The organism is Variovorax pasteuri, assembly GCF_051216435.1.
GTDB lineage: Bacteria > Pseudomonadota > Gammaproteobacteria > Burkholderiales > Burkholderiaceae_C > Variovorax.
This window is the reverse complement of the sequence record NZ_JBPJZS010000008.1, coordinates 338,038-380,993: the sequence shown is the minus strand read 5'-3', so window position 1 is coordinate 380,993 and position 42,956 is coordinate 338,038. Positions and strand designations below refer to the sequence as shown.

37 protein-coding genes and 1 pseudogene (1 of these 38 running past the window's edge) are annotated in these 42,956 nt (G+C 67.3%); 18 read left to right on the top strand and 20 right to left on the bottom strand.

Annotation, left to right across the window (positions count from 1 at the left end; translation table 11 throughout):
• On the top strand, positions 1-117 hold a 117-nt coding region (locus ACSFBM_RS26655; protein WP_435487099.1), incomplete at its 5' end, for a Fe-Mn family superoxide dismutase.
• A 69-nt stretch (positions 118-186) separates the two neighbouring features.
• Here ACSFBM_RS26655 and ACSFBM_RS26650 read toward each other — a convergent pair.
• The 3 genes from ACSFBM_RS26650 to ACSFBM_RS26640 all read right to left on the bottom strand — a co-directional run bounded on the left by ACSFBM_RS26650 (position 187) and on the right by ACSFBM_RS26640 (position 1,417).
• A complete protein-coding gene (locus ACSFBM_RS26650) occupies positions 187-645 on the bottom strand; it encodes a DUF192 domain-containing protein (RefSeq protein WP_435487093.1) in 459 nt (152 codons plus the stop codon).
• A 98-nt stretch (positions 646-743) separates the two neighbouring features.
• Positions 744-941, bottom strand: a complete 198-nt coding sequence (locus tag ACSFBM_RS26645; protein ID WP_435487092.1) for a hypothetical protein — start codon at positions 939-941, stop codon at positions 744-746.
• Between the two features lie 152 nt (positions 942-1,093).
• Positions 1,094-1,417: a cell envelope biogenesis protein TolA gene (locus ACSFBM_RS26640; protein WP_435487091.1), complete on the bottom strand. Its 324-nt coding sequence runs from the start codon at positions 1,415-1,417 to the stop codon at positions 1,094-1,096.
• A 219-nt stretch (positions 1,418-1,636) separates the two neighbouring features.
• Here ACSFBM_RS26640 and icd point away from each other — a divergent pair, with 219 nt between their 5' ends.
• The 14 genes and pseudogenes from icd (at position 1,637) to sbcB (ending at position 22,211) form a co-directional block, all read left to right on the top strand.
• Positions 1,637-2,896 carry an NADP-dependent isocitrate dehydrogenase gene (icd, locus tag ACSFBM_RS26635; protein WP_435487090.1) on the top strand — a complete coding sequence of 420 codons (1,260 nt, stop codon included), beginning with the start codon at positions 1,637-1,639 and terminating at the stop codon, positions 2,894-2,896.
• A gap of 369 nt (positions 2,897-3,265) precedes the next feature.
• A pseudogene (locus tag ACSFBM_RS26630) lies at positions 3,266-4,618 on the top strand (AAA family ATPase); the annotation flags it as partial.
• Between the two features lie 190 nt (positions 4,619-4,808).
• Positions 4,809-6,164, top strand: a complete 1,356-nt coding sequence (gene tssK, locus ACSFBM_RS26625; RefSeq protein WP_435487098.1) for a type VI secretion system baseplate subunit TssK — start codon at positions 4,809-4,811, stop codon at positions 6,162-6,164.
• A gap of 153 nt (positions 6,165-6,317) precedes the next feature.
• Complete coding sequence (tssL, locus tag ACSFBM_RS26620; RefSeq protein ID WP_435487089.1) at positions 6,318-7,691, top strand: type VI secretion system protein TssL, long form; 1,374 nt, start codon at positions 6,318-6,320, stop codon at positions 7,689-7,691.
• A 20-nt stretch (positions 7,692-7,711) separates the two neighbouring features.
• Positions 7,712-11,740: a type VI secretion system membrane subunit TssM gene (gene tssM, locus ACSFBM_RS26615; protein WP_435487088.1), complete on the top strand. Its 4,029-nt coding sequence runs from the start codon at positions 7,712-7,714 to the stop codon at positions 11,738-11,740.
• Entirely contained in the window at positions 11,719-12,489 is a 771-nt protein-coding gene (gene tagF, locus ACSFBM_RS26610) for a type VI secretion system-associated protein TagF (protein WP_435487087.1), read from the top strand. Before tssM ends, tagF begins: the two co-directional genes overlap by 22 nt.
• The gene (locus ACSFBM_RS26605) at positions 12,486-13,592 is read left to right on the top strand and encodes a TagK domain-containing protein (protein ID WP_435487086.1); all 1,107 of its coding nucleotides are present in this window, start codon (positions 12,486-12,488) and stop codon (positions 13,590-13,592) included. Before tagF ends, ACSFBM_RS26605 begins: the two co-directional genes overlap by 4 nt.
• Before the next feature lie 29 nt (positions 13,593-13,621).
• Positions 13,622-14,731 carry a type VI secretion system baseplate subunit TssG gene (gene tssG / locus ACSFBM_RS26600; protein WP_435487097.1) on the top strand — a complete coding sequence of 370 codons (1,110 nt, stop codon included), beginning with the start codon at positions 13,622-13,624 and terminating at the stop codon, positions 14,729-14,731.
• Positions 14,728-15,723, top strand: coding sequence for a type VI secretion system protein TssA (locus tag ACSFBM_RS26595; protein WP_435487085.1), 996 nt, complete (start codon positions 14,728-14,730; stop codon positions 15,721-15,723). Before tssG ends, ACSFBM_RS26595 begins: the two co-directional genes overlap by 4 nt.
• Complete coding sequence (locus ACSFBM_RS26590; RefSeq protein WP_435487084.1) at positions 15,720-16,316, top strand: hypothetical protein; 597 nt, start codon at positions 15,720-15,722, stop codon at positions 16,314-16,316. The genes ACSFBM_RS26595 and ACSFBM_RS26590 overlap by 4 nt, the downstream gene beginning before the upstream one ends.
• Before the next feature lie 138 nt (positions 16,317-16,454).
• The gene (clpS, locus tag ACSFBM_RS26585; RefSeq protein WP_435447940.1) at positions 16,455-16,814 is read left to right on the top strand and encodes an ATP-dependent Clp protease adapter ClpS; all 360 of its coding nucleotides are present in this window, start codon (positions 16,455-16,457) and stop codon (positions 16,812-16,814) included.
• 67 nt (positions 16,815-16,881) lie between these two features.
• Positions 16,882-19,203: an ATP-dependent Clp protease ATP-binding subunit ClpA gene (gene clpA, locus ACSFBM_RS26580; RefSeq protein WP_435487083.1), complete on the top strand. Its 2,322-nt coding sequence runs from the start codon at positions 16,882-16,884 to the stop codon at positions 19,201-19,203.
• Positions 19,204-19,325: 122 nt separating this feature from the next.
• Positions 19,326-20,771 (top strand): cardiolipin synthase, encoded by a 1,446-nt coding sequence (gene cls / locus ACSFBM_RS26575; protein ID WP_435487082.1) that lies wholly within the window; start codon positions 19,326-19,328, stop codon positions 20,769-20,771.
• A complete protein-coding gene (sbcB, locus tag ACSFBM_RS26570; protein WP_435487081.1) occupies positions 20,772-22,211 on the top strand; it encodes an exodeoxyribonuclease I in 1,440 nt (479 codons plus the stop codon).
• Between the two features lie 39 nt (positions 22,212-22,250).
• On the opposite strand, the gene ACSFBM_RS26565 is transcribed toward sbcB, so the two are convergent.
• Positions 22,251-23,228 (bottom strand): Bug family tripartite tricarboxylate transporter substrate binding protein, encoded by a 978-nt coding sequence (locus ACSFBM_RS26565; protein WP_435487080.1) that lies wholly within the window; start codon positions 23,226-23,228, stop codon positions 22,251-22,253.
• A 69-nt stretch (positions 23,229-23,297) separates the two neighbouring features.
• On the opposite strand from ACSFBM_RS26565, the gene ACSFBM_RS26560 reads away from it, so the two are divergent.
• Positions 23,298-24,149 (top strand): NAD-dependent protein deacetylase, encoded by an 852-nt coding sequence (locus ACSFBM_RS26560; RefSeq protein ID WP_435487079.1) that lies wholly within the window; start codon positions 23,298-23,300, stop codon positions 24,147-24,149.
• 7 nt (positions 24,150-24,156) lie between these two features.
• Here ACSFBM_RS26560 and ACSFBM_RS26555 read toward each other — a convergent pair whose 3' ends face one another.
• The 4 genes from ACSFBM_RS26555 to ACSFBM_RS26540 are packed head-to-tail and all read right to left on the bottom strand — an operon-like array spanning position 24,157 to position 26,654.
• A complete protein-coding gene (locus ACSFBM_RS26555) occupies positions 24,157-25,041 on the bottom strand; it encodes an alpha/beta hydrolase (protein ID WP_435487078.1) in 885 nt (294 codons plus the stop codon).
• The gene (locus tag ACSFBM_RS26550) at positions 25,038-25,898 is read right to left on the bottom strand and encodes a sterol desaturase family protein (protein WP_435487077.1); all 861 of its coding nucleotides are present in this window, start codon (positions 25,896-25,898) and stop codon (positions 25,038-25,040) included. The genes ACSFBM_RS26555 and ACSFBM_RS26550 overlap by 4 nt, the downstream gene beginning before the upstream one ends.
• Before the next feature lies 1 nt (position 25,899).
• A complete protein-coding gene (locus ACSFBM_RS26545) occupies positions 25,900-26,190 on the bottom strand; it encodes an EF-hand domain-containing protein (RefSeq protein ID WP_435487076.1) in 291 nt (96 codons plus the stop codon).
• A 17-nt stretch (positions 26,191-26,207) separates the two neighbouring features.
• Positions 26,208-26,654 carry a hypothetical protein gene (locus ACSFBM_RS26540; protein WP_435487075.1) on the bottom strand — a complete coding sequence of 149 codons (447 nt, stop codon included), beginning with the start codon at positions 26,652-26,654 and terminating at the stop codon, positions 26,208-26,210.
• Between the two features lie 194 nt (positions 26,655-26,848).
• On the opposite strand from ACSFBM_RS26540, the gene ompR reads away from it, so the two are divergent.
• Complete coding sequence (gene ompR / locus ACSFBM_RS26535; RefSeq protein ID WP_435487074.1) at positions 26,849-27,571, top strand: osmolarity response regulator transcription factor OmpR; 723 nt, start codon at positions 26,849-26,851, stop codon at positions 27,569-27,571.
• A complete protein-coding gene (locus ACSFBM_RS26530) occupies positions 27,568-28,872 on the top strand; it encodes an ATP-binding protein (RefSeq protein WP_435487073.1) in 1,305 nt (434 codons plus the stop codon). Before ompR ends, ACSFBM_RS26530 begins: the two co-directional genes overlap by 4 nt.
• Positions 28,873-28,881: 9 nt before the next feature.
• Here the strand turns inward: ACSFBM_RS26530 and ACSFBM_RS26525 are convergent, their stop codons facing one another.
• The 12 genes from ACSFBM_RS26525 to ACSFBM_RS26470 form a co-directional block, all read right to left on the bottom strand.
• Complete coding sequence (locus ACSFBM_RS26525) at positions 28,882-30,168, bottom strand: amidohydrolase family protein (RefSeq protein WP_435487072.1); 1,287 nt, start codon at positions 30,166-30,168, stop codon at positions 28,882-28,884.
• A gap of 87 nt (positions 30,169-30,255) precedes the next feature.
• Positions 30,256-30,705: a hypothetical protein gene (locus ACSFBM_RS26520; protein WP_435487071.1), complete on the bottom strand. Its 450-nt coding sequence runs from the start codon at positions 30,703-30,705 to the stop codon at positions 30,256-30,258.
• Between the two features lie 2 nt (positions 30,706-30,707).
• Positions 30,708-31,631, bottom strand: a complete 924-nt coding sequence (locus ACSFBM_RS26515) for an ABC transporter permease (protein WP_435487070.1) — start codon at positions 31,629-31,631, stop codon at positions 30,708-30,710.
• A gap of 133 nt (positions 31,632-31,764) precedes the next feature.
• Positions 31,765-32,829: an ABC transporter permease gene (locus ACSFBM_RS26510; protein WP_435487096.1), complete on the bottom strand. Its 1,065-nt coding sequence runs from the start codon at positions 32,827-32,829 to the stop codon at positions 31,765-31,767.
• Positions 32,829-34,424, bottom strand: a complete 1,596-nt coding sequence (locus ACSFBM_RS26505) for an ABC transporter ATP-binding protein (RefSeq protein WP_435487069.1) — start codon at positions 34,422-34,424, stop codon at positions 32,829-32,831. Before ACSFBM_RS26505 ends, ACSFBM_RS26510 begins: the two co-directional genes overlap by 1 nt.
• Complete coding sequence (locus ACSFBM_RS26500) at positions 34,421-35,149, bottom strand: alpha/beta fold hydrolase (protein ID WP_435487068.1); 729 nt, start codon at positions 35,147-35,149, stop codon at positions 34,421-34,423. The genes ACSFBM_RS26505 and ACSFBM_RS26500 overlap by 4 nt, the downstream gene beginning before the upstream one ends.
• 20 nt (positions 35,150-35,169) lie before the next feature.
• Complete coding sequence (locus tag ACSFBM_RS26495; protein WP_435487067.1) at positions 35,170-36,132, bottom strand: 5'-methylthioadenosine/S-adenosylhomocysteine nucleosidase; 963 nt, start codon at positions 36,130-36,132, stop codon at positions 35,170-35,172.
• Positions 36,129-38,975: a polysaccharide deacetylase family protein gene (locus ACSFBM_RS26490; RefSeq protein ID WP_435487066.1), complete on the bottom strand. Its 2,847-nt coding sequence runs from the start codon at positions 38,973-38,975 to the stop codon at positions 36,129-36,131. Before ACSFBM_RS26490 ends, ACSFBM_RS26495 begins: the two co-directional genes overlap by 4 nt.
• A 14-nt stretch (positions 38,976-38,989) precedes the next feature.
• Positions 38,990-39,991, bottom strand: coding sequence for a BMP family protein (locus ACSFBM_RS26485; protein ID WP_435487065.1), 1,002 nt, complete (start codon positions 39,989-39,991; stop codon positions 38,990-38,992).
• Between the two features lie 196 nt (positions 39,992-40,187).
• A complete protein-coding gene (gene upp / locus ACSFBM_RS26480) occupies positions 40,188-40,817 on the bottom strand; it encodes a uracil phosphoribosyltransferase (RefSeq protein ID WP_187110530.1) in 630 nt (209 codons plus the stop codon).
• 41 nt (positions 40,818-40,858) lie between these two features.
• The gene (locus ACSFBM_RS26475) at positions 40,859-42,265 is read right to left on the bottom strand and encodes a URC4/urg3 family protein (protein WP_435487064.1); all 1,407 of its coding nucleotides are present in this window, start codon (positions 42,263-42,265) and stop codon (positions 40,859-40,861) included.
• Positions 42,262-42,956 carry the 3' portion of a GTP cyclohydrolase II gene (locus tag ACSFBM_RS26470; protein WP_435487063.1) on the bottom strand. Its footprint extends 649 nt past the window's final position, so 695 of the gene's 1,344 nt are visible here — the last part of the coding sequence; its start codon lies off the right edge, out of view; its stop codon occupies positions 42,262-42,264. Before ACSFBM_RS26470 ends, ACSFBM_RS26475 begins: the two co-directional genes overlap by 4 nt.

Sequence of the window (42,956 nt, the reverse complement as noted above, 5' to 3'; positions counted from 1 at the left end):
GTGGACGTCTGGGAGCACGCCTACTACATCGACTACCGCAACCTGCGTCCGAAGTTCGTCGAGACCTTCCTGGCCAAGCTGGCCAACTGGGACTTCGCGGCGAAGAACTTCGGCTGATCCTGGCTGTCGCCAATGAAAAAGCCGACCCGAGGGTCGGCTTTTTTGCGGGCTGCAGGCAGTGGATGCTCAGCGTTTGGTAGCTGTGAACAACTCGCCGCCGAGTTTGGCACCCTTCTTGATGTTCTTCTTGACGAACCAGCCCTGGTTCATCTCGAGAACGTAACGCACCGGCTCCAATGAGCAATGCGAGTTCTCGGTCATGGGCTGCATGTCGACCAGGTTGACGATGCGACCATCGTCGGCGACGAAGGCGGCGGTCAGCGGCAGGATCGTGTTGCGCATCCAGAAGCACTGCGTTGCGGGCTGCTCGAACACGAAGATCATGCCTTCGGCCTGCGGCATTTCCTTGCGGAACATCAAGCCGATTTCACGCTGCTGCGGCGTTTGCGCGATCTGCGCATCGATCTTGTACAGGCCAACCGACAACTGCGTGCGTGGCAGGTCGGTCTGGGGTTGCTGCTGGGCGTGCGCCGACATCATGAAGGACGCAGACACGAGGAGCAGGGCGGCGAGACGCTGGAACATCGGACAACTCTTTCAGGGCGGGATCAGAGCCCGGCCTTCATCAAAACAACCCAATAAAAATGCCCGCTGGTGCGGGCATTGCCGGTGAGCGAGAAAGCTTACACCTTCTTGGCGGTGGCCGTGTGGGCCTTGGCCACGTGGCGAACCTTCTGCTTCTTGACCGCAACGTGCTTCTTGGCGGACACGTGCTTGGCAACCTTGGGGGCAGCAGGAGCGGCGGTCGTCGGAGCAGGTTGTTGGGCGAAAGCACCGGCAGCGAAGAGACCGGCGACCAGGGCTGCGAGCAGCTTGTTCATGAAGAAATCCTTTGAAATGCGTTGATCTGGATTGCCCTTCCTGCGGAAGGTACACATTCAACGGAAGCTGCTTCAGCTGGTTGACAGTTGTTTCTGTCCTCAAGACGAAAAAAAAAGCGCTCCGAAGAGCGCTTTTTCGTGCGGCCCGCCAATTACTTGGGGGTAGCGCCTTGGGTCGACTTGCGCTTGATGCTGCCGTCCTTGTTGCGACGACGCTGGTCGCGGGTTTCAGCACGCTTCTCGCCGGAGGCTGCAGCCTTGTCGGCACCGATGGCGCCGCCTTCGGGGGTCTTGGCTTCGTCGCCAGCGGGAGCGGCAACCTTGCCAGCAGGCTTGGAAGCCTTCTTGGCTTCGGCACGTTGCTGCGACTTGCTGTTGGTGGCGTTACCTTGTTCGGGCGTCGTACCAGCCGGGTTTTGGGCATAGGCGCCAGCGGCAAACAGGCCGGCGATCATGACTGCGAGAATTTTGCTCATTGATGATTCCTCTATCGAGAATTGGTTGGAAACGCCTCCCGGCGAGCAGAAGGTCAGCCACTAACGAGGCCGATGGCCTTACGGTTGACAAACGCTTGCTGATGGGTTGCGTCTAAAATGTACAGCGATTTGTTCGCGGGCTGTACAGCGAATCCACGCCGTGTCTGAATTCGCTGACAGTCGTCAAAATTAAGTCAATCCCGGAGTCATCCCCCCCTCATGTCCAGTTATCAGCACATCAAGGTCCCGACCGAAGGTCAGAAGATCACGGTCAACGCAGACAACTCGCTCAATGTGCCTGACGAACCGGTCATTCCCTTCATCGAAGGCGATGGCACCGGCCTGGACATCACCCCCGTCATGCTGAAGGTGGTGGACGCCGCAGTGGCCAAGGCCTACGGCGGCAAGAAAAAGATTCACTGGATGGAGGTCTACGGCGGTGAAAAGGCGACCAAGGTCTACGGCCCCGACGTCTGGCTGCCCGAAGAAACGTTGCACGCCGTCCGGGACTACGTCATCTCCATCAAGGGCCCGCTCACCACGCCCGTCGGCGGCGGCATCCGCTCGCTGAACGTCGCGCTGCGCCAGGAACTCGACCTTTACGTGTGCCTGCGCCCGATCCGGTACTTCAACGGCGTGCCCAGCCCGGTGCGCGAGCCGCACAAGACCAACATGGTGATCTTTCGCGAGAACTCGGAAGACATCTATGCCGGCATCGAATTCGAAGCCGAAAGCGACAAGGCCAAGAAGCTCATCAAGTTCCTGCAGGACGAAATGGGCGTCAAGAAGATCCGTTTCCCCAACACGTCGGGCATCGGCGTCAAGCCCGTGTCGATCGAGGGCACCGAGCGCCTCGTGCGAAAGGCGCTGCAGTACGCCATCGACAACGACAAGCCCAGCGTCACCCTGGTGCACAAGGGCAACATCATGAAGTTCACCGAAGGTGGCTTTCGTGACTGGGGCTACAACCTGGCCGCCAAGGAGTTCGGCGCCGAACTGATCGACGGCGGCCCGTGGATGAAGTTCAAGAGCCCGAAGACAGGCAAGGACATCACCCTGAAGGACAGCATCGCCGACGCCTTCCTGCAACAAATCTTGCTGCGCCCCGCCGAGTACAGCGTGATCGCCACGCTCAACCTCAACGGTGACTACGTGTCCGACGCATTGGCTGCGCAGGTCGGTGGCATCGGTATCGCCCCTGGCGCGAACATGAGCGACACCGTGGCCATGTTCGAGGCCACCCACGGCACGGCCCCCAAGTACGCCGGCAAGGACTATGTGAACCCCGGTTCCGAAATTCTCTCCGCCGAGATGATGCTGCGGCACATGGGTTGGAAGGAAGCAGCCGACCTGATCATCAGCGCGATGGAGAAGTCGATTGCCAGCAAGAAGGTCACTTATGACTTCGCGCGGCTGATGGACGGCGCCACGCAGGTGAGCTGCTCGGGCTTCGGGCAAGTCATGATCGACAGCATGTAGTTGTTTTTCCATTTGCCGATGTCTTGCAACATCGACTCCAGGGCTCTTGAACTTCCGAGGCGGAATTCAAGAGCCTTTTTATTTGTTCACCAGGCGCCGCCTCGTCCCGCGGCCGATACTTTAGTAATAGGTAAAAACGGCGGCGCTGGACAAACTTCACGGATCGATCTGCTCCTTTTCTGAGTTAACCATTGGTAGAAACTGTGCGTCTCCGGGACTCCCGGAAGGCACCCAGAATCGCGCTCATTCCAGAAAGCATAGGGAGTGGGGAGTGGTCAAAAAGAGCGCGAAAACAAAGGTGTGGGTGTTGGGTTCGGCGGGCATGTCGAGCGGGGCTGTTGCGCCGCATGCCGAGTCTGGAAGCACCCCATGACGATCGCGCGCCGAGCGCTGTTCGGCAAGCTCAACCTCACCCTGTTTCGCGGCATCGAGTCCGCGACGGCTTTCGCCAGGCTGAGAGGCAATCCGTACGTCGAACTGACGCATTGGATTCATCAGCTCTGGCAACTCAACGACAGCGATCTGCATCGCGTTTGCCGCCACTACAAGGTCGATTCGCAAGCCGTCGAGAAAGACCTCGCAGCCGCGTTGTCGGCATTGCCATCGGGTGCCACCGCACTGTGCGACTTCTCCCATCACATCGAGACCGTCATCGAGCGTGCGTGGGTGCTGTCCAGCCTCGAGTTCGGCGATCGCAGCATCCGGGGCGCATGGCTGCTGTCCGCGTTGTTGCAAACGCCTGAGCTGCGTCGCGCGCTGCTCAGCATTTCGCCTGCATTCCAGCGCATTCCCGAGAGTCAGTTGGCCGCCGCGCTCGGTGCCCTCATCGCCGGCTCCCCCGAAGAACAGGAAGGCCCGCATGACGGCTCCGGACTGACGCCTGCGATGCCTGGGGAAGCCAGTGGCGCGATGGCTGCTTCCTCGGCCGGCTCGCCTGCCTTGGAAAAGTACTGCACCGATCTGACCGAACGCGCGCGCAGCGGGCAGATTGATCCGGTGATCGGTCGCGCGCACGAAATTCGCACGATGGTCGACATCCTGCTGCGCCGCCGACAGAACAATCCATTGCTGACAGGGGAGGCTGGCGTGGGCAAGACAGCGGTGGTCGAAGGGCTGGCCTTGGCCATTGCCGGCGGCCAGGTGCCGCCAACGCTGCGCGATGCACGCCTGCTGAGCCTCGATGTCGGGGCCCTGCTGGCCGGTGCCAGCATGCGGGGCGAGTTCGAATCGCGCCTGAAATCGTTGCTCGACGAAGCGGCCAACTCGGCTCAGCCGGTCATTCTCTTCATCGACGAAGTGCACACCTTGATCGGCGCGGGCGGATCGGCCGGCACCGGCGATGCGGCGAACCTGCTCAAGCCCGCGCTCGCGCGCGGCACGCTGCGCACCGTGGGCGCTACTACATGGAGCGAGTACAAGCGCCACATCGAGAAGGACCCCGCGCTGACCCGTCGCTTCCAGACCTTGCAGGTCGCTGAGCCGCAGGAAGCTGTCGCCATCGAGATGGTGCGCGGGCTGGTTGCCACGTTTGCCGCGCATCATGGCGTCACGGTGCTCGACGAGGCGGTGAGGGCTGCGGTCATGCTCTCTCACCGCTACATCCCTGCGCGACAACTGCCCGACAAGGCGATCAGCCTTCTCGACACCGCATGTGCGCGCGTGGCCATGTCGCTGCACACCCCGCCGCCGGTGGTCGAACGACTCCGTGCGCAAATTTCGGCGCTGCATACCGGGAGCTTGCGCAAGCCGACTGGCGCGCGGTCCTGAAGATCGATCCAGCGCCCGAAGTCGCCTGGTACCGATCGGTCATGCCGGCCAACAAGATCAAGCTGCAGATCGATCTGCAGCCCAAGGGCATCCAGCTCATCACCCTCAAGTGAGCCCCAGGGCTCTCAAGCACAACGGACCATTCATGAGCTGGTACAACAAAGTCGCCTGGAGCGAAGGTCTTTTCCTGCGTCCACAGCTGTTTCAGCAGCAGGAGCGCTACCTCGAACATCTCGCGCACAAGCGGGCGGGCTCGCTCGGTCCCTTCTACTGGGGCTTCACGCACTACGGCATCGACGCCGAGTCCTTATCGCTGGGCAAGCTCGTGCTCGGCAGCGCCGCAGGTATTTTTTCCGATGGCACGCCTTTCGATGCCCCCGGCCAGACGCTGCCGCCTGCGCCGCTCACCATCCTGCCGGAGCATCTGGAGCAGGTCATCAACCTCGCCGTGCCCATTCGCACGCCCAACGGCGAGGAAACCACCTTCGACGATGTCGCGGCATCCAGCGCTTCGCTCGCACGCTTTTCGGTATTCGACACCGAACTGCGCGACGCCAACTCCGTCGGGCAAGGGCCCAAGACGGTCCAGCTGTCCAGGCTGCGCCTGCGGCTGCTGCCGCAGCGCGAACTCACCGATGCCTGGATCGGACTTCCACTCGCAAAGGTCACGGTCCTGCGGTCCGACGGCAGCGTTGCGATCGACCCGCATCTGATCCCGCCCGTCTCCGGCTATGGCGCAAGTCCGTTGCTGACCGACTGGATCACCAATTTGCACGGTCTGTGCAGGCTGCGCGCCCAGTCGCTGGCAGGCCGTCTCAGCGGCAACGACGGCAAGTCGAGCGAATCCGCCGAGGTGTCCGACTTTCTGCTGCTGCAGATCCTCAATCGCTACGAGCCTTTGTTCGAGCACTGGTTGCGTGTGCGGGAAACTTCGCCCGAAGCGGTCTACACGGCGCTGCGCACATTCAGCGGAGAACTCTCCACCTTCGTGCGTGCGAGCACGCGCCGGCCCCGGGCTCACCCGGCTTACCAGCACATCGACCCGTACCTTTCCTTCAAGGAACTGATGGGTGATGCGCAGGCCCTGCTGAACGACGTGTTGGTGCGTAGCGCGCAGAGCATTCCGCTGGCCAACCGCGCCAACGGCGTGCGCGTTGCCAGCGTCGAACCGTCGGAGCTCCAGGGCTTTTCCAGCCTGGTGTTTGCTATCGCTGCGCACATTCCGCCCGATCAGCTGGCGAGCCAATTTCCTGCACGTTGCAAGGTCGGGCCCAGCGACCGGCTGGCCGAACTCATCCGGTCGCACCTGCCGGGCATCCCGCTGCAAACCCTGCCCGTGCCGCCACGCCAGATTCCATTCAACGCGGGCTTCGTCTATTTCCAGATCGACCCGCGTGGCCCGCTGTGGGAACACATGGTCAAGCACGGCGGCCTCGCGTTGCATGTGGCGGGCGAGTTTCCAGGCCTGCGCATGGAACTCTGGGGCGTGCGCGAGAAGTGACGTACCGGAGTTGCCCATGACCACAAGCCCGCAGAAGAAACACGTCCAACTGCCCGACGGGCGTGCGGCATCCGTGAAAGATGTCGCCAAGTGCAAGGCCTGGCCTGGCTCATCTTTCCATTCCGCCAAGCCTCTTCATTCTTGAACGCACCCATGCTCCACAACGAAGAACGCGACGATACCCACGGAGGCGGCGACAGGCGCGAGCCTCATGGCGACCCTCTGGACGGGGCACCCGTGCCTGACGGTCGAGTCGACGGCCCGAGGCTTGTTCCGGAATCCTCGTCGCAAGAGCGGTTGGCCACCGTCGTGGCGGCCCAGAACCCGCTGCTCGAAGCAGCACAGCCCTTGCTGCGCGCACTTGCCGACATGCCCGCGCAGCTGAGCGACGAGGGCGTGACCGTCTTGCACCGCCTGCTGGAGCGCGAAGTTGCGCGCTTTCAGTCGATCTGCAGCAGTGCGCTCGTCAAGCACGAGCATGTGGTGGCGGCGAGCTATTCCTTGTGCACTGCGCTCGACGAGGCCGCCAACAGCACCGATTGGGGCGGCGGCAAGGGCACGGAGGCGGGCATCTGGGCCAACCAGCAGTTGGCTGCCAAGTTTCACGGCGACACCAAGGGCGGCGACAAGTTCTTCCTGCTGGTCGGCCGCCTGGCAGCCAGTCCGCAGGAGCACATCGATCTGCTTGAGCTGATGTACCAGATCCTCGGCCTCGGCTTCGAGGGGCGCTTCAGCACCGCAACCAACGGGCGCAGGCAGCTGGAGACAGTTCGCCACCGGTTGTTCGGCCTGCTGGGTACGGCGCGGGGCGACGTTCCGCAGGACCTGTCCCCGCACTGGAAGGGCGTGGGCGCAGGCAAGTTTCGGCTCTTGCGCAGCGTGCCGGTGTGGGTGACGGCGTCGCTGCTGACACTGATCCTGTTCGGCCTTTTCGCTTGGTACAAGTACCAGCTTTTGCAACTTGGCGCGAACGTGGAAGAGCGTATTGCGGCCATTGGCCGCATGCGGCCGCCGCCTTCCCCCCCGGTCAAGCCATTGCGCTTGAAGGAGCTTCTTGCACCCGAAATTGCACGCGGCACGGTCAGCGTCGACGAAGACGACAGGCGCAGCGCCGTCACCTTCAAGGGCGACGACATGTTCGTGCCGGGGCAGGCACGTGTGAGCGCGAAGATCCTGCCGGTGCTGGCCAAGGTGGCCGAAGAAATCAATCAGGTCTCGGGTTCGGTGAAGGTCACCGGGCATTCGGACAACCAGCCCATCCGCTCCCGCGAGTTTCCGAACAACCAGGTGTTGAGCGAAAAGCGCGCGGCCGCCGTCGCCGCCGCTCTGCAGGGCGCCGGCGTGGTGGCATCCCGACTCCAGATCGAAGGGCGCGGCGACACGATGCCGATCTCCGACAGCGCCACCGCCACCGGCCGCGCCAGGAATCGCCGGGTCGACATCGTCGTCACGCAAGGCGACGGCAGCACCGCCGGGTCGCTTGTACCCCAGGCCGCCACTGCCGTCACAGGCGCAACCCGGCGCTAGAGGCAGGTCAGAAAGCTCTCATGCAATACCTCAAACAGTTCGCGACATTCCTTTTTTCGCGGCAGATGCTCGCGTTCGTGGCCATGGTGCTGCTGGCACTGGCGGTCTGGTTCATCGGGCCCTTGCTTGCCGTCGACGGATTGCGTCCATTGGCGACGGTGGGGGTGCGCGTCACTTTCATCGTGCTGCTTCTGGTGCTCGGCATCCTCTGGCTGGTTTCGGGCCCCTACAGCCTTGTGGGAGTCGCCGCGATCTGCCTGCTGGTATGGCACGCAGGGCCCCTGCTGGCCGTCGGTGCGGCCAAGCCGCTGGCACCGGTCTGGGTGCGCGCGTCAATCATTTTTGCGGTCCTTTTGTCGTGCGCGCTTTACTGGCTCTATCGCCTGTGGCAAGCCTTGCGCGACAACCAGGATCTCCTTGCCAAGTTCCTCAGCTTCGGCCGGGATTCGGGCAAGGACGAGACGGCGAAGGAAGAAATCAAGACGCTCACCTCCGCCGTCAACAGGGCTCTTGCGCAGTTGAAAGGCCTGCGTGCACGCGGCGGCCTGTTCCGCTGGCTCGAGGGCAAGCGGCATCTGTACGAGCTGCCCTGGTACATGATCATCGGCAGCTCTGGCGCTGGCAAAACCACGGCGTTGCTCAATGCCGGACTGCAGTTTCCATTGGCCGGTCAGGCTGGCCCTGCGTCGAAGCGCATGGTGCTCACTTCCCACGGCGGCACGTTGCACACGGATTGGTGGTTCACGAACGAGGCGGTGCTGATCGACACCGCCGGCCGCTACACCACGCAAGAAAGCAATCCCGTCACCGATCCGGTCGAATGGCGCGGCTTTCTTGGCCTGTTGCGCAAACACCGCCCGCGCGCCCCGCTCAACGGTGTGATCGTTGCGCTCGATGTCTCCGAACTCCTGACCATGACCGTCATGGAACGTGCCGAGCATGCAGGCCGGGTGCGCGACCGGCTCGCCGAACTGCGCGAGGAACTGGGCATCCGTTTTCCGGTGTATGTCGTCGTCACCAAGGTGGACCTGTTGCGCGGATTCGGCGAGTACTTTCAATCGCTCACCAGCGAGGGGCGCACCCAGGCCTGGGGCTTCACCTTGCCCTTCACGGGCATCAAGAGCACGCGGGCGGCTGCGCAGGGGCGTGAGGCCTTGCGCTCACAGATCGAGGTGGAACTGGCGCTGCTTCACGGCCGGCTTGCTGCCGGATTGCGCTCCCGTCTGAACGAAGAGTTCGATATTGACCGCCGCAAGCGCCTGTTCGCCTTGCCGCAGGAACTGGCGGGCCTGACCGAGCCGCTGGTCCCGATGCTCGACGAGATCTTCCTGGCCTCTCGCTTCGACCGGACGCAGTTGCACGACACGCTGCGCGGCGTCTATTTCACGAGCGGTGCACAAACCGAACTGGACCTTCCCGCCGTTCCGGACACCTTGTTCCAGCGGCTTCAGCGCAGCCTGGGCGTGCCGCAGCGCAAGGCGGCCGACTCGACGCCCGGCTTCGGGCAGCAGGGCTTCTTTCTCCAGGACGTGCTGACCAAGGTCATCATGCCCGAAGCGCACCTGGTGCGGCCGAACCTGCGATGGGAGTTTCGCTTCAGGCTGCTGCGCCTGTCGGGGCACGCGCTGTGCGTCGTGATCTTTCTCTGGCTGTCCGGCGCGCTGGCGCTGAGCTTCGGTAACAACCGCCAGTATCTGAACAGCGTGGGTCAGCGCGCGGACGTGCTGTCTGGCCAGGTTCGCGCGTTGTACGCCAGTTTCAAGCCGGCAGGCGTTCCCGACGTGCTCAACGGTGCCAGCGAACTGCCGGCCCACCCGGGGCTCGACATCCACAGCCCGCCGGGCAGTTTCCTGTACGGCCTTTACACCGTGCCTCCGGTGCTGGGTGCAACGAGCGAGGCCTACGCCCAGTTGCAGGACCACATGTTGGTTCCGACGATCCTGAAGCGCATGGAAGCCGTGCTGACGCAGGGTGTGAAAGACGGTGATGCCAAGACCGTCTATGAAACGCTTCGGGTCTACAAGCTGCTGCACGACCGGGAGCGGTACATGAAGGGTGGGGCGCGGGACGTTCGCAACTGGGTGCTCAAGGACTGGGAGACGGCCGACAGCGCCGCGGCCTTCGGTGGGCGTGCTTCGATGGTCGGCCACGTGACAGCCCTTTTTTCAGGTGACCGCCCGGTGCAGTCGGCGTCGCTGCCCAGCGAGGTACTGGTACGCGCCGTACAGGATTTTCTCGACAGCAACACCTCGACCCAGCGCGTCTACGAACGCGCCAAGGCCGCCATGCTGCCAGACGCGCCGCAGGAATTCACCTTGATCCGCGCGGTCGGGCCGCAGGCAGGCACCGTGTTCTCGCGCGCCGGCGGACTGCCGCTCGAAAAAGGCATTCCGGGCCTTTTTACCTACGACGGCTATCACGACGTCTTCGACAAGCGCCTGTCCGAGTTCGTCGGCCGGGCGATCGACGACGATGCCTGGGTGATGGGGCGCGGGGCTGCAGCCCCAGGAGTTGCGGGAGGCACCGACAAGAAGGCTGCAGCGCTGCTGGACGACGTGGCGCGCAAGCTGCAGAACGATCCCCTGCTCGAAGACATCCGTCGTCAGTACCTGAACGAGTACGCACGGCACTGGGAGACCTTCCTTGATTCGGTGCGCACGGTCAGCGCCAGCGACGCCACCAGCACCAGCCTGGGCTTCGATCTGAACGTGCTGCGGCAGTTCGCCGCGCCCGATTCGCCGTTGGCGCGGTTGGCGCGCGCGGCAGCCAGGGAGACGACACTGTCGCGCCCGCTGGTCGTTCGCGCGCAGGAGGAGAAAGGCTTTCTCGACAAGGCCTCCGACGAGCTCAACAAGCAGACGGGCGCATTGGGCAGAAACCTCGGAATTCGCGCGGAAGAGCGGCTCGAAAAGCAGATCGTCGACAGCCGCTTCGCCGCGCTTCGGGAAGTGGTCACTGGACAACCTGACATCGGCGCAGGCAGCGTCGGTGCAGCCGGTGCCAAGCCCGGGCTGGAAGCCATCTCCGGTCTCGTCAACGAGTTCTACACCTTGCTGGTTGTCGCGGACACAGCGCTTGCGGCCGGCAGCTTGCCGCCCGGCGGAAGCGAAGTCGGCGCGCGCCTGAAGCTGGAGGCCGGGAAACTCCCGGCGCCTTTTCGCGAGGTGCTGACCGCGCTGGCCACCAGTGGCGGCGACAAGGTCGTGCTGGGCACCGCAGGCATCCTGCGCAGCCAGGCCCAGTTGCAGCTCGACCGCATCATGGGCCTGATGGCCATGCAGGTCAGCGAACCTTGCAAGCGAGGCGTGGAAGGCCGCTATCCGCTCGCCGCGGTGGCGCAGGACGCTTCGATCGAAGACTTCACCCTGGTGTTTTCCGCCGGCGGTGCCGCCGACGAGTTCTTCAACAAGTACCTGGCGTCGTATGTAGACACCAGCGTGCGTCCGTGGCGCTACAAGGACCCGAACACGGCCAACGCCATGGTCGGTGCGGAAGGCGCTGCCCAGGGCGTGGCCCCGGCGCCCGCCACCACCGGCCCGACCTTGCTGGGCGAGCTGCTCAAGCTGTTGGCCCAGAGCGGGCCGAACCTCGATGCGTTCTATCGGGCGCAGCAGATCCGCGACCTGTTCTTTCGCGACGCCGGCGGAAAGAAATTCGCCTGGAAGATGGATCTGCGCGTGCTCGAGCTCGAACCGGGCATTACCGACCTGGTCATCGACATCGACGGGCAGGGCCAACGCTACGTGCATGGTCCGGTCCAGGCCCTTCCCGTGAGCTGGCCCGGACCCCGCGGCGGCGCCATGGCGGAGATCACCGCCAACCCTCGCGTTTCCGGACCGACCTCGACCGTGCTGGTCAACGGTCCGTGGGCACTCTTCCGGCTGCTCGAGAAAGGGCGCATCGTGAACACCGCGACGCCGGGCAGATTGAGCGTGGAGTACACCTTCGACGGACGCAAGGCGCTGATCGACATCAACGCCGCAAGCCAGCCCAATCCGCTGGGCAGCGATGTGCTGAAGGGCTTCCGTTGCCCCGGCAGGGCGGCCTGACCGTGTGGGCGCGACTCCTTGATGTGTGGGGCATCACGCCGCCGGCCATCTGGGGCAAATTGCCGAATCACGCGGATTTCGTGCGAAGTGGCATGCGTCACGGTGAGCTGGAAGCATGGGCGTCCTGGCTGGACGGCCAGGCCCCGAATGCGGGTGCCGACGCCTCGGCCAAGGCCGTTGCCTTGCCTGCTGCCTTTGTCTTGCCGCCCGGCACCCTGGCATTTGCGCGGCGCCGGTTCGTACTGGGTGTGATTGCGCCATCGCTCGACAGGGTAGGGCGCCACCATCCTTTGGTGGTCTACCAGCAAGCCCATCCGCGCTGGGTGCTGAAACACTTCGAGGTCCAACTGCGGCAACCATGCGACTGGCAGTTCTGGCTGGCCCGCGCGGTGGCGCGTCACACGCGTGCGGAAGGGCCGGCCGATCTTGCCGCGCTCGAGAGCACGGTGAAGGCGTTGTGGCGCGATCAGAGGCACGCGCCGACAGCGGCGGGTACCCCGGCCTGCGACGAATTCGAGTCCGCAGTGCGAGTCCGCCGCACACAAGGGCTGCTCGACCAGTGGGCAGGCGCTGCGCCCCAGGACGAACTGGGCGGCCAACTGCATGGCGTTCGCTACCTGCCGTGGGCCGACTGGCCACAGCGCCTGTCGGGTGCATGCGTCGAGAGTGCGTTCTGGCAGCAGGACGCCCATGGGCGTTTCGTGGGCGCGGCCAACCGGCTGCAAAAACTGTGGGGCGAGGTGCCATGAACGCCGAAGGTCCTGCGGATGCATCGCCGAAAGAAGGCGAGCAGCCCGCGTCTCTGCGCCTTCGACTGACGCACAGCGGCGGCGAAGCGCGCTGCGGCGCGCTGTGCATCCCCGCGGGCGGCTCGGGAATGAGCGACGCGCTCGCGTTGAGCGGTGAGCGTCACAGCGATGCCCAATGGCGCCTGGCCAACATGTGCCGCATTCAATGGGACAGCGGTCACGGCCGCTGGCAACTGTTGAACAACAGCCACACGCTGCTGTGCGTGCGCAACGGGCAGCGCGTGCCGCCCGCGTGCCCCGTGCCCGTCGCCGCAGGCGATGTGCTGGAGCTGGGCCTGTTGCGCTTCGTGGTGGAGCCTTGGAACGACCCGTCCATCGCGCAAGAGCCTGCCACCGTCGCAGACCAGGCGGACAGTGCCGCGACACCCGCTGAACACACCGCGCCAAGTTTCGATTGGCACGACCTGGCCGGTCGCTCGAAAGACAGTGGCGTCATGGGGGCTCAGGAGGGTGCGCCCATCGATCCCTTCGCCGTGCTCGGGATTGCAGGTGCGCAGTCTCGCTCCACGGCAGACGTGCTGACAGCCTTGCTGGGCGAGTCGCCGCCGCCCGAGCGGCGCGCAATGCACGCGGTCCGCGCTGAAATATCGCTGACCGCTCTTGGCGGCCCCAAGTCCTTGCTCGACGACCTGAACGATGAATTCGTGCGCGTCGTCAGCGATCCTGATCAGCTTGCCGGTCGTACCGACTGGGAGGGCATCTTCGCCATCGACGGCGAGCCCGCGCCCACGCTGGACGAACTCAGCAAGCAGGCCGAACCCTATCCCTTGCTGCGCGACATCGTGCTGCCGCGAGAGGGCATCGACCGAATCATCGATGGCTTCGAACCGCTCGACCGATCCACGTTGCTCGACGCGCCGAACACGGAAGACGTGCTGAGCCTGTTCGCTCCCGAACTGGCCCGCGATGCGCAGGCCGCATTGCCCAGCCTGACACGCAGAGAGCACCACCAACTGTCGCCTGACAGCCATGTCCGCCTCGGCACGGCCCGTGCCATCGCGAACGGCCACGGCAGCGACAGCGACAAGGGAGGCGCCGCGTGAAGCCGGACGCCGGACTGGCCCTGCAGCCCATGCTCGAACGACTGCGCCAAGCGCCGTGGAAGTTCGGGTTTTTCTCCTTGCTTCGCCGGTTGGGGGCATCCCATGTGCAGCAACCTCCGATCGGGCTGGCGAACCGGCCTCAGCAGGAGCCGTTTCGCCTGGGCCAGACGGCTGCATTGATCTTCGCGCCCCGCGAGATCGCGCAAGCCGTGCTGCCCGGGGAGGCGCAGGCTCGCGTGCCTGGCGCTGCGCCGCCCCGCTCTGGGAACAACCCGCTGCTTCCGATGGTGCGCGTGTACGGCCTTGGCATGCTGGGGCCGAACGGGCCGTTGCCGCTCCATTACACCGAGATCGTTCGCGATCGCAGCGAGAACCACAACGACACGACGCTCGCCGATTTTCTCGATCTGTTTCACCACCGCTACCTGACGCACATGTACCGCGCATGGGCCCAGAGCCAGGCCGCGGCGGGCCTCGATCGTGCCGGCGACGAGGTCTTCAGCCGCTACGTGGCACGCTTGACGGGCCACGATCCGCTGGAGATCCGGGACTCGGTGTTGCCCGCGCACGCCCGGCTCGCGGCATCGACGCACTTGGCGCGGGAGTCCCGGAATCCCGACGGACTGGCCGCCGCGCTGGCGCGCTTCTTCGCGGTGCCTGTGCAATTGCAGGAGTTCGTGTTGCACTGGATTCGCATCGACGACGAAGACCGGAGCCATCTGGGGCAGGCACGCGCCTCCAGCGTCATGGGCGTGGGCGCAATGGCGGGCGAGGTCGTGGCCGACCGGCAGAACAAATTCCGGCTCGTGCTCGGGCCGCTGAGCCTCGACCAGTACCTGCGCTTCACGCCGCAGGGACGCGATCTGCCCTTGCTCGTCGAGTGGGTTCGGGGCTTCGTCGGCTATGAATTCGTGTGGGAGGTCGAACTGCGCGTGCACAACGACAGCACGCCGCCCGCACGGCTCGAGGACAAGGAAAAACTCGGCTGGTCGACGTGGCTGGGAGGGGCCGAAGGCGCGACGGGGCCCGGCGACAACACGGTCGGCATGGTGTTCGAGCCTGAGCAGTACATCGGTTCCCGTTCTTCTCACGACGCCGCGCGCGCTGCGCCTGGCGTCTTTTCTCCTGCCAATCCATGACCCTCGTCACCCCGTCCGAAAATTCTTCCGTCGCCTTGCCGCTCAGCCCGGCCGATCCGTGCGGTCCCAGCCTAGAGTACGACTCGGAGTACGCGGTCCTGCTCTCGCGCCTGTCGCCGCGCGGGGATGCCCAGTATGGCGAGTTCGTGGGCGAGCCGGACGCGCCGAACTGGGCGGACATCGAGCGGGACTGCCGGCGCTTGCTGTCGAGAACCCGTGATATCAACCTGTACGTCTGGGTCTGCAGGGCTCGCACGCGGCTCGCCCAGGCGGCAGGGCTCGCGCCCGCCCTGGCCGCCTTGGCTGAAGCCTTGCAGGCCTGGCCCGAGGCGATTCACCCGCAACTGGTCGTGGAGGGCGAGCGCGATCCGGCCGTGCGTGCCAACGCCCTGGCGGCGTTGGCCGACCCCGAGGGCCTGCTGGGCGACGTGCGCGAGATCGTTGTGGCGGCGAACGCGGCGCGTCACCTGACCGTGCGGGAGGTCGAGCGCGCCTTCGCCGTGCCTCGGCAGGTCGGCTCTCCCAGCCCCGAGTGGATGGCGCAGCAACTGGATGGCTTGCGTCGGTCCGCCGCCGACGATGCCGAAGCCCCCGTCAGTCTGCTTGCGGCGGCGTCGAAGGCCGCACGAGAGATCGCCGCGTGGTCAGCGAGCAACCTGGGGCCGGACGCGCCATCGCTGAAGGCGTTGTGCGTCCTGCTGGCGCCGTTCGAGCTGCCTGAACCGCAGGGTGAGGCCGAACCGACCGAACGCGCTGAGGCCAACAGGCGCATCGAGAGACCGCGCAGCCCGTCCGCGCTTTCGCGCGACGATGTCCGCGACAGCATCCGTGACGCCCGCGAATGGTTCGAGGTCCACGAGCCCAGCAGCCCGGTCGCCGTCCTGCTCGGGCAGGCCGAACGAATGGTCGGGCGACGCTTCTCGGAGGTGGCCGACGCAATTCCGCTCGATCTCGTGCGCAAATGGGACGCCGCGGGGGAGGGGGCTCGATGACTGCCCTCCTGCTCGGACTGCCCTTCGTCTGCTTCGTCGTCGGGATGCTGGGGGCTTTGCTGGGCGCCTGGCTTTGTGCGCGCAGTTCCCGTGCGCAGTTGGAGACCCAGCGGCACGCGTTCGAGCTGGCCCGCGAAAAGGCGGAGCGGGACCTGCACCAGGCCTTGCTGTGCGTGCCTCAGTGGATGCAGCAAACGGTTCGTGTGGAGCTCGAGTTCATGGGGAGACAGCAAACCGAGCGATGGAAGGAGCTGGTGAGCGACCAGCACCGTTGGCAGGCCGTGCAGGACGGCCTGCGCGAGGCCGAATGGCAGGCCCTGCTGGCGGGCTCGCCGGCCCGGCGCCCTCCGACGGCGCCGGTTCCGGTGTCTGCCGCCCGGGTGCCGTCGGGTCAGGCTGTGCCTGTGACCTCGCTTGCCAAGTCACTCGAGCCGCAAAAAATCAACGATCCCCTGCCACGTCCGGCGGCTGAACCTGAGCAGGAGCTGACCGACGAGGAAATCGACGCCTTGCCGCCCGATTTGCCAATGCCCACGCGGGTGCCCGGCAGAAAATTGCAGGCACCCAAGAGGCCCGTCCTGCGCAATTTATGAAAGACCGGCGGCCCGCCGGTTTTTTTTATGGGCGATTTCTGTTGTCGCACACGCCGCAAGGGCCTTGATTTGTCGAATACGCGCCACCAAGTCTCTCTGCGTCGGCACGGTGCTTGCACGCTCTATAGAATCTTTTTCATGGCAACGAGAATTCCCAAGACTCCCAACACCCCACCGGCGCAGAAACCCGCTGGGGACGACGGAGATTCGGTCGTCCTGGAGCGCCGGCCGCAGAAAACTGCACCGCCCCAGATGTACCAGGTGGTCATGCTGAACGACGACTACACCCCCATGGAGTTCGTGATCGTCGTTTTGCAGGAATATTTCAGCAAGGACCGCGAAAGTGCGACCCAGATCATGCTCAAGATCCACCTCGATGGCCGCGGCGTCTGTGGGGTCTATTCCCGCGACATGGCAGCCACCAAGGTCAACCAGGTGATGGAAGCGGCCCAGCAAGCCGGGCATCCGCTGCAATGCGTCAGCGAACCGGTTGCATGAACCAGTTGAATTGCGCAAGCTCCAACCCATCTGAGAACTTATTTACAGCAAGGCAAAAGGAAATCACATGATTGCCCAGGAACTGGAAGTCAGCTTGCACATGGCCTTCGTCGAGGCCCGGCAGCAGCGCCACGAGTTCATCACCGTGGAGCACCTGCTGCTCGCTTTGCTGGACAACCCGAGCGCCGCGGAAGTTCTGCGTGCCTGCTCGGCCAACGTCGACGACCTTCGGGCGTCGCTCACCAACTTCATCAAGGACAACACGCCGCAAGTGGCGGGTACCGACGATGTAGACACCCAGCCTACGCTGGGTTTCCAGCGCGTGATCCAGCGCGCCATCATGCATGTGCAGTCCACCGGCAACGGCAAGAAGGAAGTCACCGGCGCCAACGTGCTGGTGGCGATCTTCGGTGAGAAGGACTCGCACGCCGTGTATTACCTCCACCAGCAGGGCGTGACCCGCCTGGACGTGGTCAACTTCATTGCCCACGGCATCAAGAAGAGCGATCCGCCGGAGGCCGTCAAGGGCAGCGGCGAAGCTCCCCAGGGCGAAGGCGAAGAGGGCGGCGGCGAACGCAACGAGAAGGCATCGCCGCTCGAGCAGTTCACGCAAAACCTCAACCAGCTCGCCAAGGACGGCAAGATCGATCCGCTGATCGGCCGCGAATACGAGGTCGAGCGCGTCATTCAGATCCTGTGCCGCCGGCGCAAGAACAACCCGCTGCTGGTGGGTGAAGCCGGCGTCGGCAAGACCGCGATTGCGGAGGGCCTCGCCTGGCGCATCACGCAGGGCGACGTGCCCGAGATCCTTGCCGAGGCGCAGGTCTACTCGCTCGACATGGGCGCGCTGCTGGCCGGCACCAAGTACCGCGGTGACTTCGAGCAACGCCTGAAGGGCGTGCTCAAGTCGCTCAAGGACAAGCCGAACGCCATCCTGTTCATCGACGAAATCCACACCCTGATCGGTGCGGGCGCAGCCTCGGGCGGCACGCTCGACGCGTCGAACCTGCTGAAGCCGGCGCTCTCCAGCGGCCAGCTCAAGTGCATCGGTGCGACCACCTTCACCGAGTACCGCGGCATCTTCGAGAAGGACGCGGCCCTGTCGCGTCGCTTCCAGAAGGTCGACGTGGTCGAGCCGACGGTGCAGGAAACCGTCGACATCCTGAAGGGCCTGAAGTCGCGCTTCGAGGAACACCATGGCGTGAAGTACGCGGTGGCGGCCCTCCAGGCTGCCGCAGAGCTCAGCGCCAAGTACATCAATGACCGTCATTTGCCCGACAAGGCCATCGACGTCATCGACGAAGCCGGCGCCGCCCAGCGCATCCTGCCGCCGAGCAAGCGCAAGAAGACCATCAGCAAGACGGAAGTCGAGGAAATCGTGGCGAAGATCGCGCGCATTCCCCCGGCCAACGTCAGCAACGACGACCGCGGCAAGCTGCAGACCATCGAGCGCGACCTGAAGAGCGTGGTGTTCGGTCAGGACAAGGCGCTCGAAGTGCTCGCCTCGGCGGTCAAGATGGCGCGTTCGGGCCTGGGCAAGGGCGACAAGCCGATCGGCTCGTTCCTGTTCTCCGGCCCCACGGGCGTCGGCAAGACCGAAGCCGCGAAACAGCTCGCCTACATCATGGGCATCGAGCTGATCCGCTTCGACATGTCGGAGTACATGGAGCGTCATGCGGTGAGCCGCCTGATCGGCGCGCCTCCGGGCTACGTCGGTTTCGACCAGGGCGGTCTGCTGACCGAAGCCGTCACGAAGAAGCCGCACTCTGTGCTGCTGCTCGACGAAATCGAGAAGGCGCACCCGGACATCTTCAACGTGCTGTTGCAGGTCATGGACCACGGCACGCTGACGGACAACAACGGGCGCAAGGCCGACTTCCGCAATGTCATCGTCATCATGACGACCAATGCGGGTGCCGAGACCATGAACAAGGCGACCATCGGCTTCACCAACCCGCGCCAGGCGGGCGACGAAATGGGCGACATCAAGCGCCTGTTCTCGCCTGAATTCCGCAACCGGCTGGACGCCATCGTCAACTTCAAGCCGCTCGACGAAAACGTCATCCTGCGCGTGGTCGACAAGTTCCTGCTGCAGCTGGAAACCCAGCTCGGCGAGAAGAAGGTGGAAGTCACGTTCAGCGACAAGCTGCGCAAGCACCTGGCCAAGAAGGGCTTCGACCCGTTGATGGGCGCGCGTCCGATGCAGCGCCTGATCCAGGACACGATCCGTCGTGCACTGGCCGACGAACTGCTGTTCGGCCGCCTGACCGACGGCGGACGCCTCGAAGTCGACCTCGACGACAAGGACGAAGTGCTGCTCGACATCCAGCCGCTGTCGAAGAAGGAAGGCAAGTCGAAGCCCGAAGCGGAAGAAGCTGCAACGGGTTGAATGAACCGTGCAATCCGTGGCCAATGAGGCCACGGAGCCGCCTCCAAAGGCCGGTAGCATCACGCTGCCGGCCTTTTTCTTTGGCCGGTGCATCCGTACCGCCGCTTCAACTCTCTTTTGTCTTGATCCTCCCCGTCCTCAGCCCCGAATGGAAAACCGGCCTCTCCCTGGCCTGGAGCGGCTACATCGCCGTGCTGTCGATCTGGATCGTGATGCAGAAGCGCGCGCCGGTGTCCACCATGAGCTGGATCCTGTCGCTGGCGCTGCTGCCGTTCGCAGGCTTCGTCATCTACTACTTCCTCGGGCCGCAGCGTCTGCGCAAGCAGCGCATCAAGCGGCTGCGCAGCCGCGCCAGCGCCTATGCCCAGGCCGATGTCGCGCTCCTGCGCGACGTGGCGCAGAGCGCGCCACCGGCCCTGCAGCAGATGGCTCGGCTGGGTACCGCGACCTGCGGGCTGCCGGTGTCGAGCGCCGTCGACGTGGCGCTGCTGTCGGGCGGTGCGCGCACCTTCGACGCCATCTTCGAGGCCGTGCGCGCCGCGCAGAACCACATCCACCTCGAGTACTACATCTTCGAACCGGACAAGATCGGCACCGCGCTGCGCGACCTGCTGGTCGAGCGCGCGAATCAGGGCGTGACGGTGCGCCTGCTGATCGATGCGCTGGGCTCCAAGCGCATCGGCCGCAAGTTCATGGCGCCGCTGCATGAAGCCGGCGTGAAGGTGGCGCTGTTCCACGACACCAAGATCGGCCGCCGCCTGCGCCCGGTGACCAACTACCGCACCCACCGCAAGATCGTGGTCTGCGACGGCCGCGTGGGCTTCACGGGCGGCGTGAACATCACCGACGAGGAAGACAAGCGCACCAACCCCGACGCGTACCACGACGTGCACCTGCGCATCGAGGGCAGCGCGGTGCGCTGGCTGCAGACCACCTTTCTCGAAGACTGGACTTACGCCACCGGCGAAGATCCGCGCGGCATGGACGACACCATGGCTGCGATGCTGCCGCAGCTGGAGGCGGGTGACATTCCGGTGCAGATCGTCACCAGCGGCCCTGACAACACGCTCGAGGCCATCCACCGCATGCACGTGGAGGCGATCCATTCGGCCACCACCCGCGCCTGGCTCACCACGCCGTACTTCGTGCCGGGCGAGCCCGCGCTGATGGCGCTCACCAGCGCGGCGCTGCGCGGGGTGGATGTGCGCCTGCTGGTACCGCGTCGCAGCGACTCGGCCATCGTGAGCGCCGCGGCGCGCTCGTACTTCGACGAGCTGATCGCCGCCGGCGTGAAGGTGTGGGAGTACAAGGCGCGCATGCTGCACTCCAAGACCCTGGTGGTCGACGACCATTGCGCAATGATCGGCACCGCCAATTTCGACAACCGCAGCTTCCGCCTCAACTTCGAGGTCTGCGCCGTGGTTTATGGTCCAGAACTCGCCCGACCGCTCGCGGCGCAGTTCGAGACCGACCTGCACAGTTCCGGCGCGGTGCGCGCCCACCGGCCACAGAATTTCTGGCGTCGCCTCGGCGATGCTGTCGCGCGCTTGTTTTCACCCCTGCTCTGAATGAACCACACCTTTCTCTGGCACGACTACGAAACCTTCGGCGCCGTGCCGCGCCGTGACCGCCCCTCGCAGTTCGCCGCCATCCGCACCGACGCCGAGTTGAACGAGGTCGGCGAGCCGCTCATGGTCTATTGCAAGCCTGCGCCGGACTACCTGCCCAGCCCCGAGGCCTGCCTGATCACCGGCATCACGCCCCAGGTGTGCCTGGAGCGCGGCATCCCCGAGCACGAGTTCGCCGCGCAGATCGAGCAGGCCTTCTCGCAGCCCGGCACCATCGGCGTGGGCTACAACACCATACGTTTCGACGACGAGGTCACGCGCTTCCTGTTCTGGCGCAACCTGATCGACCCCTATGCGCGCGAATGGCAGAACGACTGCGGCCGGTGGGACCTGCTCGACGTGGTGCGCCTCACCTACGCGCTGCGCCCCGACGGCATCGAGTGGCCGAAGAAGGAAGACGGCAAGCCCAGCTTCAAGCTCGAAGACCTGGCGCGCGCCAACGGCCTGCTGCACGAGTCGGCGCACGATGCGCTGTCGGACGTGCGCGCCACCATTGCGCTGGCCCGGCTGATTCGCGACAAGCAGCCCAAGCTGTTCGACTTTGCCTTCGGCCTTCACAAGAAGGACCGCGTGGCCACCGAGCTCGGCCTGCCCGCGATGCGTGAAACGGCCAAGCCCTTCCTGCACGTGTCGGGCATGTTCCCGGTCGAGCGCGGCTGCATCGCCGTGATGTGGCCTCTGGCCAGCCACCCGACCAACAAGAACGAGCTGCTGGCCTGGGACCTGGCGCACGACCCCAGCGAGCTGCGCGACCTGGACGCCGACACGCTGCGCCTGCGACTGTTCACCCGCACCGCCGACCTGCCCGAAGGCATGGTCCGCCTGCCGGTGAAGGGCATTCACCTGAACAAGTCGCCGATGGTGGTGGGCAACCTGCGCACGCTCGCGCCGGCCATGGCCGAGCGCTGGAACATCGACCTCGACGCGGCCATGCGCAACGCCGCCATCGCCCGCGACCTGCCCGACATGAGCGCCATCTGGTCTCAGGTGTACGCGCGTCCGAAGGAGGCCGCGCCCGATGTGGACGAAGACCTCTACGGCGGCTTCGTCGGCAACGCCGACCGCCGCCGCCTGAACCAGCTGCGGTCGCTGTCGCCCGAAGAGCTTGCCAAGGACCGCACCGGTTTCGACGACGGCCGGCTCGACGAGATCCTGTTCCGCTACCGCGCGCGCAACTGGCCCGAGCTGCTGAGCGAAGAGGAAACCGAGCGTTGGGAAGCCCTGCGCGTGGCCAGACTCTTCAAGGGCGAGGGCGGTGCGCGCACCATCGAGATGCTGTTCAGCGAAGTCGATGCGCTTTCAGAGAACGCCGACGAGCGCGGCGAGGAAATTCTGGGCGCGCTCTACGAGTACGCCGAGGCCATCGCGCCGGAGGCCTGACCCATCGTTTGCCGTGCGGCGTGCGGCGTGCGGCGGGCGCTACAGCTTGATCCCCGCGCCCTTCACCGTCGGCCCCAGCACGTCCACCTGCTCCTTCACGAAGCGGTTGAACATGGCCACCGTTTCCGGCTGGGCCACGATGCCCAGTTCGGTCAGCTTCTTCTGGATCTCGGGCATCACCAGCACTTCGTTGCACGCGGTGTTGAGCCGCGCCACCACGTCCGGTGGAAGCCGGGCAGGGCCGGACAGGCCGAAGAAGTTCTCCAGCACCAGCTTCGGCTGGTGGAGCTCGACCATGGTGGGAACCTCCGGCATCAGCGGGGAGCGCTGCGTGCCCGTTACCGCCAGCGGCACCAGCTGGCCGCTCTTGAAGAACGGCACATAGGAGGTGATGACGTCGATGCCGACGGGAATGGTGTTGGCGATCAGGTCGGTGGTCATGGGTGCGCCGCCTCGGTAGGGCACGTGCACCATGTTGAGCCCGGTGGTCTTCTTGAGCAGCTCGCCGTGGATGTGTCCGATCGAGCCCGGGCCGCCCGAGCCGAAGTCCATGCGGCCTTCCTTGCGCGCCATGGCCTCGAAGTCCGCATAGGTCTTCAGGCCGGACGGCTTGCTCGCCATGACCACCAGCGGCGCGGCGCCCAGGTAGGCGACGTGGCTGAAACCCGCGACCGGGTCATAGGGCTGCTTGTCGAGCGTGAAGGGGCCAAGCGCGATCGGCGTGGTGTTCGACAGCATCAGCGTGTAGCCATCGGGCGGCGCCGCCGCAACCTGTGCGCCGCCGATCGTGCCTCCCGCGCCGGGCTTGTTGTCCACGACCACGGGCTGCCCGAGCTTCTTGGTCAGTTGCTCGGCCATCACGCGTGCCAGCACGTCGCTGGAGCCGCCAGGCGGAAAGGTCACGACGATCCTGATTGCCCGGTCGGGCCATTGGGCAAAAGCCGGCAGTGCGGCAGACGCGACGGCTGCGGCCAGAAGCTGCAGCGCACTGCGGCGCGTGGGGTGAAAGGGGGGCATGGCGTTCTCCGCGGACGGGTAAGAACAGGGCTCTTAGCAGGAATCAGGCCGCCGACTTATGCTGCCCGCATGACCGCTCCAGCCGCCGCGCTCGCCGACTTCGCCACCCGCCACCGCAAGCTCTTCGTGCTCACCGGCGCGGGGTGCAGCACCGAATCGGGCATTCCCGACTACCGCGATGTGAAGGGCGAATGGAAGCGCCCGTCGCCCGTCACCTACCAGGCGTTCATGGGCGAGGAGTCCACCCGCCGCCGCTACTGGGCGCGCAGCCTGATCGGCTGGCCGACGATGGCCGGTGCCCGACCCGGTGCGGCGCACCGCGCGCTGGCGCAGCTCGAAGCGGCCGGGCGCGTGGGCCTGCTGCTCACACAGAACGTCGACGGCCTCCACGAGGCCGCCGGCAGCCGGGGCGCCATCGACCTCCACGGGCGCATCGACACCGTGCGTTGCATGGGCTGCGAGCGGCGCACCACGCGCGCCGATCTGCAGCTGGCACTGCGCGAGCGCAACCCGCACTGGGCCGCACTCGAAGCCCGCGCCGCGCCGGACGGCGATGCCGACCTTGAAGGCCACGACTTCTCCGCTTTCGACGTGCCCGCCTGCGCCCACTGCGGCGGCCTGCTCAAGCCCGACGTGGTGTTCTTCGGCGAGAACGTGCCGAAGGAGCGCGTCACGGCCGCCTTCGCGGCGCTCGAAGCAGCCGATGCGGTGCTGGTGGCCGGCTCGTCGCTGATGGTGTATTCGGGCTTTCGCTTCGTGCAGGCCGCGGCCGCGGCGGGCAAGCCTGTGGCGGTGGTGAACCTGGGGCGCACGCGGGCCGACGAGTTGCTCACGCTGAAGGTGGAGCAGCCGGTGGGCGAGGCGCTGCAGGCGCTTGCGCAGCAACTGGCGCCCGAGCCGCAACCGGATCGCGTGGCCTAGGGCCTGTTCACAGGACCTGGCGTTCGCCCGGCGCCTTGCGCAGCGACCGGATGAACGCGTCCACCGCCGCCGTGTATGCGCCCGGCAGGCCCAGTTCCGCGTCGATCTGCGCGTGCGAGAGGTCTTCAGGCACGACCTCCGCGCGGCCACCCATTGCCGCGGCCCGGGTCGCGAATTGATTCGCCTGCGTGCACGAGCCGTCGCGCCGCTGGGTCGAGCACACCAGCAGCATCGGTGCTGCACCAGGCGCAAGAGCGTCGGTGGGCGACACGGTACGCCAGTAGGCGGGGTCGTTGCCGAACACCCGGTCGTAGAAGGGCATGTGGCGACGTTGCATCAGTGCCGCAGTGTCCAGCGCAGCGCTGTCGAGCGCCACGGTGCCGAGCCACGGGCGTGCGCCTTGCTGCCGCGCGATGTCGGGCGATGCACTGATCAGCGCCACAAGGTGCGCGCCGGCCGAATGGCCCATGAGCACGAAGCGGCCCGCATCGCCACCCCACGAAGGCGCGCTTGCCTGCGCAGCGGCCACCGCGCGCGCCACGTCCTGAGCCTGCTGCATCACGTCGACCTGCGGCACGAAGCGGTAGCCCACCGACACCAGGATGAAGCCCTGGTCGCGCACCCAGTGCTCGATCTTCAGGTCGACCACCGGGGCGGCTGCCTTGTTGCCGAACATCCACGCGCCGCCGTGGACCATCACGAGCACCGGGGCGTGGCGTGCGTTCGGTGGCAGGTAGACGTCCATGCGCTGGCGTGCATCGGGGCCATAGGGCAAGTCGACAAGCCTTTGCACGCCGGAGGGGGCGACCGGCGCGCCAACTTGCTGCGCCATCGCCGGAAAGAAGGCCAGCATGCCCAGCCAGGCCGCGCAGATCCGCAGCAGATGTGTCATGACGAAGCTCCCGGAGGACCGAAGAGGGTGGAGATTTTCGCGCGCCAGCCGTCGGCCTTCCAGAGGTCGCGGCCCAGGTTCGCCCATTCGTGGAAGGCGATGCGCAACGGGTTGTGGGTGCGCAGCGGCGCGGTGAGGCCGGAGCGCAGCGCCACGTCTTCGCGCTCGGCAGCGAAGGTGCCGAACATCCGGTCGAACACGATCAACACGCCGCCGTAGTTGCGGTCGAGGTACTCCGGGTTCGACGCGTGATGCACCTTGTGGTGCGTCGGCGTGTTCAGCACCCATTCGAGCGGCCCCAGGCGCGGCATCCACGGCGCGTGCAGCCAGAACTGGTAGAGCAGGTTGGCCGCCAGCGTGGCCACCACCGCCAGCGGCGCAAAGCCCAGCCACACCAGCGGCGCGAAGAACAGGGCCGTGCCGGTGAGCTTGCCCGTCCAGCCCAGGCGCAGCGCGGCGGCCAGCGTGAGTTCGTTGGGCGAGTGATGCACCGCGTGCGTGGCCCAGAACCAGCGCACGCGGTGCGCCGCGCGGTGATACCAGTAGTAGCAGAACTCCTGCCCCACGAAGAGCAGTGCGAAGGCTGCGGGCGTCGACAGCGAAATGGTGTCGACCCGGTGCGCGTGCGCCCAGGCCAGCACTGGCGCGGCAATCGACAGGCCCAGCGCATCGACCGAGCGCCGGCCCACCGCGTCGGCCAGCGAGGCAGCGTAGGCGCGCCAGTCGTAGGCCTGGCGCCGCACGAAGCTCTGCACCAGGCCTTCGAGCGTGGCTGCGGCCAGCACGAGGATGAGCAGGCCGCCCAGCCACAGCGCGATGTCCGGCCCCATCGACTCGCGGATCAGGTCGAAGGACATGCTATTTCTGCCGGCTGTTGCGTTGCTGGGTCACGGCATAGGCCTCGATCTGCGCCATCGTCACGCTGCCCGCGCGGGCGCTGTCGATGGCGTCGAAGTTGCGGTAGACCCACGGCATCTTGCCGCGTGCTTCGTCGCGCGTGAGGCGGCCATCGACATTGGTGTCGGCGGCGCCGAAGCGCTTGTGCAGCTCGGCGCGCATCTGTTGGGCGCGGCCGGCATCGGGCGCCTGGGCGCAGGCGGCGAAGGACACGGCCGCGAACAGCAGCGGCACGACGTGGCGGGTTGTCATGGGCATGCTTCCTTGCATCAACGGCAGGGGATGACCGCGCCGGCGGCGCTGTAGCAGGTGGCGCTGTGCGTCAGGCCGGTGCCGCTGTTGTAGCTCGTGCTGCTCTGCACGCTGTTGCCGGTGGCGGCGCTGGTGGCGGTGGTGCTGCGGCTCTGGGTCACGTTGCCCGACGCGTCGCGGCTCGCGCTGCCGCTGCTCTCCACGCTGCCGCGCGTGCCGGCTGCAGCGAAGCCACTGCGGTGGCTGGCCGAGCCGTCGGGGTTGACCGAGGTCGTGCCGGCGCGGGCCGCATAGCCTGCGCCGGGCCCGCGTACCGCGCGCATGTTCGTGGCGGTGGTGCCTCCCGCGGCGTTGGGCCGCACGACATGCCGACTGGCCGCGCCAGCCTCGGTGGCCGTGAAGGCCGCCGCCAGCAGCACGCCGGCCAGCGCGGCGGAAGTGGACAGGGAAAGAACGCGCTTCATGGTCAAGGCTCCTTGCAGTGCCGGCCGCGCACCTCGCGAAGCCGTGAAAGCGACTGTGGCCGGGAGATGTGAGCCAACCATGGCGCAGCGCGGTGCGTTCATGACAATCCGTGAGCGCCTGTCCGGGGCTCTGTCATCGTTTGTCATGAATTCCCGCGCGACCGGGCAGGGCGGCCGCCGTTACGATTCGCCGCATGACCGAAGCGCTGGCCCGCATCCTGATTGCCGACGACGAAGCCGACCTGCGCGCGCTGCTGCAGCGCTACCTCGGCGACCAGGGCTATGCCGTGCGCACCGTCGAGAGCGCCCAGCCACTCGACAAGCTGCTCGCGCGCGAGCGCTTCGACGTGCTGGTGCTCGACGTCATGATGCCCGGCGAAGACGGCCTGGCCGTGTGCCGCCGGCTGCGCGCGCAGGGCGAGACCATTCCCATCCTGATGCTGACCGCGCGCGGCGACCCGGTCGACCGCATCGTCGGCCTCGAGATGGGCGCCGACGACTACCTGCCGAAGCCCTTCAACCCGCGCGAGTTGCTGGCGCGCATCCAGGCGCTGGTGCGGCGCCAGCGCATGCTGGGCGCGCACACCGGGCCGGCGCCGGTGCACGAGAGCGTGCGCTTCGGCGCCTTCACGCTGCACCTTGGCGAGCGACGCCTCGAGCGCGAGGTGGAGGGCGCCAAAGAAGACATCCCCCTGACCACCGGTGAGTTTTCGCTGCTCCAGGCGCTGGCGCTCAACGCCAACCGGCCGCTGGGGCGCGAGCGCCTGATCGAACTGGCCCACGGCCGCGAGCACGAGGCCACCGACCGCAGCATCGACGTGCAGGTCATGCGCCTGCGCAAGCTCATCGAGGCCGATTCCGCGCAGCCGCGCCACATTCGCACGGTCTGGGGCGTGGGTTACCTGTTCGTGCCATGAAGCTCTTTCCACGCAGCCTGTTCGGGCGCAACGCGCTGCTGCTCGTGCTGCTCATCGCGCTGGGCCAGATCGGCGGCGGCTTGCTGTTGCGCGAAATGGTCATCAAGCCACGGCTGGACCAGATTGCCGAGAGCGTGGCGCGCAACGTGGCTGCCATCCGCGCGGGCATGCTGGCACTGCCGCCGGCCCAGCGGCCGGCATTCGTGGAGGGGTTCAACCAGCAGGCGACGGCTGGCCGCGCCGACAACGCGCGCGGCCCGCGCGCGCTGCTCACGCCGCTGGAGCGCGGCTTCGTGCGCTCGGTCTCGGCGCGCATCGCGAGCCAGGGCGTGGAGGCCGTGTGGCGCCGCGAGCCCGACGGCGGCCTGGCGCTGCGGCTCACGCTCGACGGCAGCGAGCACTGGGTCGTGATGCCCGGCCTTTTGCCCGCGCGCGAATTCACGGGTGCGCTGGTGGCGGTATCGGTAGGGAGCGCGTTGCTCGCGCTGGCGGGCGCGCTTTGGTTCCAGCGCCGGCTCAACCGGCCGCTGGTGCGCGTGATGGAGGCCGCGCAGACGCTGGCGGCGGGCCGAGAGCCCATGCCGCTGCCCGAAGACGGCCCCACCGAAGTCGCGACCGTGAGCCGCAGCTTCAATCAATTGGTCGGCAGCCTGCGCCAGACCGAGCGCGAGCGCGCCCTGATGCTGGCCGGTATCTCGCACGACCTGCGCACACCGCTCACCAAGCTGCGCCTGGGCGTGGAAATATTGCGCGACCGCATGGAGCCCGAGCTCGTGGGCAGCATGACGCGCAGCGTGGAAGAAATGGATGCCATCGTCGGCCAGTTCCTCGACTTTGCGCGCGGCGATGGCGACGAGCTCCCGGTGCCGACATCGCTCGACGACATGGCCCGGGCGCTGGGCGCGGCCAGCGCCGACCATGGCCGGCCCCTGGCGCTGCAACTGGGCGGTGTGCCCACGCTGCCGCTGCGCCAGCAAGCCATGCAGCGCGCCATCGGCAACCTGATCGAGAACGCCTGGCGCCACGGCCGGGCGCCGGTCACGCTGTCGACGCGCGTGGCGGGGCAGGAGGCGATGGTCGAAGTCGCCGACCACGGCGACGGCATCGACCCGACCGAGGCGGATGCCCTCAAGCAGGCGTTCCGCCGTGGCAATGCAGATCGCGGCGGGACGGCAGGTGCGGGGCTCGGCCTGGCCATCGTGCAGCGCATCGCGCAGGCGCATGGCGGTCGGCTCGAGCTGGAGACACCCCCGGGCGAGGGCCTGCATGCACGCCTGCGGCTGCCGTTGCCGCCTGGCTGACGGCCTCGTTCAGCCGGCGCGCTTCGGCGCCATCCAGCTCGTTGCGGCGTCGCGCCCCGCCAGGTGCAGGCTCGCCGTGGCCGCCGGCGTTTCCGCCAGCAGCCTGCCCTTGCGGAACACCTTCAGCCGCGTGGCGCGCAGCCGGATCGCCTCGACCGGGTCGCGCGCCTGCAGCAACACGAAGCTGGCCTCGCAGCCCGCCGCGATGCCGTAGCCCTCCAGGTGCATCGCGCGCGCCGCGTTCGTGGTCACGGCCTCGAAGCACTGGCGAATGCCGGCCTGGCTGGTCATCTGCGCCACATGCAGGCCCATGTGCGCCACTTCGAGCATGTCGCCGGAGCCCATGCCGTACCAGGGGTCCATCACGCAGTCGTGGCCGAAGGCGACGTTCACGCCTGCGGCCATCAGCTCGGGCACGCGCGTCATGCCGCGGCGCTTGGGGTAGGTGTCGTGGCGGCCCTGCAGCGTGATGTTGATGAGCGGGTTGGCAATGACCGCCACGCCGCTTTGCGCGATGAGCGGCAGCAGCTTGCTCACGTAGTAGTTGTCCATTGAGTGCATCGAGGTGCAGTGCGAGCCCGTCACGCGGCCCTGCAGGCCCAGGCGCTGCGCCTCGAAGGCCAGCGTCTCGATGTGGCGCGAGAGCGGGTCGTCCGATTCGTCGCAGTGCATGTCGACCAGCTTGCCGCGCGCGGCCGCCATTTCGCACAGCAGCTTCACGCTGGCGGCACCGTCGGCCATGGTGCGTTCGAAGTGCGGAATGCCGCCGACCACGTCCACGCCCCGGTCGAGCGCGCGCTCGATGTTCTCGACGCCACCGGGCGAGCGCAGCACGCCGTCCTGCGGGAACGCGACCAGCTGCAGGTCGAGGTACGGCGCCACCTGGCGCTTGACCTCGAGCAGCGCATCGACCGCCAGCAGGCTCGGGTCGCTGGTGTCCACGTGCGTGCGCACGGCCAGCAGGCCCTTGGCCACCGCCCAGTCGCAGTACGCCAGGGCACGCTCGATGAGCGCGTCGGCCGTGAGCAGCGGCTTCAGCTCGCCCCACAGTGCGATGCCTTCGAGCAGCGTGCCGCTCTGGTTGACGCGCGGCAGGCCGTAGCTGAGCGTGGCGTCCATGTGGAAGTGCGGGTCGACGAAATGCGGCGCGAGCAGCAGGCCCTGCGCGTCTAGCGTTTCGTGCGCCGGGGCGGCCAGGCCCTCGGTCACTTCGGCGATGCGCCCGTCCTGCACGGCAATCGACATGCCGGTGCGGCCGTCGGGGAGGGTGGCGTTGGTGATGAGGAGGTCGAGCATCGTGGGGGTCTCTGGAGGACGGGGTGATCGGTATTTTCCGCCGCGATCGGCGCTTGGCTTACGGGCAGTTCATGCACGCAGCGCGCGTCAACGCGTCCTCTGCGCCCGGTACCGGTACTGCCCAGGCGCCGGCCCCACCTCGATCGTCACGCGCCGCAGCTTGTCGTCGTGCCCCGAATCGGCCTTCGCCGTCACGACGATGCCGCGCGGCGTCGAGCGGCAGGTCAGCTCCGACAGCGCCACTTCCGCATGGTCGTTGTCGAGCTCGGCGATGGCGACCGTGTGCTCGGCATGCAGGCCGCCGTTGGCGTCGCGCGTCATCCACTGCACGTACAGGAACGACTGCGCGTACTGGTCGGCATGCACCACGCGGTAGGTGCCCTGGTGGTCCTTGCCCCAGGTGCCGCACAGCTGCACCCAACTGACGGCGTCGGGCGTCTTGAAGGTCTCGTAGCTGTAGTCGCTGCCCAGCGCATGGGCCCCAGTGCCGCACAGCGTCAGCAGCGCGGCGAGCAGCGTGGTGGCGGTTGTCTTCATCGTCAGCGTTCCCCCTTGCGGTAAGGCTTCATCAGCGCCTGCGGATAGCTGGCCTTGCGCGCCACCAGCACCAGCGCCAGGATCGACAGCAGGTACGGCAGCATCAGGTAGAGCTGGTAGGGCAGCACGGCGTCGCCCGATTGTTGCAGCCGCAGTTGCAGCGCATCGAAGAAGGCGAACAGCAGCGCGCCCAGCAGGGCCTTGCCCGGCCGCCACGAGGCGAACACCACCAGCGCCACGCAGATCCAGCCGCGGCCGTTCACCATGTTGAAGAAGAAGGCGTTGAAGGCCGACAGCGTAAGGAAGGAGCCCGCCATGCCCATCAGCGCAGAGCCCGCCACGATGGCGCCGGTGCGCGTGGCTGCCACCGACACGCCCTGGCTCTCGGCCGCCTGCGGGTTCTCGCCGACCATGCGCAGCGCCAGGCCGAGCGGCGTGCGGTACAGCAGCCAGCCGACCACCGGCACCAGCAGCAGCGCGAAGAGCGTGAGCGCGGTCTGCGCGTTGAGGATCGGTATCGGCAGCCAGTCCATCGGCGCGAAGGGCGTGATGGTGGGCGGCGTGTTCACCTTCGGAAAGCTCACGCGGTAGCCGAAGTAGCTCAGCGACGTCGCCAGCAGCGTGATGCCCAGGCCCGACACGTGCTGCGACAGCGCGAGCCCGACCGTGAGAAAGGCGTGCAGCAGGCCGAACGCCATGCCCGTGAGCGCGGCCACGCCCACGCCCATCCACAGGGGCGCGCCCGCATACACGGCGAGCCAGCCGGTGAACGCACCCGCGACCATGATCCCTTCGATGCCGAGGTTGAGCACGCCCGCACGTTCGCACAGCAAGACGCCCAGGGTGCCTAGGATGAGCGGCGTGGCGATGCGCAACACCGCGACCCAGAAGGCGGGGTTGGCGAGGATGTCGAGAAGGTCGGTCATGGTGCGTTTCTCCCTCCCCCTTTGGGGGAGGGTTGGGGTAGGGGCAAGCGGCGCTCGCAGTGGAGGCCGATGCCCCCATCCCAGCCTTCCCCCGGAAGGGGAAGGGGCAAGGCCGAAGATGCCAAGGCTGCGCTCATTGCTTCATCCTCACCCGGTACTGCGTGAGCAGCGTCGCCACCAGCACCGCGATCAGCGAGGCCGCCACGATCACGTCCGCGATGTACGTCGGCACGCCGACCGCGCGGCTCATGGTGTCGGCGCCGACCAGCACGCCCGCCACGAACACGCCGGCCGCGATCACGCCCAGCGGATGCAAGCCCGCCAGCATCGCGATGACGATGCCGGTGTAGCCGTAGCCCGGCGACATGTCGAGCGTGACGTAGCTCGTGCGGCCGGCCACCTCGATGGCGCCCGCCAGCCCGGCCAGCGCGCCCGAGAGCAGCGCCACCAACACCACGGTGCGCGTCACCGGCACGCCCGCGAACGCCGCGGCGCGTGCGTTGGCGCCGACGGCGCGAATGTCGAAACCCAGCACCGTGTACTTGAAGACGGCCCACACCATCACCGCGAGCGACACGGCCCACAGCAGCCCGGTGTGCACGCGCGTCTGCGCAATGAGCTTGCCCAGTTCCAGGTCTGGCTGCAGCGACACGCTCTGCGGCCAGCCCATGGCGCTCGGGTCCTTCATCGGCCCGTCGAGCAGCGCCGACACGCCCAGCAGCACGATGAAGTTGATCAGCAGCGTGGTCACCACCTCGTCGACGCCCAGCTTGTTCTTCATCAGCGCCGGGCCCAGCAGCATGAGCGCGCCCGCCACGGCTGCCGCCAGCATCATGAGCGGGAACAGCAGCCATGGCGACAGCTCGAAGCCCGTGCCGCCGTGCATGCCGCCCACGGCGACCGCGGCCAGCGCCCCCGCGTAGAGCTGGCCTTCGGCACCGATGTTGAAGAGCCGCGCCTTGAAGGCGACCGTGGCCGCCAGCCCCGTGAGGATCAGCGGAATCGCGCGCGTCAGCGTCTCGCTCCACGCGAACACCGAGCCGAAGCCGCCCTGCAGCAGCAGCGCATAGGTGCGGCCGACCGGCGCACCGGCCCACAGCACCAGCAGCGCGCTGACCGCCATGGTGAAGACGACCGCGCCGATGGGTGCCAGCACCAGCGCGGCGCGTGAGGTTTCGTGGCGTCGTTCGAGTCGCATCATGGCGCGGCTCCCTTGGGTTGAGTTGCCGTTGCGCCGGCCATCGCCAGGCCGATGGCTTCGCGCGTCCAGGCCGCGGCCGGCCGTGCATCGCCCAGGTGCCCGCCGTGCATCACCGCCACGCGGTCGCCGAGCGCGAGCACTTCGTCGAGGTCGTCGGAAATCACCAGCACCGCCGCGCCGGCGTCGCGCGCGGCAATCAGCTGCTGCTGCACGTAGGCGACCGCGCCGATGTCCAGGCCCCAGGTCGGCTGGTGCGCAACGATCAGGCGCGGCGCGCGGTTGGGGTACTTCTTGTTGTCGCCGCCGTTGGCTGCTTCGGGCTGCTCGGGCGCCAGCAGGGCGCGCCCCAGAATCAGCTTCTGCATGTTTCCGCCGGAGAGCGAACGGGCCGGCGCCATCAGGCCGGCACCGCGCACGTCGAACGCCTTCTCGATGCGCCGGGCATGCAGGCGGGCGGCGGCGCGCTTCACGATCCACGACCAGCGCGAGAACACCGGGCTGCGCAGGCGCTCGGACACCGCGTTCTCCCACACCGGCAAGTCGCCGACCACGCCGACCGCATGGCGGTCTTCGGGAATGCGCGCCACGCCGCGCTGCACCAGCCGGGCGGGCGAGGGCGGCAGGGCACGGCCCATCAGTTGCGCGGTGCCCGACACGGCACGGCGCGTGCCGCACAGCAGCTCGGCCAGCGCCACCTGTCCGTTGCCGGAGACGCCCGCAATGGCGGTGATTTCGCCGGCGCGCAGCGTCAGCGACACCTCGCGAAGCCGGTCTTGTCCGCCATCCTTGGCCGACGCGGTGCTCACATGGTCGAGCACGCAGACCGCATCGCCCACGCGCTGGGCCGGCCGCCGCTGCGGCGCCTCGACCGCATGCCCGACCATCCACAGCGCCAGCTGCGCCTGCGTGGTGTCGGCCGTGCGCGCCTGCGCCACCAGCTTGCCGCCGCGCAGCACGGCCACGCGGTGCGATACGCGCAGCACTTCGCCGAGCTTGTGGCTGATGAAGATGACCGACAGGCCCTGCGCCACCATCTGCGCGAGCGTGGCGAACAGCGCCTCGCTCTCCTGCGGCGTGAGCACGGCGGTCGGTTCGTCCAGGATCAGGATGCGCGCGCCGCGGTACAGCGCCTTCAGTATTTCCACCCGCTGGCGCTCGCCCACCGAGAGGCTGCCGATCTTCGCGTCGGGCTGCACCGGCAGGCCGAAGCGCCGCGCCACGTCGAGCAGCCGCTCGCGCGCGGCCGCGCGGCGCGACACCGGGCGCCACAGCGGCTCGGTGCCCATCATCACGTTGTCGAGCACGCTCAGGTTGTCGGCCAGCGTGAAGTGCTGGTGCACCATGCCCACGCCGGCGGCGAGCGCGGCCTTGGGGTTGCCCGGGGGCAGGGGCGCGCCGAAGACCTCGATGCCGCCTTCATCGGCGACGTAGTGGCCGAACAGGATCGACATCAGCGTCGACTTGCCCGCGCCGTTCTCGCCGAGCAGCGCAAGCACCTCGCCGGCCTGCAGGTCGAGGGAAATGGCGTTGTTGGCCACCAGGCTGCCGAAGCGCTTGGTGATGCCTGCGAGCCGGAGCACGGTGGTGTTCATGGAGGGGCGGGCACGGGATCTCCGAGCTCGCGGCAAAAGTTGTCGATGGCCCGCGCCGTGGCGAGCGGCGCGGCTTGCAGCAGGCCGTGCGGACCTTCGAAGCGCTCGACGCGCAGACCCGGCAGTGCACGCTGGATCACGCGGGCCGCCTGGGCGGGAACGATGCGGTCCTGCATGGCCTGCAGGTACATCGAGGGTACGCGCACCCTCGCCAGCTTGTCGACCACGTTCACCCGCTGCACTTCCTTCATGCGGTGCGCCATGACGGCGCCCGACACCTTCTGCAGCGAGCCTTGCAGCAGCCCGGCGAGATGCGGGTCGGCGAAGCGGCGCAGCAGCATGTGGCGCATGGGTGTGCGCATGGCGCTCAGGTGCAGCAGCTTCATCGTCAGCCCGAGCAGGCCGCCGCGCAGCAGCGCCAGCCCGGGCGAGGGGCTGCGGGCGAAGCTGCAGCACAGGACGAGGCCGCGCAGGCCCGGGGGCGGCGCGGCCGCGATCGAGATGGCCAGCGGGCCCGAGAACGATTCGCCGAGCAGCACGAAGGGCTGCCCTTCGGGCAACTGCGCGCGCACGAGCGGTTCCAGTTCGGCATAGCCCTGCGGTTGGGTGCCCGAATAGCGCAGCACGTCGATGTCCGCGTCCGGCCCCATGGCCGCCTTCAGCGGCTCGAACAGATCGCCCGTGCCGTCCATGCCCGGAAGCAGGACAAGTCGAACGGGTCGCATGGCGCGAGGGGGCGCCGCCGTCACTTCCAGGCGGCAAGGAAGGCCAGCATGACCTTGGCGGAGTTGTCCGCCGCGATGCTCATGAAGGTGCCCATCTCGTTCTCGCCGTCGCCGCCGCCCGCAAGGTCGCTGAGCGAGCGGAAGGCGATGTAGGGCACGCCGTTGCTGTAGGCGACCATGCCCACCGCCGCGGTCTCCATGTCGAGCACGTTGGCCTGGAAGGTCTTGTAGGTGTATTCGCGGTAGGCCTTGTTGTCCATGAAGGCCTGGCCCGACACGCCGTTGCCGCCCACCACCAGCTGGGGCTTGCGCGGCAGGCACTTGCCGGCGCCGCAGTTGGCCAGCTCGACGTTGCGGATGCTGCGCGCCACCTCGAGCATCTTCGGGTCGGCCTCGAACCAGAACTTGCGAACGATGTCCGGCTTGGCCGCCGAGCGCACTTCGACCGGGCGCGGGAACATCATTCCGAAATTGGGCAGCGTGGCGTCGGTGATGAAGGGCGGGGCGCTGAACTTGCCCGGCGCGGTCTCGCGCGCCATCAGCACCTCGAGGTACTGGCCCCATTGGGCCGGCACCGTGACGTCGCCCACATGCAGCTGCGGGTTCACGCCGCCGGCGATGCCGCTGAACACGATGTTCGTCACGCGAAAGCGGTTGAGCACCAGCTGCGTGTTCATGGTCGCGTTCGTCATGCTGATGCCCGAGAGGAACAGCACCACCGGCTTGCCTTCGAGCGTGCCGGTGGTGAACGCAACGCCGTTCACGCTGTGCTTCACCGGGCCTTGCAGGCGCGTGAGCAGCAGCTTGAGCTCGGGCTCGAAGGCCGAGAGCACCGCGATGCGCGGCGTGTCGTCGAGCCGCGTGCTGCTGTTGATGCTGACGACGTCGGACCGGTAGACGCCGGCGCAGCCCGTGAGCATGGCGGCGATGAACGCGGCGGACAACGGACCGCGAAGGCGCTGGAGCAAGGAAGTGTTCGTCATGAGTTCGTGGGCGGAAGTTGAGGGCGATGCGCGGCATCGGGCGTGGCGATCCAGGCCTGCAGCGCCGCGATGCGCGGATGCTTGGGCGCCAGGCCGACGAAGGTGGTGTACGCGGCCAGCGCCTTGGCGTCGTTGCCGGCCTGCAGGTAGGCGTCGCCCAGGTTCAGGTAGGCCAGCGCGCGGCTGCCGTCCATGTCGATGGCCTGCTCGAACCAGCGTGCGGCTTCCACCGGCTTGCCGCGCTTGAAGTACACGAAGCCGAGGTTGTTGGCGGCCAAGGCGAACTTGGGCTGCAGCTTCAGCGCCTCGGTGAACGCGGCTTCGGCCTCGTCGTAGCGGCGCTCGCGGTACAGCTGAAGGCCCCGGTCGTTGGCGCGCTGGGCCGCCACGCGGGGCGACACCGGCGCGGCGGCGGGCATGGTGAGCTTGGCGTCGGCGCCTTCCAGGTTCTTCACCACCACCTCGATGGCAGCCGGGGTGGCTGCACCGGCTGTACCGGCCGTACCAGCCTTCGGCGCCTTGGCGGCCTGCACGGCATGCACCGCCTGCTCGTTGGCCTCGTCGATGCGCTTGTTGACCTGGCTGGCGGCGGCGTCGAGCTGCAGGCTGTCGCCGCTGAGGCCTTCGCGCTCCGCGGGCAGCTCGAACACGAACTCGCCGCCCTCGGAGCCCGGCAGGCTGCCGAAGGCCGGCGTCTGCCGGGCGATGGCGGACACCGCCGGCGCCACGTAGGCCGCGAGTTCGGTGCCCGTGATGACGCCGTCGCCGTTCAGGTCGGCCTTGCCCGACAGCGCCTGCAGCATGGTCCAGGTGAAGACCGAATGGCCGCCGGGGCCGTCGTCGGCCACCTGCTGGTCGGCGCCGCCCGCGGTGAGCATCTGGCGGCCGATGCGCCGCGCGTTGTCGCTCAGGAAGTTCTTGCTGCCCTGCGGCGCACCCCCGCGTGTGAGGCCCAGCCCCGAGTAGCAGGCGTCCACCAGAAACAGCACATGCTTGGCCGACAGCGCCTCGGCCACTTCCTGCAACTGCGGCATCGAGATGGCGTCGGAGGCAAGGTCGTCCAGCTGCGCGTCGACCGGCACGATGTAGCCCACGTCGCGCCCGCTGGCGAGCTTGCGGGTGCTGCCGTGGCCGGCGAAGAACACCAGCACGCGGTCGTCGCGTTTCACGCGCTTGTTGTCGGTGAGCTTGTCGTTCAGCGCGCGCAGGATGTTGGCGCGCGTGGCATCGCCGTCGTACAGCGCCGTGACGTTCTCGGGCTTGAAGCCGAAGCGCGTGACCAGCAACTGCTCCATCGACTTGGCGTCGGGAACCGCATGGTGCAGGCCGGGCCACTTGGCGTACTTGTCGATGCCGATCACCAGCGCATGGCTCTCGCGGTAGAGCGTGTCGCCCGCGGCGGCCACGCCGTCGTCGGGCGCCGGGCGCTTGGGCGCGTTGACGACGAACTTGCCGTCGCGCCAGGTGGCGAAGCGGTAGCCGTCGGCCACCAGCTGGTCGAGCACCGTGGGCAGCGCCTGCACGGTGCGGCCCTGGATGTCGTGGAACAGGATCACGCCGCGCTTGGCCTTGTCGACCTCGGCCAGCACGCGGTCGGCGATCGACTTGGGCACCGGGTCTGCCCAGTCCATCGAGTCGACGGTCCAGAGCATCGAGCGCAGCTTGAGCGCCTCGACCGTGCTGAGCTTGTCTTCGTTGCGCGCGCCGTAGGGAAAGCGGAACAGCGTGGACTGCGGCCGGCCGGTGGCGTCGAGCAGCGCCTCGGTTTCCGTGGCCTCGGTGCGCACCGCGTCATCGCTCATCTTGGCCATCATGCCGTGGCTGAAGCTGTGGTTGGCCAGCGTGTGGCCCGCGGCCAGCACGCGCCTGGCGACCGCGCCGTTGGCGCCCAGCTGCGCCTTGCCTTGCGCGTCGAGCTTGCCCAGGTTCTGGCCCAGCTCGAAGAAGATGGCCGGCGCGTCGTAGCGCTTCAGGATCTCGAGGATCTCGTCGGTGTGCTTCGCATGCGGGCCGTCGTCGAAGGTCAGCACCACGGTCTTGGGCGGCAGCGAGGTGCCGAAGATCTCGCGGGTGTCGCCGCCTTCCTTTTCCTTGGCGCCGCCTGTGGGCAGTGTGTAGGGCACGATGGTGCCGAAGTCCTTGAGGATCTGGTCGCGCGAATACAGGCCCTGCAGCTTGGCCACGTAGTCGGCCCATTTTTCGCGTTGGGGCTCGATGCCGCGTTGCGCGAAGCGGCCGAACACGTCCTTGAGTTCGCGGTCGTAGGCCTGCTCGATCTCGGCGAGCACGGCCAGGTCTTCGCTGGCGCGGCGGCCGAGCTTCAGGCCGGGCAGCGATTGCGCCTGGCCGTAGCGCGTGCTCAGCTCGCCCAGAAACTCCTTGAACGCCAGGCGGTCCGCGTCGAACCAGCTTGGCTCGCTCTCGATGCGGTCCAGCAGCGCGTTCAGTGCAGGCACCGTGGCGGGGTCGGTCATTTCGCCGGCCTGTGCGATCAGTGCGCGCTGGCGCTCCTGCATGTCGTGGAACAGCATCTGCCCGACCGCGCTCACCGCGCGCTTGTCGGCCGCGCCGAGCGCACGCTCGCCGGTCATCAGCACGACCATCTGGCGGTGCGCGGCCAGCAAGGCGTCGGCGCGCTCCTGCAGGGCGGCCGGAATGCCGACCGGTGCAGCTGCCGCAGCCGGTGCAGCGGGTGCAGAGGCCGAAGCTGCCGGCGCAGGCGGTGCGGCAGCCGCCACCGGGGCGGCCGTGCCCGCCGGCTCGCGCTCACACGCGGCCAGCCCGATCGTCAACGCCGCGACAGCCACGGCTTGGCCTGCGATCTGCCATCGCGAACGTTTCATGGGCACGGCGACGCTTACTTGGCGGTGGACTTGGGTTGGCTGTCGTCCACCTTCACGGTGAACTTGCCGGCGAGGATGTCGGCCTGTTTGGCCTTCACCTTGGCAACGATGTCGGCCGGCACCTTTTTCTCGAAGGTGCCCAGCGGCGCCAGCTCGGAGCCCTTGTTCTTCATCTGCGCATACACGCCGTAGTCTTCGGCCGCGAACTTGCCTTCCTTCACGAGCTTGATCGCGCGGTCGGCCGCGGGCTCGAAGTTCCACAGGGCCGAGGCGACCACCGTGTCGGGGTACTGGGCCTGCGTGTCGATCACGTTGCCGATGGCGAGCTTGCCCTTTTCCTTGGCGGCGTCGGACACACCGAAGCGCTCGGCGTACATCACGTCGGCGCCCTTGTCGATCATGGCGAAGGCCGCTTCCTTGGCCTTGGGCGGGTCGAACCAGCTGTTGATGAAGCTCACGCTGAACTCGACCTTCGGGTTGGTTTCCTTGGCGCCGGCCATGAACGCGTTCATCAGGCGGTTGACCTCGGGAATGGGGAAGCCGCCGACCATGCCGATGCGGTTGCTCTTGGTCATGCCGCCCGCCACCATGCCGCTCAGGTAGGCCGGCTCCTGGATGTAGTTGTCGAACACGCTGAAGTTGGGTGCCTGCGGCTTGAGCGACGAGCCCATCAGGAAGGCGACCTTGGGGAAATCTTTCGCGACCTTGCGCGCCGCCGCTTCCACGCCGAACACCTCGCCCAGGATCAGCTGGTTGCCGCCGGTGGCGTACTCGCGCATCACGCGCTCGTAGTCGGCGTTGCTGACGTTCTCCGTGGCCTTGTATTCGATCTCGCCGCGCGCCTCGGCCGCCTTCAGCGCCTTGTGGATGCGGCCCACCCATTGCTGTTCGAAGGGCACGGTGTACACCGCCGCCACCTTCAATTTGGCCTGCGCAAGCGCCAGGCCGGGCGCGCCGGCCGCGATTGCCGCGGCAACGGCGACGGAACGAATGATCAATTGACGACGTGCTGTCACGGTCTTCTCCTCGGTTTATTGAAAGAACCTGCGCTGCAATCCCCATGCCCGTTTGCCCTGGGCTCGGGCGCGCAGCGCCCGGCCCCGGCCCCCTTCCAGAGACACCGAGGAACCGGCTTCGCCGGGCCTCAGGTGTCGCCCCCGGCAGGGGGAAGGCGAAGCGGACACGAAGTGCCGCGCAGCCTGGGGGCGAGCCCTATTTCGTGCCGAAGATCCGGTCGCCGGCGTCGCCCAGGCCCGGCAGGATGTAGCCGTGGCTGTCCAGCTCGCGGTCGATCGCGGCGGTGTAGATCGGCACGTCGGGGTGCGCCTTCTGCATCGTCGCCACGCCCTCGGGGCAGGTCAGCAGGCAGACGAACTTGATCGACTTGGGGTTGAGCTCCTTCAGGCGCTCGACCGCGGCCACGGCCGAGTTGCCGGTGGCCAGCATCGGGTCGACCACGATCACGTCGCGGCTGTCCATTTCGCCGGGCATCTTGAAGTAGTACTCCACGGCCGTCAGCGTCTTGGGGTCGCGGTACAAGCCGATGTGGCCCACGCGCGCACCGGGCACCACGGTCAGCATGCCGTCCAGGATGCCCGTGCCGGCGCGAAGAATGGACACCAGCACCAGCTTCTTGCCGTCGATGACCTTGGCCTGCATCGTTTCGAGCGGGGTCTCGACCTCGATGTCCTGCATCGGCATGTCGCGCGTGACCTCGTAGGCCATCAACATGCTGATTTCGTTCAGGAGCCGGCGAAAACTGTTGGTCGACGCGTCCTTGCGGCGCATCAGCGTGAGCTTGTGCTGGACGAGGGGATGGTTGACGAGGTGGACGTTGCTCATTGGAATTGTGTGTGGCGTTGCTGGTGAGAGAACCCTGGAGTCTAAAAGACGGTGCCGTCGCTCTCGATCAGCAGAGGCGGAGCACCATCACGCAAACGCTGTGCCAGTGCGCGGCCCGCGGCCCAGGTGCCGCCTTCGAGCACGCAGGCCAGCGGCAGCTCTTCTTCCGTGCGGTCGAGCACCTTGCGCACGCGCGGCGCCACCTCGTCGAGCAGCGCCACCGTCAGCGCGCGCCATTCGACGATGAATTCGTCGCTGGCTTTCCAGGTACGGGTGAGAAAGGCCGGATCCTTCGGCACGATCACGCCGCTGTCGATCAGCAGGCCGCCGTTGCGGTATTCGGGAAGGGCCGTGAGCGCATCGAGATGGCGCACCTTCACGCCCGCCCATTCGAAAGGTTCGAGCAGCGAATACGTGAGCCATTGCGACAGCTTGTGGAACGGCATCCAGCCGTTGGTCAGGCCGGGGCCGCGCACCGCGCTGTGGCGCCAGCAGTCGCCCAGCGCCAGCGCGGGGTCGCCCGAGCCGATGCCCGCCGCGCTGTCGCTGCCGTCGGCCGCGATGCTGTCCACCGCATTGGCCGAGGGCCAGATGCGCGAGAGGGTTTCCAGCAGCAGCGACAGGATCTGGTGCGCCGTGACCTCGGCCGTGGGCGGCGCGGCCGGGCCGTAGGGGCCCACCAGCGCGTCGAACAGCTTGCCGGGGCGGCCGTCGTCGCCAAAGGTCTCGGGCTGCTCGCTCATGGCCTCGCCCAGCCGGCGCAGCAGCATGGCGCGGCCTGCCAGGCCGACCAGTGGATTGGCCTCGCTGACCTGGAAGGCGTCGCCCAGCCGGTCGGCCACGAGGCCGCGCAGGCCGGCTGCGTCCACCTGGTAGGGACGCTCGGGGTTCGAGGAGAACAGGCCGCTCATGAACGCGTGGTAGCTGGCCACGCCCAGGCCTTCGGAACGGGTGAAGCGTTCGCCCGTGGCCGATTCGGTGTAGTGCCAGTCGGGACCGGCGCCGGCGTCGAGCAGCACGCTGACCAGCACAAGGTCGATGTGGGCGCGAGCGCGCGTGCGCGCATCGGATTCGCCCATCAGCGTGTCGAGTTCTTCGATGCGGTTGATGCTGCCGGCCTCGAAGTGGCGCCAGCGGCTGTGGTACGGGATGGTGTCCCACGGATAGCGCTCGCGCGTGACCTCGGCGACGGTGCGCGCCGTGTCTTCGAGCGTGTCGCTGCCGCCGATGCGAAACCACTGCGATTCGCCGTTGCGCGCGCGTGCCAGCAGGGCGCCCGCACGCTGGCGGATGGCCGCCGTGGTGCGCAGCAGGCTCGCCGCACCGGCCGGGTGGCTGGTGTCGGCGGTGAATTCGGTGGCGGGGTCGACCTTGCCCGCGCCGCCGGGCGGCAGGCTGCCGGAACCGTCGACGGGCATGTGGGGGTCGGTGTTGTTGCTGGTGGTCATTCAGTGAGTCCGCGGCCCTTGGCCTTTTTCAGTTCTTCTGCGTCCGGCACCGGGCCGGGGGTGAAATAGCCGGCGGCCATCTTGGCGTCCATCTCGACGCGGGCGTCCGCCGGAATCAGCGCGTCGGGAATGTTCACGCGCTCGCCGATCTCGATGCCCGAGCCGGTGATCGCGTCGAACTTCATGTTGCTCATCGACACGAGCCGATGGATTTTCTGGATGCCCAGCCAGTGGAAGACGTCGGGCATCAGCTCCTGGAAGCGCATGTCCTGCACGCCGGCCACGCACTCGGTGCGCGCGAAATACTGGTCGGCCGTGTCGCCGCCGACCTGCCGCTTGCGTGCGTTGTAGACCAGGAACTTGGTCACTTCGCCCAGCGCCCGGCCTTCCTTGCGCGAGTAGGCGATGAGGCCCACGCCGCCGCGCTGCGCGCCCTGGATGCACTCCTCGATGGCATGCGTGAGGTAGGGCCGGCAGGTGCAGATGTCGGAGCCGAACACGTCGGAGCCGTTGCATTCGTCGTGGATGCGCGCGGTGAGCTCCACCTGCGGGTTGGCCAGGTCGCGCGGATTGCCGAAGATGTAGAGCGTCTGCCCGCCGATGGGCGGCAGGAACACCTCGAGGTCGGAGCGCGTGACCAGCTCGGGGTACATGCCGCCGGTTTCCTCGAACAGCGTGCGGCGCAGGTCGT

Coding starts and splice junctions, on each gene's coding strand:
- ACSFBM_RS26510 (WP_435487096.1), bottom strand. CDS start 32,829: ATGCGACTCGAACGACGCCACGAAACCTCACGCGCCGCGCTGGTGCTG.
- ACSFBM_RS26550 (WP_435487077.1), bottom strand. CDS start 25,898: ATGTCCTTCGACCTGATCCGCGAGTCGATGGGGCCGGACATCGCGCTG.
- ACSFBM_RS26645 (WP_435487092.1), bottom strand. CDS start 941: ATGAACAAGCTGCTCGCAGCCCTGGTCGCCGGTCTCTTCGCTGCCGGT.
- ACSFBM_RS26475 (WP_435487064.1), bottom strand. CDS start 42,265: ATGACCACCAGCAACAACACCGACCCCCACATGCCCGTCGACGGTTCC.
- ACSFBM_RS26555 (WP_435487078.1), bottom strand. CDS start 25,041: ATGACACATCTGCTGCGGATCTGCGCGGCCTGGCTGGGCATGCTGGCC.
- ACSFBM_RS26540 (WP_435487075.1), bottom strand. CDS start 26,654: ATGAAGCGCGTTCTTTCCCTGTCCACTTCCGCCGCGCTGGCCGGCGTG.
- ACSFBM_RS26515 (WP_435487070.1), bottom strand. CDS start 31,631: ATGACCGACCTTCTCGACATCCTCGCCAACCCCGCCTTCTGGGTCGCG.
- ACSFBM_RS26640 (WP_435487091.1), bottom strand. CDS start 1,417: ATGAGCAAAATTCTCGCAGTCATGATCGCCGGCCTGTTTGCCGCTGGC.
- tssG (WP_435487097.1), top strand. CDS start 13,622: ATGCTCGAACGACTGCGCCAAGCGCCGTGGAAGTTCGGGTTTTTCTCC.
- ACSFBM_RS26490 (WP_435487066.1), bottom strand. CDS start 38,975: ATGAAACGTTCGCGATGGCAGATCGCAGGCCAAGCCGTGGCTGTCGCG.
- ACSFBM_RS26565 (WP_435487080.1), bottom strand. CDS start 23,228: ATGCCCCCCTTTCACCCCACGCGCCGCAGTGCGCTGCAGCTTCTGGCC.
- ACSFBM_RS26590 (WP_435487084.1), top strand. CDS start 15,720: ATGACTGCCCTCCTGCTCGGACTGCCCTTCGTCTGCTTCGTCGTCGGG.
- tssL (WP_435487089.1), top strand. CDS start 6,318: ATGCTCCACAACGAAGAACGCGACGATACCCACGGAGGCGGCGACAGG.
- ACSFBM_RS26530 (WP_435487073.1), top strand. CDS start 27,568: ATGAAGCTCTTTCCACGCAGCCTGTTCGGGCGCAACGCGCTGCTGCTC.
- ACSFBM_RS26605 (WP_435487086.1), top strand. CDS start 12,486: ATGAACGCCGAAGGTCCTGCGGATGCATCGCCGAAAGAAGGCGAGCAG.
- ACSFBM_RS26500 (WP_435487068.1), bottom strand. CDS start 35,149: ATGCGACCCGTTCGACTTGTCCTGCTTCCGGGCATGGACGGCACGGGC.
- ACSFBM_RS26525 (WP_435487072.1), bottom strand. CDS start 30,168: ATGCTCGACCTCCTCATCACCAACGCCACCCTCCCCGACGGCCGCACC.
- tssM (WP_435487088.1), top strand. CDS start 7,712: ATGCAATACCTCAAACAGTTCGCGACATTCCTTTTTTCGCGGCAGATG.
- ACSFBM_RS26520 (WP_435487071.1), bottom strand. CDS start 30,705: ATGAAGACAACCGCCACCACGCTGCTCGCCGCGCTGCTGACGCTGTGC.
- ACSFBM_RS26545 (WP_435487076.1), bottom strand. CDS start 26,190: ATGACAACCCGCCACGTCGTGCCGCTGCTGTTCGCGGCCGTGTCCTTC.
- tssK (WP_435487098.1), top strand. CDS start 4,809: ATGAGCTGGTACAACAAAGTCGCCTGGAGCGAAGGTCTTTTCCTGCGT.
- upp (WP_187110530.1), bottom strand. CDS start 40,817: ATGAGCAACGTCCACCTCGTCAACCATCCCCTCGTCCAGCACAAGCTC.
- ACSFBM_RS26495 (WP_435487067.1), bottom strand. CDS start 36,132: ATGACGAACACTTCCTTGCTCCAGCGCCTTCGCGGTCCGTTGTCCGCC.
- ACSFBM_RS26595 (WP_435487085.1), top strand. CDS start 14,728: ATGACCCTCGTCACCCCGTCCGAAAATTCTTCCGTCGCCTTGCCGCTC.
- ACSFBM_RS26505 (WP_435487069.1), bottom strand. CDS start 34,424: ATGAACACCACCGTGCTCCGGCTCGCAGGCATCACCAAGCGCTTCGGC.
- sbcB (WP_435487081.1), top strand. CDS start 20,772: ATGAACCACACCTTTCTCTGGCACGACTACGAAACCTTCGGCGCCGTG.
- clpA (WP_435487083.1), top strand. CDS start 16,882: ATGATTGCCCAGGAACTGGAAGTCAGCTTGCACATGGCCTTCGTCGAG.
- ACSFBM_RS26560 (WP_435487079.1), top strand. CDS start 23,298: ATGACCGCTCCAGCCGCCGCGCTCGCCGACTTCGCCACCCGCCACCGC.
- icd (WP_435487090.1), top strand. CDS start 1,637: ATGTCCAGTTATCAGCACATCAAGGTCCCGACCGAAGGTCAGAAGATC.
- ompR (WP_435487074.1), top strand. CDS start 26,849: ATGACCGAAGCGCTGGCCCGCATCCTGATTGCCGACGACGAAGCCGAC.
- ACSFBM_RS26650 (WP_435487093.1), bottom strand. CDS start 645: ATGTTCCAGCGTCTCGCCGCCCTGCTCCTCGTGTCTGCGTCCTTCATG.
- clpS (WP_435447940.1), top strand. CDS start 16,455: ATGGCAACGAGAATTCCCAAGACTCCCAACACCCCACCGGCGCAGAAA.